Origin of the sequence: Streptomyces sp. NPDC051578 (assembly GCF_044454045.1) — a bacterium.
Taxonomy (GTDB): domain Bacteria; phylum Actinomycetota; class Actinomycetes; order Streptomycetales; family Streptomycetaceae; genus Streptomyces.
Genome location: NZ_JBITDH010000006.1, coordinates 1 through 56859, shown reverse-complemented (window position 1 = coordinate 56859; position 56859 = coordinate 1). Strand labels below are relative to the sequence as shown.

Below are 56859 nucleotides of genomic sequence, written 5' to 3'. Positions count from 1 at the left end.
CCGGTGGTGGAGCCGCGGCGGGTGACGGACATGCCGGTGGTGGCGTCGACGGCGCTGGTGATGTCCTGGCTGCCGACCGTGCCGGGCGGGACCGGCGAGTTGCTGGCGTATTTGATCAGGCCGTAGTCATTGGTGGGGAAACTGGAACCGACGGTGGTCCCGATGGTGGTGGTGTGGGAGGTGCTGGTCCACCAGGTGCCGGCGCCGTCGGTGCAGTGCCCGGCGGTGAGGATGTAGTAGTTGCTTCCGCTCTTGACGTTGAAGCCGAGCGAGCAGCGCCAGCTCGACGCGTAGATGGCGTCGCCGCCGGAGAGCAGCTTGCGCAGCTTGCCGGAGGTGCGCTCGATCCGCAGGGCCGCGGCGTCGGGCCCGGCCTCGCGGCGGATCCTGGCGATGTCGGCTGCCGTGACGGTGGAGTCGGCGGTGACCACCAGGGTGCCGGTGGCGGGGTCGGTGTTCCAGGCGGTGCCGGCGACGTCGGCACGCAGGACCGAGGCTTCGGCCGAGGCCAGCCGGGCGGCACTGAAGCCGCTGTCCTTGGTGTCCGCGCTGGCGGCGGTGGGCAGCGCGAGCGCGGCGACGGCAGCCGCGCCGACGGCGGCCGCGAGCAGCCTGGTACGGGTGATCTTGGTCCTCACTTCGTCCTCCCGGTAAGGGATCGGGGCCCGGCGGCTGTGGGGGTGCCGGTGCCTGTGAGGGAGCGGCCGGGGGCACAGGGAACGCCTCCGCGTTCGCCGTGCCCCTGACAAGTCCCTAGAGAGACGCTGACGGGAGTGTCCTGGCGTCAGATTGCTGCGGCAAGGGCGCGTTTCGGCCTCCGCTCACCCGCCTCGACCGCGAACGGCAAGGTGTTGCCCGGCGGCGGGAAGGGGCAGATGAAGTGGTCGGCGAAGGCGCAGGGCGGCAGCAGCGCCCGGTTGAAGTCGACGGTCACCGAGCGGTCCGCCGCGGGGATGCCGGGCCTCAGGAAACGGAAGCGGTAACTGGACGTGCCGCTGGTGGCGTCGGCGAAGACCGCCCAGAGACTGCCGTCCTCGTGGCCCACCGCGACCTGGAGGGTGTGCTCCACGCCCCCGTGCACGAAGCTCAGCTCACCGCCGAGGCCGAGCCCCCGGGTCCGTCCGTCGACGTTCTCGACCTGGACGGTCTGGTCCTCGCCGTAGGGCCGGAAGTGGCCCGCGAGCACGAAGGCGGGATCGTAGGGGCTCGCCTCGATGCCGCCGAAGGTGCGCCGGGCCCCGGCGGCCGGGTCGTAGACGCGGACCGCCCACTCCCCCTCCCGCAGGATCACGACGAGCCGTACGTCCCCGGCCGAGACCCGCGCCTCGGACGCCGGGCCCTCGTCGGCGGCGAGTACGGCGTCCCCGGTGAAGGGCTCACCGTCGAGACGGAGGCCGTCCCCGGGTCCGGCGCTGAGGGCCACTGCGCCCGCGGTGGCGCGCCAGCGGCCCGGAACGGCCGGAATTCGACCCTCCGGGTAGTCGGCCAGCCAGTGCGTACCGGTCAGGGCGAGTGGTCCGTAGGGGGCGGAGACGGCGGCCAGGCGGCGTTCGTGCCATTGCTTCCAGGCGGTGTCCGGGTCGCCCTCCGCGGGACCGCCCGCTTCGTGATCGCTCATGGCCCTCAGCCCTTCCACACGGGACGGGAGGGGAACCGCCGGGTACTCCGTCCGGGCCTGTCCGGGTCACCTGACAGGTGGTCAGCAGCCGTCGCAGGGACAGCAGCAGCACTCGCATCCGTCACAGCCGTCACAGCCGTCGCAGCCGCCGCAGTCGCAGTTTCCGCAGTCGCAGTCGTCGCACCACGCGTCCCGCTTGCGGCGCGACCAGGGGCCCTCGTGTTCGGTGCAGCACAGTTGGCACGTGCAGAACAGCCCCACGGCGACCGCGCAGCCCGCCAGCAGCCCGCGGCGCGGCTTCTGCGGCGGCAGCCCGGCGCCACCGCCCCAGCCGGGGCCCGCGGGGGCCCCGGGGTGCGCGCCGGTGTGCCCGCAGCCGGCCCCGAAGGCGCGGTCCACGGAGGTGCGCAGTTCGTGCACCAGCAGCCGGTGGGCGAGGCCCGCGTCGGTGAACTCCGCCTCGCGCAGGGCGAGCCGGATGCCGTGCAGGGCGTCGTCGCACAGGCGGCGCGCCTCAACGCGGGAGGTGCCGGTGGCCGTGAGGGGGTTCCAGGCGCCCGTCGCGGCGTCGGCGGCCTGGTCCTCCACGGCGTCCAGCAGGTGCGCGAGCCGCCCGAAGTAGCGGCCCGCCTCGGCGAGCGCGGCCGCGTTGCCTGGCCGTCCGGCGAGGACCGCGGTATGCGCGAAGGCGGCCGCGGTCGCGGTCTCCGTCGGCTCGGTGACCACCAGCACCTGCGTACCGGGCCCGGCCAGGGTCTCGATGCCGCCCTGCCGGTCGACGGCGTCGACGAGCAGCGCCGTGTCGAAGCCGAGGGAGGCCCCCGTACGGGCGCCGGCCCGGTCCCAGCCCCGGGCGACCTGGCGCGCGGCGGCCGCGATCGGGGCCCGCGCCAACAGCCCGTCCCGGTCGGCCACGTGGTCGCGCACCTTCGCGGAGGCCAGCACCAGGGAGACGGCGGCGGCGAGGCGGGCGCCCTCCCCGTCGGCGACCGGAGCCCTGCGCATCCCGCGCAGCGGACACGGCCCGGCGGTGCGCCGGGAACCGGCGGACGGAGCCGACTGAGCCTCCGTCAGAACGGAGACCAGCAGCCCGTCGTAGTTGGTGACGACGCGCGCGAACTGGCCGTGGTCCCCGCGAAGTGCCAGGCACAGTCCGCAGAGATGGGCGATCCAATCCGCCTTGAACCGCTCACCCAGCCGGTGCGTGCAAGGTCTGACGATGCCGAACAATTGCGCTTCCCCCGTGTGTCATACGTGTGCCCGGCGGGCATGGTATCGGGCCCGGCCGTTCACCCGTACGCCCGCAGGCCTCACCCGGACGGCGTCCGCAGTCGTATTTTCACTCAGTCAGCAGCGGCAGGCGCTCGCGGCCTTGACGGTGCAACGGATGTTCTGCACCAGTACCGTCACGAAAACCGTGCGCGCCGACTATCCACTTGGCGCGTTGTCAGCATCATGGACGACCATAGGGGCAGCGGAAGAGAAGACAACTGACCGCGGTGAAAGGAGGCGTCCATGGGTTCGGTGCGCAAGGCGAGTGCCTGGTTGGGTCTCGTGGAGGACAACGACGACGAGCGGTACTACGACGACGACTACGCGGAGGCCGTGGAGCGTCAGCACGGCGGTTCGGTGTCCGGCCCCGGGGACCAGTGGGTCACCGACCCGCGCGTCAAGGTGGCGTCGGAGTCCGCGGTCGAGCAGGGCCGGCGGATCGCGACCGTCACCCCCGACGGCTTCCGTGACGCGCGTGGAATCGGCGAGCTGTTCCGCGAGGGCGTCCCGGTGATCGTCAACCTGTCGTCGATGGAGCCGGCCGACGCGAAGCGCGTGGTCGACTTCGCCGCCGGCCTGACCTTCGGGCTCCGCGGCTCCATCGAGCGGGTGGCGACCAGGGTCTTCCTGCTGACCCCGGCCGACACCCAGATCGTCAGCGGCGAAGCGGGCGGCCGCGCCCGGGACTTCTTCAACCAGAGCTGAGTAGGGCCCTTACCGGAAGGCGTCGAGCCCGGTGAGCGCCTTGCCCAGCACCAACTGGTGCATTTCGACGGTTCCCTCGTAGGTGAGGACCGATTCGAGGTTGGTGGCGTGCCGCATGACGGGATATTCGAGGGAGATCCCGTTGGCACCCAGGATGGTCCGCGCGGTGCGGCAGATGTCGATGGCCTCGCGGACGTTGTTGAGCTTTCCGAAACTGATCTGCTCCGGGCGCAGGGTGCCCGCGTCCATGCGGCGGCCCAGGTGGTGGGCGAGCAGGATGCCCTTGTGCAGTTCCAGTGCCATGTCCGCGAGCTTGGCCTGGGTGAGCTGGAAGCCCCCGATCGGCTTGCCGAACTGCTCCCGCGTCCTCGCGTAGTCGAGCGCGGCCTCGAAACTGGCGCGCGCCGCGCCCATGGAACCCCAGATGATCCCGTACCGCGCGTGGCTGAGGCAGCCCAGCGGTCCCTTGAGCCCGGTGACGCCGGGGAGGACCGCGTCCGCGGGCAGCCGTACGTCGTCCATCACCAGTTCGCTGGTCACCGAGGCGCGCAGCGACCACTTGTGCTTGATCTCCGGCGCGGAGAAGCCGGCGCTTTCGGTGGGGACGGCGAAGCCGCGGATCCCCTCGTCGGTCTGCGCCCACACCACGGCGACGGCCGCGACGCTGCCGTTGGTGATCCACATCTTGCGGCCGTTCAGCACCCAGTCGGTGCCGTCGCGCTTGGCGTAGGTGCGCATCGCGGCCGGGTCGGAGCCGACGTCGGGCTCGGTCAGCCCGAAGCAGCCGATCAGCTCGCCGGCCGCCATGCCGGGGAGCCAGCGCTGCTTCTGCTCCTCGGAGCCGTAGCGGTGGATGGCGTACATCGCGAGCGAGCCCTGTACGGAGACCAGGGACCGGATCCCGGAGTCGGCGGCCTCCAGCTCCAGACAGGCCAGCCCGTACTGCACGGCGCTGGCCCCGGCGCACCCGTAGCCCTGGAGGGACATCCCGAGCGCCCCGATGCCGCCGAGTTCCCGGGCCAGCTCGCGGATCCCGGGCAGCTCCCCGCGCTCGTACCAGTCGGCGATCTGCGGCAGCACCCGGTCGGCGGCCCAGCCGCGCACGGTGTCGCGGATGGCGAGGTCCTCGGGGCTCAGCAACTCGTCGAGTCCGAGCGGATCGGTGGGTACGAAGGACACGTGGCCTCCCGGCGGCCGTGGAACGGAAACCTAGCGCCGCAAGTTTCTCCCCGCGCGCCCCGCCGGTCCAGCCCCTCCCCCCGGCAGCGTCGTCCCAGCCGCCCTTAGGCCCGGCGCCCCGCCGCGTCGCACTCGGCCTGCGCTCCGGCCGACCGGCCCTGCGCCGGAACCCGCAGCGCCTCGTCCGACGGCTCACCGCACTCCATGACCTTCGGCAGCTTCAACGCCATCACCGCCCCCGCGAACAGCAGGCCCGCGCTCACTACCAGCGTCACGTGCAGCCCGTGCACGAACGAGTGCCGCGCCGCCTCGTACAGCGACTCCCCCGCCGCCCCGCCCAGCCGCGCCGCGATCTGGTAGGCCTCGCCCAGGGAGTGTGCGGCGTTGCCCGAGTCCGCGGCCGGCACTCCGGGTACGTGTGCCAGCCCCGGCGCGTACGCCGCGTTCATCACGCTCCCCAGCAGCGCGATGCCCATGCCCGCGCCGAGCTGGTACGAGGTCTCCCCTATGGAGGCCGCGCCGCCCGCTTTGGCCGCCGGTACCTCGCTCAGCATGGATTCGTACGCCGCGAACAGCGTCGTCTGGAGGCCGAAGCCGAGCAGCACGAACCCGACGGTCAGCAGCACCGGCCGGTCCTGCTGCCCCATCAGCGTCAGCAGCAGCACCGCGCAGGCGGTCAGCACGAAGCCCAGCGAGACCATCGTGCGCGGCCCGATCCGCTGGAGGGTGTACGAGCCGGTCGCGCCCGCGGCCATGGCCGCGAACGTCAGCGGCAGCAGACGCAGGCCCGTCCCGAGCGGGCTCAGGTGCAGTACCAGCTGGAGGTACTGGACGGCGATCAGCTCCAGGCCCACCAGCGCGAGCATGGCCAGCACGATGCAGCCGACGGAGGTGGAGAAGGCCGCGCGGGAGAACATCCGCATGTCGATCAGCGGGTGGGGCCGTCGCCTCTGGCGCCGTACGAACAGGACGAGCAGCGCCGCTCCGAGCGCCAGCGGCAGCAGCGCCTGCGGGTCGCCGAGCTCCCGCTCCGCGCCGATCCGCTTGACCCCGAGCACCGCACCGAGCACGCCGGCCGCCGCCATCAGGGCGCCGAGCACGTCCCACGGCCCGTCGGCGGAGCCCTTCGACTCAGGCAGCAGCCAGCGGCCCACGGGGAGGATCAGCGCCATCAGCGGGATGTTGATCAGGAAGACCGAACCCCACCAGAAGTGCTGGACGAGGAACCCGCCGAGCACCGGTCCGCTCGCCGCACCGATCGCGGCGACGGCGGTCCATATCCCGATGGCGAGCGCCCGCTCGCGCCGGTCGGGGAAGACCTGGCGCAGGATCGACAGGGTGGCCGGCATGATCATCGCTCCGCCGACGCCGAGGAGGGCGCGCGCGGCGATCAGGACCTGCGCGGTGCCGGCGAGGGCGGCGATCGCGGAGGCGACGCCGAAGAGCCCGTAGCCGAACAGGAGTATGCGCCGGCGCCCGACGCGGTCGCCGAGGGTGCCGAAGAGGATCAGCAGCGCCGCGCACACCAGCGGGTAGGCGTCGACGATCCACAGGAGTTCCATGGCACCGGGGCGCAGGTCCTCGGTGACGGAGGGGACGGCGACGTGCAGGATCGTCGCGTCGAGGGCGACCAGCACGAGGCTCACGCACAGCACGCCCAGCACCAGCCAGCGGTTGGTCCCGCCGGAGGCGGCGCTGATCCGCTGCCAGGGAGACGCGGGGAAAACCGGAGGGCGCTCACCGTCGCCGGTCGTGTTCGTCCCCGACATGCATGTACCTCCCAGATGATCCCTCGCACTCGGCGGACCAGCGTCTTGTGGAGCCGCGGGGGTGGTGCGGTTGCGGCGTCCTGCGGGGTCCGGCATCGACTCGCGCGAGTGAAGGGTCAGCGTACGCGAGTTCGTCCGTCCGACACGTGGTCAAGCTCTCATCGCCCCGACGGCCTCCGTGTGGCGTGTGCCACTCCTCTTCCCCTCTTTCCCTGTACGCACGGCGGCCGCCGGTGGTCGCGGTCGGTGACGACCGGGCGGCGGCGTCGATAATCGTCCCCGTGGAAGATCTCGTATTGCGCCGGGCCGCGCCCGCGCTCACCGCGTTCGCGGCGATACGGCTGCTCGGGCTGGCCGTGCTCGCCGTGTGGTGCGCGGCGGCCGGCAGCAGCCCGCACACCTTGCTCTCGGCGCGCTGGGATTCGCTCTGGTACGCGCGCATCGCCGCCGAGGGCTACGGGTACGAGGTGGTCCTGCCGAACGGCGCCGTCCATTCCAACCTGGCGTTCTTCCCGCTGCTGCCCTGGCTGGAGCGCCTCGTCGCCGCGCCCACCGGCCTGTCCTACGGCTCCGCGGGCCTCGTGGTGTCGGCGGTGGCGGGGTTCGCGGCGGCCTGGGGGATCTTCGCCGTCGCCTGCCTCCTCTACGGCCGCCGGGCCGGGGTGGCGGCGGTGGCGCTCTGGGCGGCCCTGCCCGTCGCCGTGGTGCAGTCCATGGCGTACAGCGAGTCGCTGTTCACCGCGCTGGCAGCCTGGGCGCTGTACGGAGTGCTGCGCGGGCGGTGGCTGACGGCGGGGCTGCTGGCCGCCGGGGCGGGACTGACCCGGCCGGTCGGAGCCGCGGTGGTCGCGGCGGTGTGGGTGGGCGCCGTACTGGCCGGGCGGCGCGGCGAGTGGTCCTGGCGGATGGCGGCCGGGGGGCTGCTGGCCCCGATGGGCGCGGCGGCGTACGTCCTGTGGGTCGGCGCGCGCACGGGGACCGGGCTGCTCGGCTACCTGGACGTGCAGGCCGGCTGGGGCAACGGCTTCGACGGCGGCTGGGCCTTCGCCCGGTTCATCGGCGCCCGCCTGGCGTCGCCGGCGTTCCCCGCCGGGGTGGGGCTGATCGCCGGGGTCCTGCTGGTGCTGTGGCTGTACCGGCTGTGCGTGCGGCAGCGCCAGCCCGCGGTCCTGCTGGTGTACTGCGGGATCGTGGTGGCGCTGGCGCTGTGCGCGTCCGGGTACTTCGGCTCCAAGCCGCGGCTGCTGCTGCCCGCCTTCCCCCTGCTGCTTCCGGTGGCGGCGGCGCTCGCGAAGTGGCGGACGGGCCGGGCGGCGGCCGCGCTGGGGGTGCTGGTCATGGGGTCGGCGGTGTACGGCGCCTTCTGGCTGAACGGGTCGGGACCCCCGTGAGAGCCGCCGACCGGGGGTGATCACGGAATGGATCATTCCGTTCCATGTTTGAGCAAAGTGATTGAGCGGCGGCGATAAACGACGAGTAAGTGTGCGGATAATTGCCGCGCGGGAGTTCCAACCGGTGTCGGAATAACGGGAATTAAGTCCCGCGTGAGACCAACTCCACATCACATGGTCATCACAAAGCCCGCGATTCGCCCGGGCCGCCCTTCGCCGCGCGGTAACGTCGATTGAGTGCGTACCGACCAAATCCTTACCCGTCTGGAGCGGGTCTTCGCCCGGCTGGACCGGGAACCAGAGCGACCGGCCCATCTGCAAACCCCGCGGATGAGCCGGCACCGCGTCGTGCTCCTGGCATCGACCCTCGCCTTCTACATCGCGATCGTGGTGGCGGTACTCACCACGTCCTGGCTGGTCCGGCTGGACTGGCAGATCATGTTCTTCCGGCCCTACGAGCAGTGGCCGCAGCTGCACGCCTTCCTCGACTACCTCGTGGTCCTGGGCCAGCGCGGACCCACCGCCGTCATGGTCGCGGCCTGGCTCGGCTGGCGCTCCTGGCGCCAGCACACGCTCCGTCCGCTGATCACGCTGGGCGTGGCACTGCTGCTGCTGAACATCACCGTGGGCTCCGTGAAGCTCGGCCTCGGGCGGCTCGGTCCGCACTACGCCACCCAGATCGGCTCCGCCGAGCTCTTCGCGGGCGGCGATATATTTCCTTCGGGCCACACCGCCAACGCCGTCGTCACCTGGGGGATCCTGGCCTACCTGGCCTCCACCGTGGTCACCCGGCGGGTGCTGTCCCTGGTGTCGGCCGTCGTCTCGCTGAGCGTCGGCGCCACCACCGTCTACCTCGGTACGCACTGGGTCAGCGACGTACTGCTCGGCTGGTCCGCCGGCCTGCTGGTGCTGCTCGCCCTCCCGTGGTTCGAGCCGCTGATCGCCCGGTCCGAGGCCTACGTCTTCGAGGTGCGGGAGCGGCTGCGCAGCCGCCTGGAGGAGGGGCAGGTCTCCGAGCCGGTCGCCGCCGCGCTCGTCCCTCTGGTCTCCGCGGGCGGCAAGTGGCAGCTGCGGCGCACCGCCGAGGCGCCGGCCGCGACCGGTGCGTCCGGCGGCCACGCCCCCGCGCCGCGGGCCGTCGCCCACGGCGCCGCCCGGCCGCACGTCATCCGCTCCGAGCGCACCCCGGTCACCCCGGTCGGCAGCCGCCGTCCGGCGCACACCGAACGGGCGGGTGCCCGGGGCACCGCGGCCCGCCCGGTCGCGGGCGGCTGAGCCGCCGGACCCCGCGGGACGGTACGCACGACCACCCCCGCACCACTGCACCGCGACGGCGGGCCGGTTCACCGAACCGGCCCGCCGTCGCCGTTGATATGCCCAACCCGTCACCCCGGCGCCAGGACGTTCCTCCGTACGCGGTCACGCTTGTGTCACGGATTGTCGACAGTTCCCGCGGGGAAAAAGCGATTCCCGCATGTCCGGCCGAGGACTTCCGAATTACCGCGGCAATTCCACCGCGCGCCTCGATCGGCCACCGGACTGAACCCCCCTCAGTTTCCTCACTTCTCCTCTCCTCTCATCACTTCTCCTTCACCGACCGGTCGAGAAGGTCCCGCAGGCCCCGGATGCGTTCGGTCAGCTCCACGGGCTCGACCACCTCGAACTCACAGCCGAGCATCATGAGGTGGACGACCACGGCGTCCAGGTTCACCGCCCCGGTGCGCAGCAGGCAGTTCCCCGCGTCGACCGGCTCCAGGGTCCCGTCGCTCGGCCCGACGGTCAGGGCGGCTTCCTCCGCGGACACCTTGAGCCGTACCAGCGCCCGGGCGGCGTACACGCGCTGGGACACGCCCTGGGCGACGTACGCGGCGAGGTCCTCGGCCGGGGGCGGGCGGGGGGTGAAGCGGGGGCCGTGCGGCGGCCTGGGTTCGATCCGGTCGGCCCGGAAGGTCCGCCAGTCCTCCCGGTCGAGGTCCCAGGCGACGAGGTACCAGCGCCGCTCGGTGCAGACCAGCCGGTGCGGTTCCACGGTGCGACGGGTGACGGTGCCGTCGTGGTCGCGGTAGCCGAAGCGCAGCCGCTCGCTGTCGCGGCAGACGGCGGCGAGCCCGGTGAGCACGGCCGGATCGATGGTGGGGCCCTGGGGCCCCCTCAGCATGGGGACGGTGAACTCGTGGAGCGCGGAGACCCTTCGGCGCAGCCGGGACGGCAGCACCTGCTCCAGCTTGGCCAGGGCCCGTACGGAGGCCTCCCCGATGCCCTCGACGCCGTTCCCGGCGGCCGTGCGCAGGCCGACGGCCACCGCGACCGCCTCCTCGTCGTCGAGCAGCAGCGGCGGCAGCTCCGCCCCGGCCCCGAGCTGGTACCCGCCACCGGTGCCGGGGCTCGCGTTGACGGGGTACCCGAGCTCCCGCAACCGCTCCACGTCCCGCCGCACGGTCCTCGGCGTCACCCCGAGCCGCTCGGCCAGCGCCGGCCCGGTCCACTCCCGATGGGCCTGCAACAGCGACAACAAGCGCAACAACCGCGCGGAGGTATCCAACATCCCCGCATTCTCCCGACCCCCTCCCACCCCGGCCAACCCCTCCACCCCCCGCTCCTCCCCCACCCCGCCGGCCCGCCCCGGCCCCGTGGGGGGCACCTCCCACCGGTAGCCGGGGGAGTCCGAGCCCGGGCCGGGCCCGGGCAGGGCGTCAGCGCGGAGCCGGGTCGGGCGTCAGCGCGGGGCCGGTCCCGCCGGAGCCGCCCCGCTCGGCGAAGCCCCCGGCACCGGCGAAGCCCCCGGCGCCGGCGAAGCCGCCGGCGGAGCCACCGCCGGAGCACCCGGCAACACCAGCATCACCCCCACCCCCACCACCTCCGGCCTCTCCCCGATCACCCCCCGGTTCGCCTCGTACAACGCCCTCCAGCCCCCCGCCACCCCCCGCCGCCGAGCGATCGAGTCCAGCGACTCCCCCTCCCGCACCACGTGCATCCGCCCCGCCAGCCCGTACCGCTTCGCGCACACCGGCCACGCCTCCCACCCCTGCGTGCCCAGCACTTCCTCCGCCACCCTGATCTGCTGCTCCCGCCGCGCCAGATCGGCCCGCGGCGCGAAGACGAGCCCCCCGTACGCCTCCCAGGTCGACTGCCGGAACTGCAGCCCCCCGAAGAACCCGTTGCCCGTGTTGACCGACCACCGCCCGCTGCTCTCGCAGTCGGCCATGCAGTCCCAGGGAAACGTCCCGCCCGGCCCGCAGTCCCCCGGCCCCCGCCCGGTCACCGCGGGCGCACCGGGACGCGCGGCCGCCCCCGCGGCTCCGGGCGCCGGCGGCGGGGCCGCGGCCCCGCCGGAGGGGAGTACGAACACCAGCGCTGCGGCGGTCACGGCCGCCGACGCGGCCCACCGGTTCCGGAGGTCGGGCATCGGATCACGCTACGCACGGCCCCGCACCACCCCGCCCCGCCGCGCGGCGCACCTGTGCACCCCACCCGGACGGCCGACCGCCACCCGCCCCGCCAAACGGCCAGCTTCGGCCATCAACTGGACCCAACCGGCCCAGAGTTGCCACACATCAGAAGCACCCGTGAGGACGTTCACCCTCCCGGGTGGCCGGTTCGATTCCGTTCCCTCAAACGGCGTGACCCCGCACACCGCTCCGGCGTTGTGCCCGGCGAGCCGGGAACCACCCGGCGCCCGCTCGCCTAGTCCGAGGAGCCACCCCGTGCCGCGCATGCTCGACGTCAGTGATGAGGTACGTGCCGAGATCGGTGACGAAGAAGCCGACAGGCTGCTCGTCGGCGACGACGCGCCGGGCAGTTACGACTGCACCTCCTGCCGCACCCCCGGGGACCCCGAGCGCGAACCCACCAGCACGGTGCTGTTCGTCGGCGAGGAGACCGCCGTGCTCGCCTTCGCGCACGCCAACTGCATCCCCTCACAGGTGGTTTCCGTCTCCGAGGAGCAGCTCCAGGGCGCCGTCCGCTCGATCACCGGCGACAGCCCGGCGCCCTCCCCCTCCGTGCCCGCACCCGGCGGGGCGCCGCAGACCGTGCCCGGCGGCCAGGCCGTCCTCGGCATCACCAGCGGCCTGGTCCTGATCGGCGGCGAGCTGCACCCCGCGCTGGTGGTCGAGCCGACCGCGCCGATCGCCCGGCCCGGCTCGACCGGCCCCGGCGACGACTTCCTGCCGCTCCTCATCGAGCAGGGCTTCATCCCCGTCACCGACACCAGTGAGCTGCCCTCACCGCTGCACGGCTGGTCGGTGCTGCTCGCCGCCGGTCAGCTCCACGCGGTGCTCCAGCCGGGCCCCCAGGGCGGCAGCCCCATCCACTGGTGGCAGGCGCACCAGGCGCTCTCCGTCACCGACGGCTGGAGGGCCGCCGTCAACAAGACCCAGCGCGTCCTCGTCTACGCCGCCCCGGTCGGCTCCATCGGTCAGCAGCCCCGCGAGGACCTGCTCCGCGACGCCCTGGACAAAGCCGCGGCCGACGGCCAGCTGGTCGCCGCGTCGATGCCGCTGGCGGGTACGCCGGGCGCCTGACGCCCGCGTCCCTCCCGGTCGCCACGGCTGCCCGGCCCCTCGGCGGAGGGGCCGGGCAGCCGTGCGCCGTACCGGCACCCCACCGGCGAGCTGCGTTTTCTCCCCGGTCAGGCCGCATCCGCAGGGCTTCGGGTTCGTTGGCTGATACGTGCATTCATACGACCCCTCCCGCGCCCCGTCCTACCCGAGCAGCGTCCCCCCGATGCGCACCTCCCGGGACCGGGACACCGCTCCGGCCGCCTCGCACACCCCGATCTACGACCTGCTGTACACCGAGTACCTGCGCGCGTTCCGCGCCCTCCCCGGCGACCGTACGGGCGAGGAGCACCTGGGCTTCACCTCGTTCTCCTACGGCGCCACCTCCACCGGCGTCGCCGCCCCCGGCCCCTCGTACACCGGCGTCCCCAACCCCGGCGGCAGCAGCGGCTCGTACGGCAGCGGCTGGGCCCGTTCCTCCTGGCAGCCGGCGGACACCTGGCAGCCCGCGTACGTCCCGGCCCCCCAGCAGCAGCCCCAGCACGCGTTCGCGTACGCGGGGAGCACGGGCGGTGGGGGCTACGAGGCCAACGGCAGCGGGCGGCAGCACCAGACCGGGATGCAGCACATCCCGGCGGCCCTGCCGCCCGCTCCGCGCCGGGGCTACTGACCCCGGCGGCACGTCACCGCGTACGCCTACTTCTTCTTCTTGTACTGCGCGCCGCGCTTCTCGCGGACCCGGACCGAGATGTGGATCGGGGTGCCCTCGAAGCCGAACTCCTCGCGCAGGCGGCGCTCGATGAAGCGCCGGTAGCCGTGCTCCAGGAAGCCGGAGGCGAAGAGGACGAACCGCGGCGGCTTGCTGCCCGCCTGGGTGCCGAACAGGATGCGGGGCTGCTTTCCGCCCCGGATCGGGTGCGGGTGCGCGGCGACGACCTCGCCGAGGAAGGCGTTCAGCCGCCCGGTGGGGACGCGCGTCTCCCAGCCCGCGAGGGCGGTCTCGATCGCCGGGACGAGCTTCTCCATGTGGCGGCCGGTGAGCGCGGAGACGTTCACCCGGGGCGCCCAGGAGACCTGCTGCATCTCGGTCTCGATCTCGCGTTCGAGGTAGTAGCGACGCTCCTCGTCGAGCTCGTCCCACTTGTTGTACGCGATCACGATGGCACGGCCCGCCTCGACGGCCATGGTGATGATGCGCTGGTCCTGGACGCTGATGGTCTCGGTCGAGTCGATGAGGATGACCGCGACCTCCGCCTTCTCGACGGCGGCGGCCGTGCGCAGGGAGGCGTAGTAGTCGGCGCCCTGCTGGAGGTGGACCTTCTTGCGGATGCCGGCGGTGTCGACGAACTTCCAGGTGACTCCGCCGAGCTGGATCAGCTCGTCGACCGGGTCGCGGGTGGTGCCGGCCAGCTCGTTGACGACGACGCGGTCCTCCTTCGCGACCTTGTTCAGGAGCGAGGACTTGCCGACGTTGGGGCGGCCGATCAGCGCGATGCGGCGCGGCCCGCCGAGGGGCGCGTTGCCGAAGGTCTGGGCCGGCGCCTCGGGCAGCGCGTCAAGCACGGCGTCGAGCATGTCGCCGGTGCCGCGGCCGTGGAGCGAGGACACCGGGTGCGGCAGGCCGAGGCCGAGGGACCACAGGGACGCGGCGTCGGATTCGCCGCTGAGGCCGTCGACCTTGTTGGCGCACAGCACGACGGGCTTGCCGGCCCGGCGCAGCAGCTTGACGACGGCCTCGTCGCTGTCGGTGGCGCCGACCTTGGCGTCCACGACGAACACGACCGCGTCGGCGGCCTCGATGGCGTACTCGGCCTGGGCGGCGACGGCCGCGTCGATGCCGAGGACGTCCTGCTCCCAGCCGCCGGTGTCGACGACCTTGAACCGGCGGCCGGCCCATTCGGCCTCGTAGGTGACGCGGTCGCGGGTCACGCCGGGCTTGTCCTCGACGACCGCCTCGCGGCGGCCGATGATGCGGTTCACCAGGGTCGACTTGCCGACGTTGGGACGGCCGACGACGGCGAGGACGGGAAGCGGGCCGTGGCCCGCCTCCTCGATCGCGCCTTCGACGTCTTCGAGGTCGAAGCCTTCCTCCGCGGCGAGCTCCATGAACTCCGCGTACTCGGCGTCGCCAAGTGCTCCGTGGTCGTGCTGGTCGTTCATGAAGTCCGTTCCTCGTCGTCCGTGGTGATCGGTGGCAACCGCGCAGCGCGGTTCCACTACTAGGTCAAGTCTCGCTCAGCGCCCGGTCAGGCGCTTGGCGTCGGCCAGGTGGGCGGTCAGCCGGTCCTGGATGCGTACGGTGGCCCCGTCCAGCGCGGTGCGCGTGCGGCGGCCGGTGCCGTCCCCGGCGTCGAAGGGGGAGCCGAAGACGACGTCCACCCGGCTCTTGAACGCCGGCAGCCCCTTCACCAGCCTGCCGCGGCTCTCGGTGCTGCCGAGCACGGCGACGGGCACGATGGGCGCGCCGCTGCGCACGGCGAAGTACGCGAGGCCGGCGCGCAGCGAGGCGAAGTCGCCGTCTCCGCGGGTGCCCTCGGGGAAGATCCCGAGGGCGCCGCCGTTCTCCAGGACCCCGAGCGCGCGGCCGACGGCGGTCCGGTCGGTTCCGCTGCGGTCCACCTTCACCTGCCCGATCCCTTCCAGGAAGGGGCCGAGGGGGCCCACGTACGCTTCCTTCTTGATCAGGAAGTGCAGCGGCCGCGGCGCGGTGCCCATGACCATGGGCCCGTCTATGTTGTGGGAGTGATTCACGGCGAGGATCACGGGACCCGTGGCGGGGACCCGCCAGGCGCCCAGTACGCGCGGCTTCCACAGCCCGTACATCAGGCCGATGCCGATCCGCCGCCCGATCGCCGCACCCTTGAGGGAGGGCGTATCGCTCACCTGCGTACCGTCCGCTTCTCTTCCACCAGGGTGACCACGCACTCGATGACCTGCTCCAGCGTCAGCTCGGTGGTGTCCACCTCGACGGCGTCGGCGGCCTTGGCCAGCGGGGAGGTCTTGCGCCCGGAGTCGGCCGCGTCCCGCTTGATCAGGGCTTCCCTGGTCGCCGCGAGGTCGGTGGCCTCCTTGCCGCGCAGCTCGCCGTTGCGGCGGGCGGCGCGGGCCTCGGCGGAGGCGGTGAGGAACACCTTGAGGTCGGCGTCGGGCAGGACGGTGGTGCCGATGTCCCGGCCCTCGACGACGATGCCGTCGGCCTCCTGGGCGGCCTCGGCCGCGATGGAGCGCTGGAGGTCGGTGATCAGGGCGCGCACCTCGGGTACGGCACTGACCGCGCTGACCTTGGAGGTGACCTCCTGGCTGCGGATCGGGCCGGAGGCGTCGAGGCCGTCGACGGTGATGGTGGGCGCGCCCGGGTCGGTGCCGGAGACTATCGCGGGCTTGCCGGCGGCGAGCGCGATCGCCTGCGGGTCGTCGGTGTCGACGCCGTTGGTGATCATCCACCAGGTGATGGCCCGGTACTGGGCACCGGTGTCCAGGTAGCGCAGCCCGAGCTTGGCGGCCACGGCCTTGGACGTGCTGGACTTGCCCGTGCCGGAGGGACCGTCGATGGCGACGATCACAGCGGCCGGAGCTGCGGTTTCCACGGTGCGGGCACCTTCCTGGTTGCGCGTGCGTGTCCGGGCGCGCCAAGAGCGCCCCTCCCCCAGGTTACCGGGCATTTCCAGCGCCCCCACCGCCCCGGCCGGAGCCCGGCCTCCCGGGCGGCGCCCCACGGGCCCCGGGCGGCCCGTGCGCTACTGCTGGCGCAGCGCCCAGCCGCGCTCGCGCAGCTCTGCCTCCAAAACGGCCACGGCCCGCGGCTCCACCATCAGCTGTACGAGGCCCGCCTGCTGGCCGGTCGCGTGCTCGATCCGTACGTCCTCGATGTTGACCCCGGCCCGGCCGGCGTCCGCGAAGATCCGTGCCAGCTCGCCGGGGCGGTCGCTGATGAACACCCCGACCGTCTCGTACGCCATGGGCGCCGCGCCGTGCTTGCCCGGGACCCGGACCCGGCCGGCGTTGCCCCGCCTCAGTACGTCCTCGATGCCGGCGGCCCCGCCGCGCCGCTTGGCCTCGTCGCCGGACTGGAGTCCGCGCAGCGCCTCCACCGTCTCCTCCAGATCGGCGGCGATCCCGGCCAGTACGTCGGCCACCGGCCCGGGGTTGGCGGACAGGATCTCCACCCACATCCGCGGGTCGGAGGCCGCGATGCGCGTCACGTCCCGGATGCCCTGCCCGCACAGCCGGACCGCCGTCTCGTCCGCCTCCTCCAGCCGGGCCGCCACCATGCTCGACACCAACTGCGGGGTGTGCGAGACCAGGGCCACCGCCCGGTCGTGCGCGTCCGCGTCCATCACCACCGGGACGGCCCGGCACAGGGCCACCAGTTCCAGGGCCAGGTTCAGCACCTCGTGGTCGGTGTCGCGGGTGGGCGTGAGCACCCACGGCCGGCCCTCGAACAGGTCCGCCGTCGCCGCGAGGGGACCCGACCGCTCCTTGCCGGCCATCGGGTGCGTGCCGATGTACGCCGACACGTCCGCGCCGAGCGCGGCCAGCTCCCGCCGGGGTCCGCCCTTGACGCTCGCGACGTCCACGTAGGCCCGGGCGAGGCCGCGCCCGATCGCGTCGGCCAGCGCCGCCGCCACGTGGGCGGGGGGTACGGCCACGACGGCGAGGTCGACCGTGCCTTCGAGGGGCTCGTCGGTGCCCGCGCCGAGGGCGGCGGCCGTACGCGCCTGCGCGGGGTCGTGGTCGACCAGGTGGACGGTGATGCCCCGGGCGGTCAGGGCGAGCGCCGCGGAGGTGCCGATCAGTCCGGTTCCGATGACGACGGCGGTTCTCACGGGGCGCTCCAGGGTGATCGCGTGACTGCGGGCCTGACTCAGGGTAGCCAGCCCCGGCGGGCGGGGCCCCGTCGCCCGCTGCGGTAGAACAGGCGCATGATCTTCCACATCGTCCCGCTCGCCGACTGGACCGCCGAGCCCGACCTCCCGTACGCCCCGGCCTCGCTCGCGTCGGAGGGGTTCGTGCACTGTTCGGCGGACCGTGCGACCGCGCTCGCGATCGTCGAGTCCCACTACCGCGAGGCGCCCGGCACCCTGCTGGCCGTGGAACTCGACGAGGGCGCGCTGCTCCCGGAGGTCCGCCGTGCGGGTGAATCCGGCGGCCGTTACCCGCACGTCCACGGTCCGCTGAACCGGGACGCGGTCAGTCACGTGTGGGAGGTCGTACGCACACCAGGCCGTCCCGTCTCCCTGGCCCCATGGCGGCCGGGAACCTGAGACGAGGTCGGACAGCATGGCGCGGCGGGCTTTCCCCGGGGGCCCGTTGCGCGCCAGGATGCTGCTCGCCCAGCGGCCACGAAGCGAGGAGAACGTTCATGAGCGACCCCAACCCCACCGCCCGGCGCACCGTACTGGCGGCCGGGGCAGTGGCCCTGGCCGGCGGCGCACTGGCCGCCTGCGGCAGCGAGGACAAGCCCGCGAAGGGGACCGCCAGCGCCCCGGCCACGGACGGCGCCGCCGCCACGCCCTCCGCCGGAGGCGGCGCCAAGCCGCTGCTGAAGTCCTCGGACGTCCCCGTCGGCGGCGGGACGATCCTCAAGGCCGAGAAGCTGGTGGTCACCCAGCCCACGGCGGGCTCCTTCCGCTGCTTCTCCGCGGTGTGCACGCACCAGGGCTGCCTCGTGGGCACCGTGGCGAACGGCACCATCGACTGCCCCTGCCACGGCAGCAAGTTCAAGGTCGCCGACGGTGCGGTGGCCCACGGCCCGGCGACCCGCCCGCTGCCGGAGCAGCAGATCACCGTCGCCCCGGACGGCAATATCTCGCTCGCGTGAGCGGCGCGCCCCCGCCTACGCTCCGGGGATGAACGAGCCGACCACGCCCGAGGAGACCCGTCTCGCCCTCGTACGCGACCACACCGTCTACGCGTGCGTGACGGGCTCCCGGGCGTTCGGCCTGGCGACGGAGGCGAGCGACACCGACCGGCGCGGTGTCTACCTCGCCCCGACGCCGCTGTTCTGGCGTTTCGAGAACCCGCCGACGCATGTGGAAGGGCCCCGGGAGGAGGAGTTCTCCTGGGAGCTGGAACGTTTCTGCGAACTCGCGCTGCGCGCCAATCCGAACATCCTGGAGTGCCTGCACTCCCCGCTGGTGGAACAACTCACCCCGACGGGCGAGGAACTCCTGTCCCTGCGCCCGGCCTTCCTCTCCCGCCGGGCCCACGCCAGCTTCACCCGCTACGCCGCGAGCCAGCACCGCAAACTCCTCGCGGACGTCCGCGTCCACGGCGCCCCGCGCTGGAAGCACGCCATGCACCTGCTGCGCCTGCTCCTGTCCTGCCGCGACCTGCTGCGCACGGGCCGCCTGACGATCGACATGACGCGGCACCGCGAGCGCCTCCTCGCGGTCAGGCGCGGTGAACTGACCTGGGCGCAGACGGACACCTGGATGTCCCGCCTCACCGAGGACTGCGACCTCGCCCTCACCACCGGCCCGCTTCCGGCGGAGCCGGACACCGCCCGCGTGGCGGACTTCCTCCACCGCGCCCGCCGCGCGTCGGCGGCGTAGCCGCGCCCGGGCCGGCTCGGGCCGCCGGGGCTCAGGCGTCCCAGAGCGCGCCGAACTCCAGCAACTCGTCGCGGTGCTCGATCCGCTCCTGCCAGGCGGCGGGCCAGGCGCGGGCGCCGAGGTGGGCGCCCGCGAAGGCGCCGGCCAGGCAGGCGATCGAGTCGGAGTCGCCCTTCGTGCAGGCGGCTCGGCGCAGGACCGTCAGGGGGGCCTCCGGGAAGAGGAGGAAGCACTGGAGGGCGGTGGCGAGGGCCTCCTCCGCGATCCAGCCGTCGCCCGTGGTCAGGCAGGGGTCCGTCTCCGGGGACGGGTCGCGCAGGGCCGCGGCGAGGCGGTCGAGGGCGTCGAGGCATTCGTCCCAGCCCCGCGCGATGAAGGACTGCGGGGTGGCGTCCTCCCCCGTGCGCATCCACAGGTCGCCGAGCCAGCGCTCGTGGTAGCGGGTGCGGTTGTCCAGGGCGTAGGAGCGGAGCAGGCCGACCAGTCCCGTGGGCTCGGTGCCCCGCGCCAGCAGACGGACGGCGTGCGCGGTCAGGTCGCCGGCGGCGAGCGCCGTCGGGTGGCCGTGCGTGAGGGCCGACTGGAGCTGGGCCGCACCCGCCCGTTCCTCCTCCGTCCAGCCGGGGACCAGTCCCACCGGGGCCACCCTCATGTTCGCCCCGCAGCCCTTGGAGCCCGTCTGACTGGCCTCGCGCCAGTCCCGCTGCGGCTCGTCCAGCAGCCTGCAGGCCCGCAGGCAGGTGTTGCCGGGGGCCCGGTCGTTCTCCGGGGAGTGGTACCAGTCCACGAACTCCTCCCGGACCGGCCCCGTCAGCCGCAGCGGGCCGACCCGGCCGCGGCCGGTCGCCGTCCGGATGCCGCGCGCCAGCGCCAGCGTCATCTGGGTGTCGTCCGTGATGTAGGCCGGGCTGGGCAGCCGCATCTCCCGCCAGGGGCCGGCCTTCGCGAGGATCGACGGCACGTCGTTGAACTCCGTCGGGAACCCCAGGGCGTCGCCCAGGGCGAGGCCGATCATGGCGCCGGTCGCGGCGCGCTTCGTCGCGGGGGCCTTGGGCGGCGCCGCGGTCGTCGTCTGCGTCATCGCGGGGGTCCTTCCGTGGGGCGGAGCAGGGGCGGGTGCAGGGCCGTCGCCGGCCCGGGGCGGTAGAGCGCGGCCGGTTTGCCGCGGCCACCGGTCAGCCGGGCGGCTCCGGGAACGGCCTCGACGAAGCCGGGCGTGGCAAGGACCTTGCGGCGGAAGTTGGGACGGTCCAGGGCGGTGTCCCAGACGGTCTCGTAGACGGCCTGGAGCTCTCCGAGGGTGAACTCGGGCGGGCAGAACGCGGTGGCCAGGCAGGTGTACTCCAGCTTCGAGCCGACCCGGGAGCGGGCGTCCGCGAGGATCACCGCGTGGTCGAAGGCCAGGCCGGCCGCCCGGTCGACCGGTACCCACCGGGCCCGGTCGGCGTCACCGCCGCCCTCCGCCGCGGGCTCGGGCATGTCGGGGACCAGCGCGGTGAAGGCCACCGACACCACCCGCATCCGGGGGTCCCGGTCGGGTTCGCTGTAGGTGCGCAGCTGTTCGAGGTGCAGGTCTGCCACCAGGCCGGGTGACAGGCCCGTCTCCTCGGCGAGTTCCCGGCGGGCGGCCGTCTCCGCCGACTCGCGGGGCAGTATGAAACCGCCGGGGAGCGCCCAGGCACCGGCGTACGGTTCCCGGCCGCGCCGGATCAGCAGGACGTGCAGGGCGCCGGCCCGTACGGTGAACACGGCGAGGTCGACCGTCACGGCGAACGGCTCGAAGGCGCGGGGGTCGTAGGCCGTGTTCACCGCTCCCCCGTGCCCGGCTGCCGGACGTTCTCGGGCAGCGGGTCGGCGAAGTACCAGCCCTCTGCGAGGAGTTCGTCGACCGCCGTCACGGCCGCCGCCAGCCGTGCCCCGCGGTCGCCGCGCATGACGAGGAAGCGCCTGCCGGTCCGCTCCAGCTCCTCACGGAACCGGCCGGTCATCCAGGGCCGCAGGTGCTCTCCGTCGCGCAGGCCGTCGTCCTCGAACGGCACGTCCGCGTCGTCGGTCAGCAGGTACAGGTCGCGCCGCGTCAGGGCCGCGATCTTCTCCGTCTCCTCGCTGCGGGCCCCCAGGTACCGCTCGTGCCAGATCCCGGTGGCGAAGGAGTCGGTGTCGCAGAACAGCACCGGCGAACCCAGCCGGGCGGCGCGTTCCTCCTCCGCGTCCTGGCGGCGGGCGATCACCGGGAACTCCCGGGAGGCGAAGGTCACGTCCGCCCAGGAGGCGTCCGGGTCGGCGGCCCGCGCCGCCGCGAGCTTCTCCTCGCTGTACCGGCGCCCGTACTCGGCGACCCAGCCGGTCTTCGACCACACCCCGCCGCGCCGCCGGTAGTGGGCGGCGAGGTCGCGGGACAGGGTCGTGGTGCCCGTGGACTCGGCGCCCAGGACGACGACCCGCCGGGTCAGGGAGGCCCGTACGCCCGGGCCGAGGAACTCCCAGCAGGCGGCCGGGTCGGCCCGTACGGCCGTACCCGACACCGGGAACAGGGACCGCCGCCGGTCCACGAGGACCTCGTGCGCGCCGAACCGGCGCGCGAGTTCGCCCCCGTACTCCTCCGAGGTGAAGACGGCGTCCACGCGCCGGGGCACCGCGGCCCGGAAGATCGCCATGTGGGCCTCCCAGACGGCCGGGTCGTGCAGGTCGACCGGGATGTCGTCCACCGCGCCGACCACGTGGGCACCCGGGTGCTCCTCGCGCATCCAGGCGACCCGGTCCGCCAGCGGAACCGATTCGACGGAGGCCGCGCAGACCAGGACGGTCAGCCGCTCGCACTGGTCCTGGGCGGTGCGCACCAGATGGTGGTGTCCGGCGTGCGGCGGGTAGAACTTGCCCAGCACCAGCCCGTGCCCGTACCGCTTCCCCCCGCTCGCGCCGCGCGCGCCGCTCATGCCGTGGCCTCCACGGCCTCACGGGCGGCGCGGCCCGGCAGTTCGCGGCGCCAGCCCGCCAGCCCGGCCACGCACAGCAGGAGGAAGCCGCCGTAGAGGACCGAGGTCAGGTACAGCCCCTTGTAGACGTACAGCGGGATGTAAACGAGGTCGGCGGCGATCCACAGCCACCAGGACTCCAGGAGCTTGCGGCACTGTCCGTAGGTGGCCATGAGGGACAGCGCGGTGGTCAGCGCGTCCCAGAACGGGACGGTGGAGTCGGTGACCCTGCCGAGCAGCAGCGTCAGTGCGAGCATCCCCACCGCCCCCGCCGCGGCGAGCCCGGCCCATTCGGCGCGCGTGGTGCGGCGCACCGGCAGGGCCCCTGCGGTTCCTGGTCCACCCCCGTGGGTCCAGGACCACCAGCCGTACGCGGCGAGGGCGATGAAGACGATCTGCAGGCCGGCGTCGGCGTAGAGGCCGGTCCGGGCGAACAGCACGATGAAGAAGACGTTGTTGGCGATGCCGATCGGCCAGTTGGCGATGTGCTGCCGGGCCACCAGCCAGACGCACAACGCACCCGTGGCCGACCCGAGGATCTCGGTCCAGCTCGTGTTCCAGCCCATGACGGCCCCGCTCTCTTTATAGTCATGATGACTATAAACAACGGGGGCCGCCAACGGAAGAACCCGCGGCGCCCGAAGGCACCGCGGGTTCTCTCTCGGCGACCCTCCTGCGAGGATCCGCGGAACGGGACGGACTACAGACCGACCTCGCGCATCAGCATGCCGACCTCGGTGTTGGTCAGGCGGCGCAGCCAGCCCGACTTCTGGTCGCCCAGCTCGATCGGCCCGAAGGACGTGCGCACGAGCTTGTCGACCGGGAACCCGGCCTCCGCCAGCATGCGGCGGACGATGTGCTTGCGGCCCTCGTGCAGCGTCACCTCGACGAGGTAGTTCTTGCCGACCTGGTCGAGGACGCGGAAGTTGTCGGCGCGGGCGTAGCCGTCCTCCAGCTCGATGCCGTCCTTGAGGCGCTTGCCGATGTCCCGGGGCAGGGAGCCCGTGATGGACGCGACGTACGTCTTCTGCACGCCGTACTTGGGGTGCGTGAGGCGGTGGGCGAGCTCACCGTGGTTGGTGAGCAGGATGATGCCCTCGGTCTCGGTGTCGAGCCGGCCGACGTGGAACAGCCGCGTCTCGCGGTTGGTGACGTAGTCGCCGAGGCACTGGCGGCCGTCCGGGTCCTCCATGGTGGAGACGACGCCGGCGGGCTTGTTCAGCGCGAAGAACAGGTACGACTGGGTGGCGACGGTCAGGCCGTCCACCTTGATCTCGTCCTTCGGCTGGACGCGCTTGCCCTGCTCCAGCACGATCTCGCCGTTGACCTCGACGCGGGCCTGCTCGATCAGCTCCTCGCAGGCGCGGCGCGAGCCCATGCCGGCGCGGGCGAGCACCTTCTGCAGGCGCTCCCCCTCCTCCTCGGCGCCCGGGAAGGTCTTCGGGGTCTTGATCACGGGCTTGTCGGCGTACCGGTCGCGCACGCGCTCCTCGATCCGCGCGTCCAGCTCGCGGGGGCGCGACTGGCCGCTGCGGCTGCCGGGACCGCGGCGCGGGCCGCCGGCCCCGCCGATGCCGGGCGTCTTGGAGGTCTTCGGTCCGCCCTTGGCGCCACCGCGCGCGGAAGCGCCACGGGCACCGCCCGAACCGCCCCGGCCGCCGTCGGAGGCGCCGCGGGCACCGCCGCCGCCCGCCTTGGGGCCGCTGCGGCCCGACCGCTCGCCCTCGGGGCCGACGTCGTAGCGCCGCTCCTCGGGGCGGGGGTTGCGCGGACGCTGGGGCGCCTGATCGCGGTCACGGTCGCGGTCGCGGAAGCCGCCCGATCCCGCTCCCGAGCCGCCGCCGCGGTAGCCACCGCCGCCGCTGCCGCCGGAGCCGCCGCCGCGGTAGCCCCCGCCGGAGCCGGAGCCGCCGCCGCGGGAGTTCCCGCGGCCGCCACCACCGCCGCCGCTGTTCCTGTTGCCGCCGCCGTTGCCGTTACCGCTGCTTCGCATCAAAGTTCCGTCGTCTTGTCGTCTTCATCGGTATCCGGTGCATCCGGATCGAACGACGGAACACCCTCTTGCGTCTCGGCTTCGATCGCGTCCGCCTCGGGGAGGAAGGGCGCGAGCTCCGGGAGCTCGTCCAGGCCGCGCAGGCCCATCCGCTCCAGAAAGTAGTTCGTCGTCCTGTACAGGATCGCACCTGTTTCGGGTTCCGTGCCCGCCTCGGCCACCAGACCGCGCTGGAGGAGGGTCCGCATGACCCCGTCGCAGTTGACTCCGCGCACCGCCGAGACCCGCGAGCGGCTCACCGGCTGGCGGTACGCGACGATCGCCAGCGTCTCCAGGGCCGCCTGGGTGATACGGGCCTGCTGGCCGTCCAGCACGAAGGCCTCGACCGCCGGGGCGTACTCGGCGCGGCTGTAGAACCGCCAGCCGCCGGCGACGGGGCGCAGCTCGAATCCACGCCGCTGCACGGTGTACTCGTCGGCGAGCTCGCGCAGGGCGTCCGCCACCTCCCGCGGGCTGCGCTCCAGCACCTTCGCCAGGTGCTCCTCGGTCGCGGGCTCGTCCACGACCATGAGGACGGCCTCCAGGGCGCCCTTGAGCGCGAGCCCGGCCGTCCCGGCCCGATCGGCCACCTCGGTCATTCCTTCGCCTCCACGATCTGGTCGAACTCGTCGGTCACCGTCGGCATGCCGTCGCCGTCCCCGCCGCTCCAGCGCACCGTGAGCGACCCGAGGGCCAGCTCCTGGTCGAGGACCACCGCCTTCTCGCGGTAGAGCTCCAGGAGGGCCAGGAAGCGCGCGACGACGGTGAGGGTGTCGGGTGCGTCCTCGGTGAGCTCCTGGAAGGTCGCCTCGCCCCGGGCCTTGAGCAGGGCGACCAGCAGCCCCGCCTGCTCGCGCACGCTGACGAGCGGGGCGTGGATGTGGTCGACGTACACCTGCGGCTCGGCGCGGGGGCGCATGGCCTGGACGGCGAGCCGGGCGAACCCCTCGGTGCCGATGCTGATGACGACCTCGGGCAGCAGCTCGGCGTGATGGGGCTCCAGCCCCACGGTACGGGGGTACCGCCGGCCCTCGTCCCGGGCCCAGTCCTGGAAGAGCGCGGCGACCTGCTTGTACGCGCGGTACTGGAGCAGCCGTGCGAAGAGCAGGTCGCGGGCTTCGAGGAGGGCGAGGTCGGCCTCGTCCTCGACCTCGGCGGCGGGCAGGAGGCGGGCGGCCTTGAGGTCGAGGAGGGTCGCGGCGACGACGAGGAACTCGCTGGTCTGGTCGAGGTCCCAGTCGGGGCCCATGGCGCGGATGTACGCCATGAACTCGTCGGTGACCTGGGAGAGGGCGACCTCGGTGACGTCGAGCCGGTGCCGGGAGATCAGCTGGAGCAGCAGGTCGAAGGGCCCCTCGAAGTTCGACAGCCTCAGGGTGAACCGCCCGCCGCCCGGCCGGCCGGCCTGAGGCTCGGCGGCCCGGGCCACCGGCGGCGCGGACCCCGGACCAGCACCCTCACGGCCGCCCCGCCCGGGCCCCTTGTCCTCAGTGCCGGCCGCCCGCGGGGCCGCGGGGACGGCGGAGTCACCCGGGGGGTCCACCGCCGGTACCGTCGGGACGAAGGCGCCTGCCCCCGGAGCCCCGCGCTCCGGGCCGCAGGCCCCGGCGGCCGGATCCGTTGCCTCACGGCCGCCCGGCCCGGGGCCCCGGCCCTCCGCGCCGTCCTCCTGCGGGGCCGCCGGTGCAGCGGAGCCCGGGCCGCGCCCGAGGTGGCGGCGGGTCGGGCGGCCGGATTCGGCGGGAGAGGGCATCGGGATCCAGGTTCGTGGTGGTACGGAGGCGACCGTGTCAGCAGCCTAACCACCGCCCCGCCCGCTCCCGCCGACCCCGCCCCACCGACACAGCCCCGACCGAGTGGCCAATCCCCCACCCGGCTCGCGGCCGGCCGGCCGGTACCCGCCCACTGGACGCCCGCCTGGTCACCGCAGCCGCGCGCCCCTCCACCTTCAAGACGGACGACCGGGCCGGCGGACCGCCTGGGATCGTGGACTCCGCAGGCGGCCGCTGAGGCCCTCAATGGCGGCGGGGCGCCGGGCCCGCGACCTGCCCGTGGGGGCAGCCGGGCCGCGCCGCAAGACGGACGGCCGGAGCGGCCGAGGGTGACGCGGCGCCGGACGGCCCGTGCTCGTGCGGTCTCCGCAGGCGGCCGCTCAGGCCACCCGTGGCGCCGAGGGCGCCGGGCCCGCGCCGGTCGGCGGGGACGGCCGACGGCCGCGCGGCGGCGGGGCGCCCGGGATCGTGCGGGTTGAGCAGGCAGCCGCTGGTGCCGGGCGTGGGCAGTGGGCGGGACGGGCCAAGGACGGGCGCTGCCTCCTGGGCCGGGCCGCACCGCCGGGCGGGCAGGGTCTCAGAGCCCGGGTTCCGGGCGGGTCGGGTGGCTCCCGGCGGCCCCGCGGGGCCGGGAACGGGCCCGGGCAAAGGCCCGCAGGGGGGTCAGCGGCCGCGGAGGCGGCGGACCAGGATGCTGGCGTCGCCGCGGGATTCAAGGTCGGCCAGGACCACCGCCACCGCCTCGCGGACGATGCGGCCGCGGTCGACCGCGAGCCCGTGCTCCCCGCGCAGCACCAGCCGCGCGTGCTCCAGGTCCATCAGCTCCTCCGCGGAGACGTAGACCGTGATCTTCTCGTCGTGCCGCTCACGCCCGCTGGGGCGTCGGTTCGCGCCCCGGCCCTGCCCCTTGCCGGACCGGGGCGAGGACGCCCCGGCGGCGCTGGCAGAACCTTCCTGCGGCCGCCGCTGCCCGCCCACCGGCGGCTCCGGCGAGGACGAGGGCACGGCCGGAGCGGAGGGGGGAGCCGGCTCCTCCGCGCCCCGCCTCGGCGAGGACGACTGCAGCGCCATCCCCCCGGTCGTACGGAACAGTTCGTCGGCTCCGGGCAGACTCACTCGGCGGGACACCGGGCGAGCACCTCCCTGGCCAGCTGGCGATAGGCGGCGGCACCGACGGAGTTGGAGGCGTACGTGGTGATCGGCTCACCGGCGACCGTGGTCTCCGGGAAGCGCACCGTACGGCCGATGACCGTGTGGTACACGTGGTCGTCGAACGCCTCGACGACGCGCGCCAGCACTTCACGGCTGTGCACCGTACGGGAGTCGTACATCGTCGCGAGGATGCCGTCGAGTTCCAGCTCGGGGTTGAGCCGCTCCTGCACCTTCTCGATCGTCTCGGTCAGCAGCGCCACCCCGCGCAGCGCGAAGAACTCGCACTCCAGGGGGACGATGACCTTGTGAGCCGCCGTCAGGGCGTTCACCGTCAGCAGGCCGAGCGAGGGCTGACAGTCGATCACGATGTAGTCGTAGTCCTGCATCAGGGGCTTGAGCGCCCGCTGGAGCGTGGACTCGCGCGCGACCTCGCTGACCAACTGCACTTCGGCGGCGGACAGGTCGATGTTGCTCGGCAGCAGGTCCATGTTGGGAACGGCCGTCTTGAGCAGCACCTCGTCGGCCGACATGCCCCGCTCCATGAGCAGGTTGTAGACCGTCAGGTCGAGTTCCATCGGGTTGACGCCGAGGCCCACGGACAGCGCGCCCTGCGGGTCGAAGTCCACGAGCAGCACGCGCCGCCCGTACTCGGCGAGCGCGGCACCCAGGTTGATGGTCGACGTGGTCTTGCCGACGCCGCCCTTCTGGTTGCACATCGCGATGATCGTCGCGGGACCGTGGTCGGTCAGCGGGCCCGGGATCGGGAAGTACGGCAGCGGCCGTCCGGTCGGGCCGATCCGCTCGCGGCGCTGGCGGGCAGCGTCGGGGGCGAGAGTGGCCGCGTACTCGGGGTCGGGCTCGTACTCCGCGTCGGGGTCGTAGAAGTGCCCTTCGGGCACCTGGTCGTAGTCGGCGAATCCCACGGGCTGTTCGCCGCTCGGGTCGCCGGCCCTGGAGTTCACGTCTAGGCCGTCCATGCTCTTTTGGGGCGTCGTCATGTGCTGGTGGTTTGCGAAGGTGCGGACTGCGACGGAGCCGACAGCCTCGGCCCCGGCGGGACCTCGGCCCCGCTCTGGCGTTCCTGCTCGACCACCCCCAGGAGCAAATGTCGACTCATTCACAAGTCGTCTTACCTCCTCGGACGTGACCAGGACACTTATCGATAGGTCAGCGTGGCACCATGCCGACGGTTGGCGACTCTATGGCGTGTCACCACTCAGCGGCAACACAATCCACCGGACCCGCCGCGTTGTGTCGGCAAGCGAACACCACTCTGTCAAGGGCGTACGAGCTGTCACTACGAAGTTTCGCGGGTGTGCGAAAGGGTTAAAGGGTTACGTTCGAGGCGAGTTGAGCGGGGTCCCCGCGCGCCGCGCAAACGCGTCCGGCCGGACCTTGCGGGCAAGGTCCGGCCGGAGACGTGAGATTGACGTCAGTCGTTGACGGTTCAGCCCAGCAGCGTGTTCAGCGGCAGGACCTCGAGGCCGTGGGCCTCGGCGACCGGGCCGTAAACGACCTTGCCGTCATGGGTGTTGAGGCCCAGCGCGAGCGCCGGGTCACGGCGCAGCGCCTCGACCCAGCCGAGGTTCGCGAGCTGCACGATGTACGGCAGGGTCGCGTTCGTGAGGGCGTAGGTGGAGGTGTTCGGCACGGCGCCCGGCATGTTGGCGACGCAGTAGAAGACCGAGTTGTGGACCTGGAAGGTCGGCTCGGCGTGGGTGGTCGGACGGGAGTCCTCGAAGCAGCCGCCCTGGTCGATCGCAATGTCGACAAGGACACTTCCGGGCTTCATCTTGGCGACGAGCTCGTTGGTGACCAGCTTGGGGGCCTTCGCACCCGGGATGAGGACCGCGCCGATGACCAGGTCGGCCTCGATGACGGCCTTCTCCAGCTCGTAGGCGTTGGAGACGATCGTCTTGATCTTCGTGCCGAAGATCTTGTCGGCCTCGCGGAGCTTGTTGATGTCCTTGTCGAGCAGGGTCACGTGGAAGCCCATGCCGATGGCGATCTGCGCGGCGTTCCAGCCGGACACGCCACCGCCGATGACCACGCACTCGCCGGCGTGGGTGCCGGGGACACCGCCGGGGAGCACGCCGCGGCCGCCGGCCGAGCGCATCAGGTGGTAGGCGCCGACCTGGGGAGCCAGGCGGCCCGCGACCTCGGACATCGGGGCGAGCAGCGGGAGCGCGCGGCCCGCGAGCTCGACCGTCTCGTACGCGATGGCGGTGGTGCCGGACTCCAGCAGGGCGTCCGTGCACTCGCGGGAGGCCGCGAGGTGCAGGTAGGTGAAGAGGGTCTGGTCCTTGCGGAGACGGTGGTACTCCTCCGCGATCGGCTCCTTGACCTTCAGCAGCAGGTCGGCGGTCTGCCAGACCTCGTCGGCGGTACCGAGGATCTCGCCGCCCGCGGCGACGTACTCGGCGTCCGTGATCGAGGAGCCGACACCGGCGTTCTGCTCGATGAAGACCTGGTGGCCGTTACGGACCAGCTCATGCACGCCGGCGGGCGTGATGGCGACCCGGAACTCGTTGTTCTTGACCTCGCGGGGGATGCCGACCTTCATCGTCGATCACGGTCCTTGGCTCAGGGGATATTACGGGGCACTTCCATACATACCCGCCCACAAGAACGCGCAACGGGATGCACCACGAGATGACGTGGTGAAGCCAGTCTAATGAAGGATGAGGCGCTGTCTAGCCTTGCAAACAAATAATCTCAGTCGGAATCACTGCGGATTTCGCAGGCTGCGGGGTCGTCTCCCAGCAATCTGTCCGCCGCCGACCTGTGCAGTCGGGCCGCCGCCGGGTCTCCCAGCCGGTCGAGCGTGTCGGCCAGTCGCACCTGGAGGGCGGCCTGGAGCCGCAGGTCCCCGGCCTTGCGCGCCAGCTCGACGGCCTGGCGGCAGGTGTGCAGGGATTCCGTGGGCCTTCCGGCGTACTCCTGAATGCGCGCCATCTCGCTCAACGCCTTTGCCTGACCCGGGACATCGGCCAGTTTCCGGTACCCCGCGGCGGCCGCGCGCCAGCTGCGCAGGGCGTCCCCGTACCGGCCCGCGTACGTGTGCACGTTGCCCAGCCGTCCGTACAGCCGCGCCTCGTCCGCCCGCTCCCCCCGCGCGAGGGCCTGGGACAGGGCCCGGCCGAACCAGTCGCAGGCCCGGTGCCAGTCGGCCAGCTCCTGGTACGCACCGCCTACGGATTCCATCGCACGGCCCGTCGCGTACGGGTCGTTCGCCGCCTTTCCGGCGTCCAAGGCGGCCCGGTAGCGCTCCAGTGCCTCGTGCGTACGGCCCGTCTCGGCGTCCAGGTCGGCCAGGTTCAGCAGCGCCGCGGCCCGCTCCCGGTGCAGGCCGCGGCGCTCGGCGACGTCCAGGACCAGCCGGTGCAGCCCGTACAGCTCGGGCGCGGCGGCGGTGGTGCCGCGGTGCTCGGCCAGGGCCCGTACGAGGGCGGCGACCAGCCGCCGGGCGAGGGTGTCCAGCTCCCCGTCGGCCACGGCGAGGGAGGCCGAGGCCGTCAGGGCGGGCAGCCGGGTGTCCAGCCAGGTCGCCGCCGCCCGCCGGTCGGGGAAGCGCAGCGCCCGCGGCAGCCCGTCCAGCCGCTCCCGTACGTGTTCCTCGTCGTCCGCGGCCATGGCCCGGCAGGAGCCCAGCAGGCGTACGGTCCGCTCCAGCATCCGGGCCCGGGCCAGCTGCACCTCGGCCGGCCGCTCCTTGGTCTCCAGCAGCGCCCGCAGCAACGGCGCGAGACAGCCGGGCAACAGGAAGAGCCCGTCCTGCGCGTGCCGTACGAGGCCCAGCCCGGCGAAGTCCTCCAGGACGGACTGGGCGGCGGCGACGGAGCAGCCGGCGAGGGCGGACGCGGTGTGCGAGTCGACGATCCCGGCGGGCGCGAGCGGAAGCAGCCGCAGGGTGCGCTGGGCGGGCTGCGGCAGGGACTCGTACACGAGCCTGAAGGCGCGCCCGAGCGGTCCGTCGGCGCCGGGCGGCATGTCGTGGAGCTGCTTGGCCAGGTCGGCGACGGAGGCCTGGGGGTGGGCGGCGAGCCAGCCCCCGGCCAGGCAGAGCGCGGCAGGCTGCCCCCCGCACTCCTGGGCGAGGGCTTCGGCGGCGAGCGGGTCGACCGTGATCCGGGTGTCCCGGATGCCACCGGCGAGCATCTTGACCGCGGAAGGGGTGTCGAGCCCTCCGAGGGTGCACGGGCGCACATCCGGAATCCCGGTGAGGGGCCCCTCGGCGGTGACGACGACCAGGCATTCGGGGGTGTCCGGCAGCAGCGCGTCGACCTGGTGCGGATCGGCGGCGTCGTCCACGAGCAGGACGGCCCGCTTCCCCTTGAGGGCGGCGCGCAGGGCCGAACTGAGGTCGTCCTCCCCGGCCCCGGGCGGGGTGGGCCGCCCCAGCCCTTCCAGCAATGTCCGCACCGCCCGCTCGGTGGCGACGGCCCCGCCGCCGGGCAGGGTGAGCCGTACGCGCAGCAGCGCGTCGGGGTAGTCGCCGCGTACTTCCCGTACGAGTTCCTCGGCCAGCGCTGTGCGCCCCGAGCCCGGACGTCCGGCGATCAGGAGCACCCGCGCGCGGGGGGCCTTGGCCTTGCGGCCCGAGAGGGTGTCGAGTCCGGTCCGCGCGATGTCCTCGCGCAGCTCCTTGAGCTCACGCCGCCGCCCGACGAAATCCGTCACGGATCCGCTCCTCTCCCTGCCTTAGGGTTGCCGAGCGTAGTTCACGCAGAGCGACGGTCCGTGTGGAGCGCGGCTGGTGGATCGCCCGATCGGATCAGCCGATCGTCACATCACCAGCCCATCCGGCCCAGCGGCCGCTCCCCGCCGGCCCCTACGCCTCGAACGGGCGGGCCGGCCACGGCGCGAGGGCCGGGCGCAGGGAGTCCGTGCCGCCTTCGCCGGCGAGGGCCGCGGACAGTGCGAGGACCCCGGTGACCAGGCCGGGGTTGCCGAGTTCACCCGCGAGCACCCCGCGCACCAGCTCCTGGAGCGGTACCCGGGCCACCAGCATGTCGGCCTCCTCCTCGGACACCGCGAAGCGCTCCCCGGGCGCCGGTGCGAGGTCCCGGGCGAGGAAGATCCGGATCGCTTCGTCCGAGCCGCCGGGGGTGGAGAAGAAGTCGACCAGCACCCGCCAGTCGCTGGCCACGACGTGCGCCTCCTCGAACAGCTCCCGCTGGGCGGCGTGCAGCGGGTTCTCGCCGGGCACGTCCAGCAGGCCGGCGGGCAGCTCCCACAGCTTGTGCCGCACGGGGTGCCGGTACTGGTTGACGACCAGGACGCGCTGCTCCTCGTCGAGCGCGAGCACGCACACGGAGCCGGGGTGCACCTGGTAGTCGCGGCGCACCACGGCCCGGTCGGGCATGCGCACCTGATCCGAGCGGACCGCCGTCTTCGCGCCCTGGAAGGGGGTGCGGGAGGCGACGACCTCCCAGCTCTCCGGGGTGTCCGCGATGTCTGCGGCGATGTCCGTCGCGATGTCGGTGGCCTCGTCCTTGCCCATGCCCATACCTTCCCGAGAAACGTAGGCAGCCGGGGCACGATCCGTGCCCCGGCTGCCTACGTTATGCGCTTACGCGATCACTTCGCCGACTGCTGGCGCTCCACGGCGGCCTTGACCAGGCCCGCGAAGAGCGGGTGCGGCCGGGTCGGGCGGGAGCGGAGCTCCGGGTGGGCCTGGGTGGCCACCAGGTAGGGGTGGACCTCGCGCGGGTACTCGACGTACTCGACGAGCTTGTTGTCCGGGGAGGTGCCCGAGAAGACCAGGCCGGCCTTCTTCTCCAGCTCGCCGCGGTAGGCGTTGTTCACCTCGTAGCGGTGGCGGTGGCGCTCGTCCACGTACGCCTGGTCGCCGTAGACCTCGCGGACGATCGAACCCTCGGCGAGCTTGGCCGGGTACATGCCCAGGCGCATGGTGCCGCCCAGGTCGCCCGCGCCCTCGACGAAGGCCAGCTGCTCCTCCATGGTCGAGATGACCGGGTGCGGGGTGGAGGCGTCGAACTCGGTGGAGTTCGCGTCCTCGATGCCCGCCAGGTTGCGCGCGGCCTCGATGACCACGCACTGCAGACCCAGGCACAGGCCCAGCAGCGGGACCTTGTTCTCGCGGGCGTAGGTGATCGCGCCGACCTTGCCGTTGACGCCGCGGTCACCGAAACCGCCGGGCACGCAGATCGCGTCGACGTCGCCCAGCTGCGCGGCGGCGTCCTCCGGCGTCTTGCAGTCGTCGGAGGTGACCCACTTGATCTGGACGCGGGCCCTGTTGGCGAAGCCGCCGGCGCGCAGCGCCTCCGTCACCGAGAGGTAGGCGTCGGGCAGGTCGATGTACTTGCCGACGAGCGCGACCTTGACCTCGTGGTCGGGGTTGTGGACCCGGTCCAGCAGGTCTTCCCACACCGTCCAGTCGACGTCGCGGAAGGGCAGGTCGAGCTTGCGGACGACGTAGGCGTCCAGGCCCTCGGTGTGCAGCACCTTGGGGATGTCGTAGATCGACTTGGCGTCGATCGCGGCGACGACCGCGGCCTCGTCGACGTCGCACATCAGCGAGATCTTGCGCTTGATCGAGGTCGGCACCTCGCGGTCGGCGCGCAGCACGATCGCGTCGGGCTGGATGCCGATGTTGCGCAGCGCCGCGACCGAGTGCTGGGTCGGCTTGGTCTTGAGCTCACCGGACGGGCCGATGTAGGGGAGCAGCGAGATGTGGACGACGAAGACGTTGTCGCGGCCGACCTCGTGGCGGACCTGGCGGACGGTCTCCAGGAACGGCAGCGACTCGATGTCGCCGACGGTGCCGCCGACCTCGGTGATGACGACGTCGACGTCATCGGTCGCCATCCGCCGGATGCGGTGCTTGATCTCGTTGGTGATGTGCGGGATGACCTGCACGGTGTCACCGAGGTACTCGCCGCGCCGCTCCTTGGCGATGACCTGCGAGTAGACCTGGCCGGTGGTGACGTTGGCCGAGCCGTCGAGGTCGACGTCGAGGAAACGCTCGTAGTGACCGATGTCCAGGTCGGTCTCGGCGCCGTCGTTGGTGACGAACACCTCGCCGTGCTGGAAGGGGTTCATCGTGCCCGGGTCGACGTTCAGGTACGGGTCGAGCTTCTGCATCGTGACCCGCAGACCGCGCGCCTTGAGCAGCGCACCCAGGCTGGAGGCCGTCAGGCCCTTGCCGAGGGACGAAGCGACACCCCCGGTGACGAAGATGTGCTTGGTCGTCATGGCTGTGCTGTTTCGAAAAGCAGCGGGCGGCATCGCCAAGAGGGGGCTCCCGTGGTCGCGAAGTGAGGTGCGTCCGGCGCGGCCACCGTCGAACCGGAGGCTCTCAGGGGGCGCCGAAGCTGCGGTTTCGGGGCTCCTGATTCGCACAGGCGGGCCACCGGTCCACGGGGTACCAGCCTATCAGCGCCCGGACCCGTCCGCCTCCGGCCACGCTCCCCAACCTCGCGGGGACCAGGTTGGCGGCCGTCCGCGCGGGGTATCCGTCCTGGTCACCCGTTCGGACGAGTCGCATTGTCCCGGGGCTTAAGGAGATCACTAGTGTGCCGTCATATCCTGCTCGAATATCGCTGCACGACCGCGCCGAGCAGACCGGCCTACGGTGTAACCACGCCACGTCCGGCAATCTAGGCTCGACGCGGGGATCCCTACACACAAGAGACCGCGCATCCGCGCATTGCAAGCGCCCTCAGGGGCGGACGTGGCTGTTCGACTGGAGATGCAACGTGTCCGGGCGCATCGAGGATTACGCACTGATCGGCGACATGCAGACCGCGGCTCTGGTCTGCCGGGACGGATCCGTGGATTGGGCATGCCTTCCACGCTTCGACTCCCATGCTGTCTTCGCGAGCATTCTCGGCACCGAGGAACACGGGTTCTGGCGGGTCGGCCCCGCGGTCCCGTCCGGCACCCCGGCCCCCCGGGCCGACCGCCGGCGCTATCGCGGTGACTCCCTGGTGCTGGAATCGGAGTGGGACACACCGCGGGGGACGGTGCGCGTCATCGACTTCATGCCTCCTCGTGAGGACCACGCCCCGCAGCTGATCCGCATCGTCGAGGGGGTCAGCGGCCGCGTCCCCATGCGCTCCGCCCTGCGCATGCGCTTCTCCTACGGGCGGATCGTGCCCTGGGTCCACAAGGTGGACGGGCGCACCGTCGCCGTCGCCGGTCCGGACTCGGTCTGGCTGGACACCGACGCGCAGACCTACGGCAAGGACCTGACGACGTACTCCGACTTCACCGTCCGGCCCGGCGACCGGGTGACCTTCGCCATCAGCTGGCAGCCCTCCCACAAGGGCGCCCCGGACAACCCGGACGCCGAGGCGGCGCTGGAGGCCACCACCGACTTCTGGCGGAACTGGGTCGAGCACTGCACGTACCACGGCCCCTACCGGGAGGCGGTGGTCCGCTCCCTGATCACCCTCAAGGCGCTGACGTACGGCCCCACGGGCGGGATCGTCGCCGCGCCGACCACCTCCCTGCCGGAGGAGATCGGCGGCGTACGGAACTGGGACTACCGCTACACCTGGCTGCGCGACGCGGCGATCACCCTGTCCTCGCTGCTGCGCACCGGCTACCGCGACGAGGCCTCCGCCTGGCGGGACTGGCTGCTGCGGGCGGTCGCCGGCGACCCGGAGAACCTCCAGATCATGTACGGGATCGCGGGCGAGCGGGAGCTGGGCGAGACGGAGCTGGACTGGCTGCCGGGCTACGAGAACTCGCGCCCGGTCCGCGTCGGCAACGGCGCCGCCCACCAGCTCCAGCTCGACGTGTACGGCGAGGTCACCGAGGCCCTGCACCTGGGCCACATGACGGGACTGGCCCGCAACGACTACGCGTCGGTGCTCCAGCTCAAGCTGATCCGCTACCTGGAGACGCACTGGAACGAGCCGGACGAGGGCATCTGGGAGGTGCGCGGGCCGCGCCGCCACTTCGTGCACTCGAAGGTGATGGCGTGGGTCGCCGTGGACCGCACGGTCAAGCTGATCGAGAGCGGGGACGTGGACGGCCCCCTGGAGCGCTGGCGCGAGCTGCGCGACGAGATCCACGCCGACGTCTGCGAGAAGGGCTACGACAAGGAACGCAACACCTTCACCCAGTCCTACGGGTCGAAGGAACTGGACGCCTCCCTGCTGCTGATCCCGCAGATGGGTTTCCTGCCGCCGGACGACAAGCGGGTCATCGGCACCATCGAGGCGATCCAGCGCGAGCTGTCCACCCCCGACGGGTTCATCCTGCGGTACCCGACGGCCGGTGAGGACGCCGGCGTCGACGGCCTCGAGGGCGACGAGGGGGCCTTCCTGGCCTGCTCGTTCTGGATGGCCGACGACCTCGCGATGATCGGCCGCGTCGACGAGGCCCGCCGGCTCTTCGAGAAGCTGCTGTCGCTGCGCAACGACCTGGGCCTGCTGGCCGAGGAGTGGGACCCCAAGCTCCAGCGGCAGGTGGGCAACTTCCCCCAGGCGTTCAGCCACGTCCCGCTGATCGACACCGCGCTGCGGCTGACGGCCAGTGGGGCCTACGGAGGCTGACGCCGCTCCCGGCGCGCTCCGCCGCGCCGGGAGGGTGGCTCCCGCCTAGGCTGGAAGGGTTCTTCGCCCTCCAGGGAAGGAGGGGTGGGTCATGGCACCCTTCTCCAAGGCGGCCACGGCGCTCGCGGCGCTCCGTGAGGATCTGGCCGGGGAGGTCTTCGCTCCCGGTGACCCCGGCTACGACGGGGCCCGGACCGTCTTCAACGCGATGATCGACCGAAGGCCGGCCGTCATCGCCCAGTGCGAGAGCGTCGGCGACGTCGTCACCGCCGTGCGTTTCGCGCGGGACCTGGACCTGCACGTCGCGGTGCGCGGTGGCGGTCACAGCGTCGCCGGGATGGCCGTCAACGACGGCGGTGTCGTCATCGACCTGCGCCGGATGCACGAGGTGACCGTCCACCCGGCGGCCAAGGCCGTACGGGTCGAGGGCGGAGCCACGATGAGCCACCTTGACCGGGCCTGCCAGCCGTACGATCTGGCCACCACCGGCGGCCGGGCCTCCACGACGGGTGTGGGCGGCTTCGTCCTCGGCGGCGGAAGCGGCTGGCTGGACCGGAAGTTCGGGCTGGCCGTGGACAACCTGCTGGGCGCGGAACTGGTCACCGCGGACGGCAGCGTGGTGGAGGCCACCGCCGACGAGAACCCGGAACTGTTCTGGGCGCTGCACGGCGGCGGCGGGAACTTCGGCGTCGCGACCTCGCTGACCCTGCGCCTGCACGACCTGCCGGCCATGTCCATCGCGTTGCTGCTCTACCTCCCCGAGCACGGGCCCGACGTGATCCGTGCCTTCCGGGAGGTCGTGGAGGCCGGGCCGCCCGAGCTGAGCGGCGCCGCGCTCTACCTGACCGGGCCGCCCGAGGAGTTCGTACCGCCGCACCTGGTGGGGAAGCTGATGGCGGGCGCGCTGGTGACCTACACCGGCCCCGAGGAGGAGGTCCGCAAGCTCGCCGGGCCGCTCCTGGCGATCCCCCACGAGGTGGAGATGGTGACGGGCATCCCCTACGCCGATCTCCAGTGCATGCTCGACGATCCGCCCGACATGCGGAACTACTGGTCCGCCGAGTACCTGACCGGGCTGCCGGACGAGTTCGTGAACGCCTTCTGCGCCCGGGGCGAGACCATGCCGGTCCCCACGGGCACCCAGCACCTGCTCATGCCGCAGGGCGGCGCGATCGCGGCCGGCCCCCGGAAGTGGCCGGTGCCGTACCGCGACGCGCCCTGGGCCGTGCACCCCTTCGGCATCTGGGAGGACCCGGCCGACGACGAGCGCTGCCGGCAGTGGGTCAAGGACGTCCGCGCCGACGCCCGGCCGTGGAGCACCGGCGCGGTGTACCTGAACTTCACCGGGGACGAGGGGGCCGAGCGGGTGGCCGCCGGGCTCGGCGCCGAGAACCTGGCGCGGCTGGGCAGTGTGAAGCGTCAGTACGACCCGGACAACGTCTTCCGCTTCAACCACAACGTCAAGCCGCTGTAGGGGTCACGTCAGTGCGGCGATCACCTCCCGCGCCGCCCGCTCGCCCTCGGTCGCGCCGCCTTCCATGAACCCCTGGAAGTCGTAGCTGCAGTGCTCGCCGCCGATGTGGATCCGGCCCTGGGCGGTTCCCTCGTACTTGGCGTACCGGTGCAGGTAGCCGGTGGGCCAGTACGAGTACGCGCCCAGCGAGTACGGGTTCTTGTGCCAGGCCGAGAGCTGGGCCCGCCCGTTCCACGCGGCCTTGGTGCCGGGGAAGAAGGCGTCTACGCCGGTCAGGACCCGGCCCGCGAGGTCGCCCACGTAGGGGTCGGCCTCGGTGGCGAAGGGCGAGCCGGGGGTGAGCGCCCCGGCGAGGCTCCCGCCGCCGTACTGGAGCAGGATGCCGCCCGTGCCCGGCTGGACCTTGGTGGTGTCCCAGACCTGCTGGACGGGCGAGTCGGTGAAGCAGTCGCCGGCCGATACCCCCGGCCAGGGGCCGGTGCCGCGCCAGGGCCGGGCGGTGAACTGCATGTTGAGCTTGGTGCAGTACCCCATGCGGGCGTCGCGCAGCAGGTTCTTCATCAGCGGGTCGAAGCCGGCGCCCGACAGGTCGATCCGCTGGAGGATCGGCAGGGGCAGGCACAGGACGGTGTGGTCGGCGACGACGGTGCGCACCGATCCCGAGTCGTTGAAGGTCAGGGTCTGGGTGCCGTCGGCCGAGACGCGCACGGCGGTCAGTTCGCGGCCCATCACCAGTGAACCGGCCGGCAGGGCCTGGGCGATGGCGTTGGGGAGCCGGTCGTTGCCGCCGACGATGTGGTAGCGCTCGTTGGACAGGCCCCAGACGTTGAAGTTGCCGGGGTTGGGCTGGTAGCCCATCAGCAGGACCAGGGCGAGGGCGGACTGCTGGTCGGTGTCCGCCCCGTACTCGACGGTGTAGGCGACGTCGATGAAGCTGCCGAGCCGCGAGCCGTGGCCGCCGGGGACACGGGTCTCGATCCACTCGTACAGGGTCATGTTGTCGAGGGCGGTGCCGGCGGGGGTGGTGGAGTTCCAGGAGACCTCGCCGGCGTCCTGGAGATCGCGGTGCAGCGCCTGGTAGACGGCCTTGAAGTCCTCGTCCGCCTGGCTGCGGGGGTAGTAGGCGCCTTTGAACCAGAGGATCTCCTCGGCACCGTTCGGCCCGCCGCCGAGGAAGTCCTCGACGGGGAGGCCGAAGCGCCGGCACAGCTCCAGGATCTTCTTGTGGCTGGTGTCGATCAGTTCGCCGCCTATCTCGGAGGTCTGGCCGTACGCCCAGTGCGTGCGCTGGCTGTACATGCGACCGCCGACCCGGGCGGGGTTGGCCTCGTAGAGCGTGCAGCCGACGCCCGCGTCCTTGAGGGTGAGCGCGGCGGTCAGTCCCGATATCCCGGCTCCGACGACGGCGACGCGGGCGGGGGCGACGGGCGGCTTGGGGGCGGGGGCGGACTCGGCGGCGGACGCGCCGGCGGCGGAGGTGAGGACGGTCCCGAGACCGAGGGCGGCGGCCCGGCCGAGCAGTTCGCGGCGGCCGAGGCCGCGGACCTCGTCGACGGGCAGTCCGAGGCGGCGGGCGGCGGCGTGTTCGGCGGCGAGCCGGCGGAGCGCGTGCATCTGGGGGGTACGGGCCATGGCGGGGGCTCCTTGTCGGTGGACGGCTCGTGCGGTCAGCGCAGGGTGGTCGCGGCGGACGGCGCGGGGTCTTCGGCGCGTTCGGAGGCGTCCTCCAGCACGACGCGGCCGATGATCTCGTAGCGCTCGGGGGCCTTGAGCTTGAGCCACAGGCCCAGGCCCAGGCCGCCGAAGAAGACGACGCCGACGATCCACGGGATGAGGGTGAAGAAGAAGGAGTCGGCGGCGAGACCGGCGGCGGTCTCCATGTTGACGACCAGCAGGACGACCACGGCGGCCATCGCGATCCCGCCGATCAGGGGGGCCGTGAACGTCTTGAACCAGTGCCGGTCCTCGGGGTGGTTCTTGCGGAAGTAACCGATCACCGCGAAGGAGCACAAAGTCTGGACGATGAGGATCGCCATCGTGCCGAGGATCGCGAGCAGCGTGTAGAGGTGGATGTACGGGTCCTGGCCGGTGAGCCAGAACAGGGCGACCAGGGCGGTCGCGATGGCGGTCTGCACGACCGAGGAGACGTACGGGGAACCGTGCTCGGCGTGCGTGCGGCCGAGGGCGGGGTGCAGGAAGCCCTCACGGCCGATGGCGTAGAGATAGCGGGCGGCGCACTGGTGGAAGGCCATGCCGCAGGCGAACGAGCCGGTCAGCAGCAGCCACTGGAAGGCGTTCACGGCCCAGCCGCCGATGAAGGTCTCGGTGGGGGCGAAGAACAGGTCGAGCGGATGCGCGGAGGCCGAGAGTTCCACCGACTTGGCCAGGCCGTTGCCGCTGATGGTCATCCAGGAGACGTAGATGTAGAAGAGGCCGACGCCGACGACGGAGATCAAGGTCGCCTTGGGGATCACCCGCTTCGGGTCGCGGGACTCCTCGCCGTACATCGCGGTGGATTCGAAGCCCACCCACGACCAGAAGGCGAAGAAGAGACCGAGCCCGGCGGAGGCGCCGGTGAAGGCGTTCTTCGGGTTGACCGGCTCGACGGGGATGCCGTCGGGGCCGCCGCCCGCGATCAGGACGGCGGTGGCGACGGCGAAGAGCACGGCGATCTCGGCGACCAGCATCACCCCGAGGGCCTTGGCGGTCAGGTTGATGTCGAAGTGGGCGAGGACCGCGGTGACGGCGAGCATCGCGGCGGCGTAGAGGACCCAGGGCAGGTCGACGCCGAGCTGGTCCTGGACGGTGGTCTTGGCGAAGTAGGAGAACACGCCGACGATCGAGGCCTCGAAGACGATGTAGGCGAGCACGGCGAGCATCCCGGAGGCCATGCCGGCGATCCGGCCGAGGCCGTGCGAGATGTACCCGTAGAACGCGCCGGCGGCGGTGATCCGCTTGGCCATGGCGACGTAGCCGACGGCGAAGACGGTGAGCACGGCGGTCGCGAACAGGTAGCCGGCGGGGGCTCCGACGCCGTTGCCGAAGCCGACCGCGATCGGGAGGTTGCCGGTCATCGCGGTGATCGGCGCGGCGGTGGCGACCGCCATGAAGACCACCCCGACCAGGCCTACGGAATTGGCCTTGAGTCGCTGGACCCGGGGTCCTCCGGTCGCCGTGGGCGGGGTGCCGGTGACGTCTGTGCTCATGCCGTCCTCGTTCCTGTCGGGTGAGGCGCCACTCTGTCGGTGCGTGACGCACGCCACAATCGGCAAGCGGTCCGATAATCTCCTTGCGTGTCATACGAGTTGTCGGGCCGGAAGTGGACAGTTCGGGCTTCGCAACCGCCCGGTGATGTGTGGGGAACACGGCGGGCGGTACCGTCCCGCGATATGGACAATCAGGGCGGCATCACTGTTCAGCGGGCGCTGGAACTGCCGGGACTGCGCAGCGGGCTGCCGGAGGTGGTGGCCTGCGCCGACCGCCTGGGCCGCACGGTGCGCTGGGTGCATGCGGGTGAGGTCCCCAACATCGCGTCGCTGCTCAAGGGCGGGGAGCTGCTGCTGACCACCGGGCTGGGTCTGGGCACCCGGCCCGCCGAGCAACGGGCCTTCGTACGGCGCCTCGCCGACCGCGGGATCGCCGCGCTCGTCGTCGAGCTGGGGCCCCGCTTCACCCGGCTGCCCGCGACCATCGTCGAGACCGCCCGCGCGGCCGGCCTGCCGCTCGTCCAGCTGCACCGGGAAGTCCCCTTCGTCACGGTGACGGAGGAAGTCCACACCGAGATCGTCAACGGGCACTACGCGCTGCTCCAGCGCGCCGAGGAAGTCCACCGGCGGTGTACGGAGGCGCTGCTGGGCGGTGGCGGGATCCCGCAGGTGCTGCGCATCGTGGCCGACTTCACGGCGAACCCGGTCTTCCTGGAGACCCCCGACGGGCAGCTGCTGTACGCGGCCGGTCCCGCGGGCGGCGACGCCGCGGCGGACCCGCTCCAGGTGTGGGAGGGCCTGCGGGGCCAGCGTGAGGCAGAGCCGTCCGCCAACACCGTGGTCATCGACGTCCCGGGCGGCGGTCACGGCACGGGGTCGGTCCGCGCCCGGGTCGTCCTGCTGGGCGTCTCGTCACCGCTGCTGCCGGTGCACCGGATGGCGGCGGAGCGGACGGCGGGCGTGCTGGCGGTGGTGCTGATGCAGGCCCGCCAGGAGGACGAGCTGGCAGCGCGCGGCCGGGGCGACTTCCTCACGGACCTGGCCGAGGGGCGCATCTCGGCGGAGGACGCCCCGGCGCAGGCGCGCGTGCTCGGTTTCAAGCCCGGGGCGGGGCCGCTGCTGCCGGTGGTCATGCGGCTGTCCTCGGACCTGGGGCCGGCGGGGAACTGGGCGGTGCTGGCCCGGGCGGTGCTGGAGGAACTGTCGGCGGTCGGCGTACCCGTGCTCCTCGGGGTCCGCCCGGTGGAGGGAAGGGTTCCGCTGCTGGTCTCCCTGCGCTCGGAAGCGGAGCGCACGACGGTGGCGGACCGGGTCGCGGCCGCGCTGCGGGCGGGGGTGGAACGCGCGGGCCTGGACCGGGCGGGGGCGCCGCCGGCGGTGGTGGTCGGCGTCTCCGGCAGCTGGGCGGCGGCCTCGGCGGGCCTTCGGCACGCGGCGGAGACGGCGACGGCGGCCCATGGCCTGCCGGCCCGGCCCTGGTACGACGCGCGCCGCCTGGACATCGACCTGCTGCTGTGGCGGCTGCGGGAACACCCCGACCTGGCGGCGTTCGTGGACCGCGCGATCGGGGCACTGCGCGTACACGACGCCACGTCCCGGCCGCCTCTGCTGCCGACGCTGGAGACGTACCTGGCCCATGCGGGCCGCAAGGCGGAAACGGCCCGCGAGCTCCACCTGAACCGCCAGACGCTGTACAACCGCCTGGCCCGCATCTCGGAGCTCCTGGGCACGGACCTGGACGACCCGGAGACGGTCCTCTCCCTCAGCCTCGCCCTCCGCGCCCGCCGCCACGCCACTCCTTCTTGACGCGCCGCCCTCCTCATTGACGGGCCGCCCTCCTCCTTGACGCGCCGCTCTCCTCCTTGACGCGCCGCTCGCACGGCTCGGCGCCGGGGCGCCTTGCCGGCTTCGCGTCGCTGCGCCGAACTCCGTCCGGCGAAGCCGGGGCGGGGGTGCGGCCGACGGGTACGCCCGCGCCGTCGTCCTGGGGCTCCGCCCCAGACCCCGCGCCTCAATCGCCGGCGAGGCTGAATCCCCCCGCCCCGAGGCCTGCAACTTCCTCCGGCCCCCGCCGGGAATTGAGCCGCAGGACTGGGCAAGCCCCGGAGCACTTCCAGCCCCGCCGGCGATTGAGGCGCAGGACCGGGCAGAACCCGAGGCCCATCCAGCCCCGCCGGCGATTGAGGCGCGGGGGCGGGCGGGGCTCGCAGGGGGGCGTCCGGGCGGCGGCGGGGCGAGCACCGGTGCGGGGGACAGGGCCGGCGGCTGGTCAGGGGCGGCGGCGGGCCGTCAGTTCGTCGTAGACGGACAGGACCTGCGCCACCGTGTCGTCCTCCGACGGCCACGTCGCCGCCTGCGCCCGCCCCGCCGCGGCGAGCGCCACCCGGCGGGCCGGGTCCGCGAGCAGGCCCGTCACCGCGGCCGCCAGGGCCCCCGCGTCCCCGTACGGCACCAGCACCGCCGCGTCCCCGACCAGTTCCGGCACGCCCCCCACCCGCGTGGCCACCAGCGCCACCCCGGCCCGCAGGGCCTCCTGCGCCAGCAGTGACCGGCCCTCCCAGCGGCTCGGCAGCACCGCCACGTCCGCCGCCGCCAGCAGCCGGTCCGCGTCCCGGCGCCGCCCCAGCAGCCGTACCGGCAGGCCCTCCGCCTCGATGCGCCGGGTCAGCTCCGCCCGTAACGGCCCCTCCCCCGCGATCACCAGCAGCGGCACGGGGTCCAGCGCCCGCCACTCCCGCGCCGCCTCCAGCAGCAGCCCGTACCCCCGCCGCGCCACCAGACTGCCGACCGCGACCAGCAACGGCCTTTCCACCGCGCCCAGTTCCGCCCGCACCTTTTCCGGCTCCACCGCCGGCTCCGGCCCCGCCGCCAGCGGTAAGGCCACCGCCGCCAGCCGTGCGTCCCGCGCCCCGCGCAGCCGTGCCAGGTCGACCTGGTCGGAGGAGGCGCCCAGCACCACCGAGGCCGCCCGCGCCACGTGCCGTTCCAGCAGCCGGCTCATCTGCCCGAGCGCGCCCGCCGTTTCGGGGGCGCCGCCGTGCCAGGTCACCACCAGCGGTGCCCGCCGCCCGCGCCGGTCCCCGCGCAGCGCCAGCGCGGCCCGCATCCCGGCCCGTACGCCGTGCGCGTGCACCAGGTCGGCCCCCGCGCAGGCGGCCCGCAGCGCGGCCGCCGCGTCGGGTGTGAACTCGGCCCCGGCGCCGGTGAAGTCGTACGCGCCTTCCGCCTCGACGGGGGCGCACACCGTGACCCGTACGCCCCGCGCGGCGAGCCCCGTCGCGAGGGAGCGCACGTGCGCACAGCTCCCCGCCCCGGAACCGCCGAGGACCTGGACGGTACGCAGCGGTTCGCGCCCGTACGGCTGCGCGGGCACGGGCGGCGGGACCGGGGAGCTGCTCACGGGCCGAAGCTCCAGGATGAGGGAGTCAGAGACGTCGCCCAGGATGCCAGTCCGCACGCGCGTTCCGTGCCCATACGAGCGCGTATCCCGCGTGAGAGGGGGCCGGACACCCTCCGGCCTCACCCACACGGGCTACACCCCGCGGCCGTCAGCCGTCCGCGCGGGCCGCCGCCAGCAGTTCCTCGGCGTGTGCGCGCGCCGTCTCGGAGTCCTCCTGGCCGGCCAGCATCCGCGACAGTTCGCGGACCCGGTCCTCGCCCTCCAGCACGGTCACCCCGCTGCGCGTCACCGATCCGTCGACCGTCTTCTCCACCAGCAGTTGCCGGTCCGCGAAGGCCGCCACCTGCGGCAGGTGGGTGACGACGACGACCTGCGCCGAGCGGGCCAGCTTCGCGAGCCGCCGCCCGACCTCCACGGCCGCCTTGCCGCCGACGCCCGCGTCGACCTCGTCGAAGAGGTACGTCGGCACCGGGTCGGACCCGGCGAAGACGACCTCCACCGCCAGCATGACCCGCGACAGCTCACCGCCCGAGGCGCCCTTGGCGATCGGCCTGGGCTGGGCGCCGGGGTGCGGGGCCAGCAGCAGTTCCACCTCGTCCGCGCCCGCGGGCCCGTACGCGACGGGCCGGCCGTCGACCTCGACCCCTTCGGGGTCCTCGGTCTGGCGGATGTCGAAGGTGACCCGGGCGTGCGGCATCGCCAGCGAGGCCAGCTCGGCCGTGACGTCGGACGCGAACCGCGAGGCCGCCTCCACCCGGGCGTCCGTCAGCGCCTGGGCGAGCTGGGAGAGTTCGGACCGCAGTCCGTCCCGCTCGGCGGTCAGCTCCGCGATCCGCTCGTCGTCGCCGTCCAGTTCCAGCAGCCGCGCGGAGCCCTGCTGGGCCCACTGGAGGACGGAGTCGATGGAGTCCCCGTACTTGCGGGTGAGCTGGGTGAGGGCCGCCCGGCGTTCCTCCACGGCGGCCAGCCGCAGCGGGTCGGCGTCGAGGTCGTCGGCGTACCCGGCGAGTTCCCCGGCCACGTCGGCCAGCAGGATGCCCAGCTCCCCGATGCGCTCCGCGAGCGCGCCCAGCGCCGGGTCGTGGGCCCGTACGGACTCCAGCGCCCGGTGCGCGCCCGCGACGAGCGTGTTGGCGTCGATGCCCTCCGGGTCCTCGGGGTTGCCCGCGAGGGCGGCGTGCGCGGCCTGCGCAGCCGAGGCGAGGGATTCGGCGTGGCCGAGCCGCTCGGCCTCGGCCGCCAGTTCGGCGTCCTCACCGGGCAGCGGTTCGACGGCCGCGATCTCGTCCAGCCCGAACCGCAGCAGGTCCGCCTCCTGGGCGCGTTCCCGGGCCCGGGTGGTGATCTCCTCCAGTTCGGCGGCGACCGCGCGCAGCCGCCGGTAGGCGCCGGTGTACTTCTCCAGGGGGACGGCGACGGCGTCCCCGGCGTACCGGTCGAGCGCCTGGCGCTGGCGGGCCGGGCGCAGCAGCCCTTGCTGGTCGGTCTGTCCGTGGACGGCGACGAGGTCGTCGGCGAGTTCGGCGAGCAGCCCGACGGGTACGGAGCGCCCGCCGACGTGGGCGCGCGAGCGTCCCTCGGCGGAGATGGTCCGACTGATCAGCAGGGCGCCGTCGTCGAGCTCGGCACCGGCCTCCTCGGCCCGCAGGGCGGCGGAGGCGCCGGGCGGCAGCACGACGCGGCCCTCGACCACGGCCGCCTTGGACCCGATCCGCACCAGGGCCGGGTCGGCGCGACCGCCGAGCAGCAGCCCGAGGCTGGTGACGACCATCGTCTTGCCCGCGCCGGTCTCGCCGGTCACCGCGGTGAAACCGGGCGACAGCTCGACCACCGCGTCGTCGATGACCCCGAGCGACCGTATCCGCATCTCCTCAAGCACGGGACGACGATACCGAGGTTTCAGCGGTGCCATGCGACGTCACCCTTCGAGAGTTTCCCGAACGGATGTGCTAATAGCGGCACTAATGCGGCGCACCGCGCCAGCCCGAAACGGGCAGGGCGAACTTCGCCACGAGCCGGTCGGTGAAGGAAGCGTGGTGCAGCCGGGCGAGCCGCACGGGCACCGTCCCGCGCCGGACCTCCACCCGCGCCCCGGACGGCAGCTCCAGCGTGCGCCGTCCGTCACACCACAGGACCCCGTGCGGGGTCCCGGTCTGCACCTCCACCGCCAGCACCGAGTCCGGCGAGGTCACCAGCGGCTTGGCGAACAGCGCGTGCGCGCTGATCGGCACCATCAGCAGCGCCTCCACCTCCGGCCAGACCACCGGCCCGCCGGCGGAGAAGGCGTACGCGGTCGAGCCCGTCGGCGTCGCGCAGACGATCCCGTCGCAGCCGAAGCCGGACACCGGGCGCCCGTCGATCTCCAGGACCACCTCCAGCATCCGCTCCGGGGACACCTTCTGGACGGCGGCCTCGTTCAGCGCCCAGTCGCGGTGGACCACGTCGCCGTTGGTCCGCACCAGGACGTCGAGGGTCATCCGCTCCTCGACCTCGTACGCGCGCGTCACCACCCGGTCCACGACCTTGTCCAGGTCGTCCCGCTCGGCCTCGGCGAGGAACCCCACCCGGCCCAGGTTGACGCCCAGCATCGGCACCCCCGAGCCGCGGGCGAACTCCGCGCCGCGCAGCAGGGTCCCGTCGCCGCCCAGCACGATGAGCAGCTCGCACCCCTCCAGGGCCTCGGGCGTGGCCTCGGCGACCAGCTCCACCCCGGGCGCCAGCGGCAGGTCCACCGCCTCGTCGGCGAGGACGCGTACCCCCAGCCCCGACTTGAGCAGCCCCTGCACGACGAGTTCGGCGCTGCGGATGGCCGCCGGCCGCCCGGTGTGCGCGACGAGGAAGACGGTCCGCCCCGCCGTCGAATCCGCCGCGCCCAGCGCCCCGCCCGCTTCCGGCGTTCCCGCTTCTGCTGTTCCCGCTGCCTCGGTCACTGCGGCCCCTCCGCCACTGCACGATCGACATCCCCCGGGTCGAGTGCCGGTGCCCCCGCCCGCAGCCACAGAAAGTACTCGACGTTGCCCGACGGCCCGGGCAGCGGGCTCGCGGTGACCCCGAGCACCCCCAGCCCCAGCTTCCAGGCCTGCGCCGCGACGTCCCGCACGGCCTCGGCGCGCAGCTCGGGGCTGCGCACCACTCCGCCGCTGCCGAGGCGGTCCTTGCCCACCTCGAACTGCGGCTTGACCATCAGCACCAGGTCCGCTCCGGGCGCGCAGCACCGTACGAGCGCGGGCAGCACCAGGCCGATGGAGATGAAGGACAGGTCCCCGACGACCAGGTCCACGGGAGACCCGTCGAGCAGCTCGACGGTCAGCTCGCGGACGTTGGTGCGGTCCTTGACGGTGACCCGGTCGTCGCTCTGCAGGGACCAGGCGAGCTGCCCGTAGCCGACGTCCACGGCCATGACGTGGGCGACTCCGGCGCGCAGCAGCACGTCGGTGAACCCGCCGGTGGAGGCGCCGGCGTCCAGCGCCCGACGGCCCTCGACGACCAGGCCCAGCGGCTGGAAGGCCGCGAGGGCGCCGGCCAGTTTGTGGCCGCCGCGGGAGACGTAGTCGGGGTCGCTGTCGTCCTTGAGGACGACGAGGGCCGCGCTGGTCTCGACCTGGGTGGCCGCCTTGGTGGCGGTGGTGCCGCCGACGGTCACCCGGCCCGCGGCGATCAGCTGGGCCGCGTGCTCGCGCGAGCGGGCCATGCTGCGGCGTACCAGTTCGGCGTCCAGGCGGCGGCGTGCCACTCCTGCCACGTTCGGTTCAGCTCCTGTTTTCGTACGGTCCGGGGACGGGCGGTGCGTCCAGCGCGGTCAGCGCGTCGCGCAACCCCCTGTGCACATCCTCGTACACCCCGGCGTGTCCGTCCGCCGTGAGGTGGTCGACGGCCTCCAGCCGCTCCAGGAGACCGTCCACCCCCGAGTGGCCGGTGGGGGTGCGTACGACGCCCAGCGGCGCGGGCCCGGCGGGCTCGGCGGGGCCCTCGGGTACCTCCGCGGCGGGTTCCGGTGCGTGGTCGGTCATGGTCCGACGCTACCGCGAAGCGCGCCGCGACCACGTATGGCTCTGCGGTACGGTCGTGGTCACGATGGCTACCACCGAGGAGTGCCGCGAGGCACTCGACCGACTCTCAGACAACCTGGCCCGCGCCGGGGGCGACGTGCGCGGCGCGGTCGCGCTCGACCGCTCGCTCAGCTGCCACATCACCGACCTGGACCAGACCTTCACCGGCCGCCTCGACGGAGGCCGGATCCGGGTCGACGCCCTCACCGCGGGGCCGCCCGCCGCCAAGGCGGACATCCGGCTCGCGATGACGGGCGACGACCTGCTCGCGCTGGTCGCCGGCGAGCTGCGCTTCGCCCGGGCCTGGGCCTCGGGCCGGGTCAGGCTGGAGGCCGGCTTCCGCGACCTGCTCCGTCTCAAAAGCCTGCTCTGAGCCCCGGCACCCGGCTCGGGCAGTCCGGCACCCGGCTGAGGCAGCCCCGGCACCCGGCTCAGGCGGCCAGCCGCGTACGGGCCTTCCGGGCGGCCGGGATCACCAGGGGCGTGCCGGTCTCCGGGTCTTCGATGATCTGGCAGCGCAGCCCGAACACCTCCTCCACCAGCTCGGCGGTGACCACCTGCGAGGGCGGTCCCTCGGCCACGACGACCCCGCCGCGCAGCGCGATCAGGTGCGTGGCGTAGCGGGCGGCGTGATTGAGGTCGTGCAGCACCGCGACCAGCGTCCGGCCCTGGTTCTCGTGCAGCTCGGCGCACAGGTCCAGGACGTCCAGCTGGTGCTGGATGTCCAGGTAGGTGGTCGGCTCGTCCAGCAGCAGCAGGGGGGTCTGCTGGGCCAGCGCCATCGCGATCCACACGCGCTGGCGCTGCCCGCCCGACAGCTCGTCCACCGCCCGCCCGGCCAGCTCCGCGACACCGGTCGCGGCCATCGACTCGGCGACGACCTGTTCGTCCTGCTTCGACCACTGCCGCAGCAGCCCCTGGTGCGGGTGGCGGCCGCGCGAGACGAGGTCGGCGACGGTGATCCCGTCGGGCGCGATCGAGGACTGCGGGAGCAGCCCCAAGGTCTTGGCCACCTTCTTCGCCGGCATCGAGGCGATGGCCTGGCCGTCCAGCAGGACCTGCCCGGCCGACGGTTTCAGCATCCGCGACAGGGCGCGCAGCAGTGTGGACTTGCCGCAGGCGTTGGGGCCGACGATCACCGTGAAGGAGTTGTCGGGGATCTCCACCGAGAGGTCCTCGGCGATGACCCGCTGGTCGTAGCCGAGGGTCACGTTCCGCGCGGTCAGCCGCTGCTGCACTTGCCCACTCCTTGAGTCGCTCATATACGTCCCGCCTTGCGTTCGCTGACGAGCAGCCAGAGCAGGTACACCCCGCCGACCAGCCCGGTCACCACACCCACCGGCAACTGATCCGCCCCGAAGGCCCGCTGCGAGGCCCAGTCCGACACCAGCAGCAACACGGAGCCCATCAGAGCTCCCGCGAGCAGGTTGGGGCCGCAGGAGCGGGTCAGGCGACGGGCCAGCTGGGGCGCGGCCAGCGCGACGAAGCTGATCGGGCCGGCCGCGGCGGAGGCCGCCGTGGTCAGGACGATCGCCGCCGCCATCAGCAGCATCCGGGTCCGCTCCACCCTGACGCCCAGTGCGTACGCGGCGTCGTCGCCCATCTCCATCATCCGCAGCGCCCTGCCCTGCCCGAGGGCGAGCGGGAACACCACCGCGCAGGTCGCCAGCAGCGGCCACACCTGCGACCAGTCCCGGCCCGCCAGCGAGCCGGTCAGCCACACCGTCGCCCGGGTGGCGTCCACGAGTTTCGCCTTGGTCAGCAGGTACTGGATGAGGGCGAGGAGCATCGCGCTGGCGCCGATGCCGACGAGCACGAGCCGGTAGCCGTGGACGCCCTGTTTGTACGCGACGAGGTACACGCCGGCGCCCGTCAGCAGGCCGCCGACCACCGCCCCCGCCGCCACGGCGGCGGAGCCGCCCTGGAAGAGGGTGATGACGGCGAGCGCGCCGACCGCCGACCCGTAGCTGAAGCCCAGCAGGTCCGGGGAGCCCAGCGGGTTGCGGGAGACGGACTGGAAGACGGCGCCGGCCATCCCGAGCGCCGCCCCGACGAGCACCGCGACCAGCACCCGCGGCAGCCGCAGGTCGTTGACGATGAAGTCGTCGGCGGGGCTGCCCTCCCCCAGCAGGGTCCGCACCACGTCCCAGGGCGCGATCTCGAAGTCGCCGGTGCCGATCAGCACGATCGCCATGACCAGCACGACGGCCGCCAGCAGCACCCCCGCGGCCAGGGCGCGCGGCTCCAGCCGCAGCGCCGTCCCACCGGGGCCGCGCAGCACCCGCGACCGGCTCTTCAGGGCCCCGCCCGGCTTCGGTCCGGTCGTCTGCGTCACAGCTGGGCCATCCTCTTGCGCCGGACGAGATAGATGAAGACCGGGCCGCCGACGAGCGCGGTGACGATGCCGGCCTGCAGCTCGGCGGGGCGGGTGACGACCCGTCCGATGACGTCGGCGCCCAGCAGCAGTACGGGGGAGAGCACTGCGGAGTAGGCGAGGACCCAGCGCATGTCGGGGCCTGTGATGAGCCGCACCAGGTGCGGGATCATCAGCCCGACGAAGGTGATCGGCCCGCAGGCGGCGGTCGCCGCCCCGCACAGCAGGGTGATGGCGGCCATCGCCGCGATCCGGGTCCCCGTCAGGTTCGCGCCGAGCGCCCGGGCGGTGTCGTCTCCCATGGCCATGGCGTTGAGCGGCCGGCCGAGCGCGAGCGCCATCACCGCCCCTGCCAGCAGGAAGGGGGCGACCTGCCGGACGGTGTCCATGTTGGCCGACGCCAGCGAACCGACCGTCCAGAAGCGGAGCTTGTCCAGGGCCTTGCTGTCCATCAGCTGCACGGCGTTGATGTAGCCGACCAGGGCTGCGCTGGCCGCCGTCCCGGCGAGTGCGAGGCGGACGGGCGTCGCGCTGCGACTGCCTCCGAGCACGTACACGACGACCGAGACGACCCCCGCTCCGAGGAAGGCCCACCACACGAACTCACCGAGCGAGGAGGCCCCGAGGAAGCTGATCGCCGAGACGACGGCGGCCGCGGCTCCCGCGTTGACGCCGAGGATGCCGGGCTCGGCGAGCGGGTTGCGGGTCAGCGCCTGCATCACCGCGCCCGACAGCCCGAGGCCGAGGCCCACCAGCACGCCCAGGAGGGTCCGCGGGACCCGCAGGTCGCGCACCACCACATCGCCCGGGGTGCCCGCGTAGTGGAACAGGCCGTGCCAGACCTGGTCGAGGGGCATCTGCTTGGCGCCTACGGCGACGCTCGCCACCGCGACCGCGGCCAGCACGGCGAGCGCGGCCAGCAGACCGGCGGCACGGACGCCTCGGCGGGCGCGGGCGGCGGCGACGGGCGCGGCGCCCACTTCGGGGGGACTCTCGACCAACACGCAGGTTAGGTTAGCCTATCCTGCACGAGCACGAGCGCGAGCCCGCCGGTCGGGCCCCGGGGCGCTACAACCCCAGCCGCGCCAGCGCCTTCTGCGCGTCCAGCGCCGAAGAACCCTCCCCGGCCGCCGTCCAAGCCGCCGCGCACAGCGCCCGCAGCCCGTCCAGCGGGTCACCGTCCTCCCCGCGCAGAGTGAGTACGCCGTCCAGCGCGACCGCCGTCCACGCGCCGCAGCGGAACCCTTCCCCCGCCGCCACGACCTCCGGCTGCCCGGTCAACAGCCCCCGCAGGTCCCGGTCCACGTACGTCGGCCGGTGCTTGGGCTCGGCCCGCAACAGCTGCGCCGCGTCCGTCACCCCGGTCAGCACCAGCAGCGAGTCCACGTCCCCGTTGAACGCGCCCTCGATGTCGGTGTCCAGCCGGTCCCCCACCACCAGCGGCCGCTCCGCCCCGGTCCGCAGCACCGTCTCCCGGTGCATCGGCGGCAGCGGCTTGCCCGCCACCTGCGGCTCCGCGCCCGTGGCGATCCGTACCACCTCCACGGCGGCCCCATTGCCCGGTGCGATCCCGCGCGCCCCCGGGATCGTCAGGTCCGTGTTCGACGCGTACCAGGGCACCCCCCGGTTGACCGCGTACGAAGCCTCCGCGAACCGCCCCCACGCCAGGTCCGGGCCCCCGTACCCCTGCACGACCGCCGCCAGGTCCTCCTCGTCGGCCGACTCCACCGGCACCAGCCCGCGCTCCCGCAGCGCGACCCGCAGCCCCTCCCCGCCGATCACCAGCACCTTCGACCCCGGCGCCACCTGATCGGCGATCAGCCGGGCCACCGCCTGCGCCGAGGTGATCACCTCGCCCGCCTCGGTCGGAATACCCAGCTCGCACAGGTGCTCCGCGACCGCGTCCGGGGTCCGCAGCGCGTTGTTGGTGACGTACGCGAGGTGCATGCCCTTCGCCCGGGCCGTCCCCAGCGACTCCACCGCGTGCGCGATGGCGCGCCCGCCCGCGTACACCACCCCGTCCAGGTCCAGCAGGGCGGTGTCGTACGCCTGGTGCAGACTCCGCTCACTGCCCGCCGGACTGGTCCTGCTCTGCCGGGTCATCGTGTCCGCTCCCTCGTCCACTCGATCTTCGATCGATTCTGTCCGTACCTGCCCTGCACTGCCCTGCTCAGTCACTCCCCCGATCATCCCGCACCGTGAGACGCGTCTTACCATGCACCAATGACCACACCTGGTATCGCGGACCGAGGGCTGCGCCTGATCCCCTTCCACGGACTGCGCTATGACCCCGAGCGCGTCGGCAGCCTGGCCGCCGTCACCTCACCGCCCTACGACGTGGTCGTACGACCCGACGGAGTCGACTACCTCGAATCCGCCGACCCGCACAACATCGTCCGCCTGATCCTTCCCCAGGCCGACACCCCCGCCGCCCGCAACGAACAGGCCGCGCGCACCATGCGCCACTGGCTCGCCGAAGGCGTCCTCAGCGCCGACCCCGAGCCCGCCCTGTACGTCTACGAGCAGCGAAAGCCCGGAGTGCTCCAGCGCGGCGTCATCGGCGCCCTGGCCCTGACCACCGCCGACGACGGGATCGTCCTGCCCCACGAGGACGTCATGCCGCACGTGGTCACCGACCGCGCCGGCCTGATGCGCGCCACCTCGGCCAACCTCGAACCCCTCCTCCTGACCTACCGCGGCGGCGACCCCGCCACGGGCGCGGCCGCCGTCATCGAACGCACCGCCCAGCGGGAGCCGCTGCTCTCCACCGTCACCGAGGACGGGTTCCGGCACAGCCTGTGGGCCATCACCGACCCCGCCGACCTGGCCGCCGTCACCGCCGACCTCGGCCACCGCCAGGCCCTCATCGCCGACGGGCACCACCGCTGGGCGACGTACCTGCGCCTCCAGCAGGAGCACCCCTCGCCCACCGCCTGGGACTTCGGCCTCGTCCTGCTCGTGGACACCGCCCGCTACCCGCTCCAGGTCCGCGCCATCCACCGGATGCTGCGCCGGCTGCCGAAGCCGCAGGCGATGGCCGCGCTCGGCGGATCGTTCCGGATCCGCCCGGTGGAAGGCCCGCTCCCGCTCGCCCTGGAGGTCCTGACCGACGCGTCGGAACGCGGCAACGCCTTCCTGCTCGCCGGCGACGGCACCTTCCACCTGGTCACCGACCCGGACCCGGGCCTCATCGAGCGCACCGTCCGCCACGACCGCCCCGAGGCCTGGCGCCGGCTGGACGCGACGGTCCTGCACGCTGCCCTCCTCGACGACCTGTGGCGGATCCCCGACGAGCCGGAGCACATCTCCTACATCCACGACGCCGCAGCCACCGTGGAGATGGCCGAACGCCACGGCGGCACGGCGGTGCTGCTGCACCCCGTACGGGAGGACGTGGTCCGGGACCTGGCCCGCCAGGGGGTCACGATGCCCCGCAAGTCCACGTCCTTCGGTCCCAAGCCGGCGACGGGCCTGGTCCTGCGCAGCCTGGACTGACCCGGTCGAGGCGGCTGCGGACATGCGAAAGGGCGGTACCCCCGGGAAGGGGGTACCGCCCTTTCAGTTCAGCCGTCAGGCCTTGTCGCGGCCCTCGGTCCGCTTCGCGGCGTCGGCGGCGTCGGCCTCGTCGAGGGGTTCGTACTCCTCGTCGTCCTCGTCGTAGTACTCGGCCTGGTCGGCGGCGCGCTCGGCGGCCGCCACCTCGGCGTCGTCCTCTTCCTCGTCCTCGTCCTCGTCCTCGTCGAGGTCGAGGTCGTCGGCGGCGTCGAGGCCCTCGACGTCATCCTCGTCGTCCGGCAGGGACGCGTCCACGAACTCGACCCCGTCCAGTTCGGCGAGCCGGTCGGAGGCGTCGGTCGCCTGGTCCTTGTCGGCCTCGGCCGTCTTGGCGAACCACTCGCGAGCCTCGTCCTCACGGCCGGCCGCCAGCAGGGCGTCGGCGTAGGCGTACCGCAGACGCGCGGTCCACGGCTGCACGGAGTTCGAAGCGAGCTCCGGGCTCTGCAGGGTCACGATGGCGGCGTCCAGCTCGCCCATGTCCCGGCGGGCACCGGCGGCGACGAGCCGCATCTCGACCTGACCGGCCTTGTCCAGCTTCTGCACCTCGGGCTCGCCGGCCATGGCGAGTGCCCGCTCCGGACGGCCCAGGCCGCGCTCGCAGTCGGCCATGACGGGCCACAGCTCGACGGAACCGGTCATCCGCTTGGCTGCGCGGAACTCCGCGAGCGCCTCGCTGTACTTCTGCGTGGCGTACGCGGCGAAGCCGGCGGCCTCACGGACGGCGGCGACGCGGGAGGCGAGCCGCAGGGCGATACGGGCGTACGCGTACGCCTGCTCGGGGTCCTCGTCGATCAGCCGGGCCACCATGACCAGGTTGCGCGAGACCTCCTCGGCCAGGCCCTTGGGCAGGCTCAGGAGTTCCTGACGCACATCGGCATCGATCTCGTGACCGGTGATGTCCTCGTCGATCGGGAGCCGCTTGACCGGGTCGCGGTCGCGGTCGGCGCGGAAGTCGCGGTCGCCACCACGGTCGTCACGGCCGCGGTAGCCACCGCGGTCATCGCGGCCACCACGGAACCCACCACGGTCGCCGCCGCGGTCACCGCGGTCGTCGCGGCGGGGGTAGCTGGGGCGGTCGCCGCCGCGGTCGTCACGGCGCTGGAAGCCACCACCGGTGGGGCGGTCGCCACGGTCGTCACGACGGGGGTAGCTGGGACGCTCGCCACCACGGTCGTCACGACGGGGGTAGCTGGGGCGGTCGCCGCCGCGGTCGTCACGGCCACCGCGGAACCCACCACGGTCGTCATCACGGCGCGGGTAGCTCGGGCGGTCACCACGGTCGTCACGGCGCGGGTAGCTGGGACGCTCGCCACCGCGGTCGTCGCGGCGGGGGTAGCTGGGGCGGTCGCCGCCACGGTCGTCGCGGCGCTGGAAGCCACCACCGGTGGGGCGGTCGCCACGGTCGTCACGACGGGGGTAGCTGGGGCGGTCCCCGCCACGGTCGTCACGGCCACCGCGGAACCCACCACGGTCATCGTCACGGCGCGGGTAGCTCGGGCGGTCACCACGGTCATCACGACGGGGGTAGCTGGGACGCTCGCCACCACGGTCGTCGCGGCGCTGGAAGCCACCACCGGTCGGACGGTCACCACGGTCATCACGACGCGGGAAGCTGGGACGCTCACCCCGGTCATCACGGCGGAACGAGGGACGGTCGCCACCACGGTCGTCGCGGCGCTGGAAGCCACCACCGGTCGGGCGGTCACCACGGTCATCACGACGGGGGTAGCTGGGACGCTCGCCACCACGGTCGTCGCGGCGCTGGAAGCCACCACCGGTCGGACGGTCGCCACGGTCGTCACGACGCGGGAAGCTGGGACGCTCACCCCGGTCATCACGGCGGAACGAGGGACGGTCGCCACCACGGTCGTCACGGCGCTGGAAGCCACCACCGGTCGGACGGTCACCGCCGCCGGCGGGACGCCCACCACGGTCGTCACGGCGGAAGCCGCCGCCACCACCGGTCGGACGGCCACCGCGGTCATCGCGACGGAAACCACCACGGTCACCGCCACGGTCGTCACGGCCCCCGCGGTAGCCGCCCCTGTCACCGCCGTCGTTGCGACGAGGCTCGCGCTCCGGACGATCGTCGGGAGAGTTGGACATGGGTGTGACTCCTGTCTTCGGGGTACCGCTAGTCATTCTCGCGCAACCAACCCATGGCCGCGCTTCGGCGTAAAGAGGTAGAAAAAACAAAAGGACCCTTGGTCCAGCGTTGAACGCTGGACCAAGGGTCCTTTGAAAGATTGTTCGGCGGTGTCCTACTCTCCCACAGGGTCCCCCCTGCAGTACCATCGGCGCTGAAAGGCTTAGCTTCCGGGTTCGGAATGTAACCGGGCGTTTCCCTAACGCT

General features: G+C 73.1%; 49 protein-coding genes, 1 rRNA gene and 1 pseudogene (1 of these 51 only partly in view). 13 read left to right on the top strand and 38 right to left on the bottom strand.

Annotation, left to right across the window (positions count from 1 at the left end; genetic code table 11):
* The 3 genes from ACIA6C_RS23895 to ACIA6C_RS23885 all read right to left on the bottom strand — a co-directional run.
* Positions 1-638, bottom strand: partial view of a S1 family peptidase gene (locus tag ACIA6C_RS23895; protein ID WP_399278784.1) — the 5' portion only. Its footprint begins 244 nt before the window's first position; the window shows 638 of its 882 coding nt (coding positions 1-638); its start codon is at positions 636-638; its stop codon lies beyond the left edge, outside the window.
* Positions 639-784: 146 nt separating this feature from the next.
* A complete protein-coding gene (locus ACIA6C_RS23890) occupies positions 785-1618 on the bottom strand; it encodes a DUF1684 domain-containing protein (RefSeq protein ID WP_366081827.1) in 834 nt (277 codons plus the stop codon).
* An 81-nt stretch (positions 1619-1699) separates the two neighbouring features.
* Positions 1700-2848 carry a DUF5685 family protein gene (locus ACIA6C_RS23885; RefSeq protein ID WP_399278781.1) on the bottom strand — a complete coding sequence of 383 codons (1149 nt, stop codon included), beginning with the start codon at positions 2846-2848 and terminating at the stop codon, positions 1700-1702.
* A 285-nt stretch (positions 2849-3133) separates the two neighbouring features.
* Between ACIA6C_RS23885 and ACIA6C_RS23880 the strand changes: the two genes are divergently transcribed.
* Positions 3134-3595, top strand: a complete 462-nt coding sequence (locus ACIA6C_RS23880; protein ID WP_136214944.1) for a cell division protein SepF — start codon at positions 3134-3136, stop codon at positions 3593-3595.
* A 9-nt stretch (positions 3596-3604) separates the two neighbouring features.
* Here the strand turns inward: ACIA6C_RS23880 and ACIA6C_RS23875 are convergent, their stop codons facing one another.
* Together ACIA6C_RS23875 and ACIA6C_RS23870 are read right to left on the bottom strand one after the other, a co-directional pair.
* Positions 3605-4774 (bottom strand): acyl-CoA dehydrogenase family protein, encoded by a 1170-nt coding sequence (locus tag ACIA6C_RS23875; RefSeq protein WP_399278779.1) that lies wholly within the window; start codon positions 4772-4774, stop codon positions 3605-3607.
* A 104-nt stretch (positions 4775-4878) separates the two neighbouring features.
* On the bottom strand, positions 4879-6543 hold the full coding sequence (locus ACIA6C_RS23870; protein ID WP_399278777.1) for an MFS transporter: 1665 nt from the start codon (positions 6541-6543) through the stop codon (positions 4879-4881).
* A 281-nt stretch (positions 6544-6824) separates the two neighbouring features.
* Here ACIA6C_RS23870 and ACIA6C_RS23865 point away from each other — a divergent pair, with 281 nt between their 5' ends.
* On the top strand, positions 6825-7934 hold the full coding sequence (locus ACIA6C_RS23865; RefSeq protein ID WP_399278775.1) for a mannosyltransferase family protein: 1110 nt from the start codon (positions 6825-6827) through the stop codon (positions 7932-7934).
* Positions 7935-8171: 237 nt separating this feature from the next.
* Positions 8172-9209, top strand: a complete 1038-nt coding sequence (locus ACIA6C_RS23860; protein ID WP_361133097.1) for a phosphatase PAP2 family protein — start codon at positions 8172-8174, stop codon at positions 9207-9209.
* Positions 9210-9513: 304 nt separating this feature from the next.
* Here ACIA6C_RS23860 and ACIA6C_RS23855 read toward each other — a convergent pair whose 3' ends face one another.
* Complete coding sequence (locus ACIA6C_RS23855) at positions 9514-10479, bottom strand: helix-turn-helix transcriptional regulator (protein ID WP_399278772.1); 966 nt, start codon at positions 10477-10479, stop codon at positions 9514-9516.
* 171 nt (positions 10480-10650) lie between these two features.
* Positions 10651-11340: a transglycosylase family protein gene (locus ACIA6C_RS23850; protein ID WP_399278770.1), complete on the bottom strand. Its 690-nt coding sequence runs from the start codon at positions 11338-11340 to the stop codon at positions 10651-10653.
* A gap of 298 nt (positions 11341-11638) precedes the next feature.
* On the opposite strand from ACIA6C_RS23850, the gene ACIA6C_RS23845 reads away from it, so the two are divergent.
* Complete coding sequence (locus ACIA6C_RS23845; RefSeq protein WP_361133089.1) at positions 11639-12457, top strand: hypothetical protein; 819 nt, start codon at positions 11639-11641, stop codon at positions 12455-12457.
* 202 nt (positions 12458-12659) lie between these two features.
* Positions 12660-13103: a hypothetical protein gene (locus ACIA6C_RS23840; protein WP_399278768.1), complete on the top strand. Its 444-nt coding sequence runs from the start codon at positions 12660-12662 to the stop codon at positions 13101-13103.
* Between the two features lie 26 nt (positions 13104-13129).
* Here the strand turns inward: ACIA6C_RS23840 and der are convergent, their stop codons facing one another.
* From der to ACIA6C_RS23820, 4 genes are all read right to left on the bottom strand, one after another.
* The gene (gene der, locus ACIA6C_RS23835) at positions 13130-14593 is read right to left on the bottom strand and encodes a ribosome biogenesis GTPase Der (protein WP_399278766.1); all 1464 of its coding nucleotides are present in this window, start codon (positions 14591-14593) and stop codon (positions 13130-13132) included.
* A gap of 75 nt (positions 14594-14668) precedes the next feature.
* Positions 14669-15256 carry a lysophospholipid acyltransferase family protein gene (locus tag ACIA6C_RS23830; protein WP_399279099.1) on the bottom strand — a complete coding sequence of 196 codons (588 nt, stop codon included), beginning with the start codon at positions 15254-15256 and terminating at the stop codon, positions 14669-14671.
* A 56-nt stretch (positions 15257-15312) separates the two neighbouring features.
* Entirely contained in the window at positions 15313-16020 is a 708-nt protein-coding gene (gene cmk / locus ACIA6C_RS23825) for a (d)CMP kinase (protein WP_361133079.1), read from the bottom strand.
* A 150-nt stretch (positions 16021-16170) separates the two neighbouring features.
* Entirely contained in the window at positions 16171-17259 is a 1089-nt protein-coding gene (locus tag ACIA6C_RS23820) for a prephenate dehydrogenase (protein WP_366079940.1), read from the bottom strand.
* A gap of 96 nt (positions 17260-17355) precedes the next feature.
* Here ACIA6C_RS23820 and ACIA6C_RS23815 point away from each other — a divergent pair, with 96 nt between their 5' ends.
* From ACIA6C_RS23815 to ACIA6C_RS23805, 3 genes are all read left to right on the top strand, one after another.
* On the top strand, positions 17356-17697 hold the full coding sequence (locus ACIA6C_RS23815; RefSeq protein ID WP_361133074.1) for a DUF952 domain-containing protein: 342 nt from the start codon (positions 17356-17358) through the stop codon (positions 17695-17697).
* A 98-nt stretch (positions 17698-17795) separates the two neighbouring features.
* Positions 17796-18254 (top strand): Rieske (2Fe-2S) protein, encoded by a 459-nt coding sequence (locus ACIA6C_RS23810; protein ID WP_361133071.1) that lies wholly within the window; start codon positions 17796-17798, stop codon positions 18252-18254.
* 28 nt (positions 18255-18282) lie between these two features.
* Positions 18283-18987, top strand: coding sequence for a DNA polymerase beta superfamily protein (locus tag ACIA6C_RS23805; RefSeq protein WP_399278763.1), 705 nt, complete (start codon positions 18283-18285; stop codon positions 18985-18987).
* A gap of 31 nt (positions 18988-19018) precedes the next feature.
* Here the strand turns inward: ACIA6C_RS23805 and ACIA6C_RS23800 are convergent, their stop codons facing one another.
* From ACIA6C_RS23800 to ACIA6C_RS23740, 13 genes are all read right to left on the bottom strand, one after another.
* Complete coding sequence (locus ACIA6C_RS23800; RefSeq protein WP_399278761.1) at positions 19019-20068, bottom strand: ADP-ribosylglycohydrolase family protein; 1050 nt, start codon at positions 20066-20068, stop codon at positions 19019-19021.
* The gene (locus tag ACIA6C_RS23795; protein WP_399278759.1) at positions 20065-20796 is read right to left on the bottom strand and encodes an NUDIX hydrolase; all 732 of its coding nucleotides are present in this window, start codon (positions 20794-20796) and stop codon (positions 20065-20067) included. Before ACIA6C_RS23795 ends, ACIA6C_RS23800 begins: the two co-directional genes overlap by 4 nt.
* Positions 20793-21923, bottom strand: a complete 1131-nt coding sequence (locus ACIA6C_RS23790; protein ID WP_399278757.1) for an AAA family ATPase — start codon at positions 21921-21923, stop codon at positions 20793-20795. Before ACIA6C_RS23790 ends, ACIA6C_RS23795 begins: the two co-directional genes overlap by 4 nt.
* A complete protein-coding gene (gene pnuC, locus ACIA6C_RS23785) occupies positions 21920-22528 on the bottom strand; it encodes a nicotinamide riboside transporter PnuC (RefSeq protein WP_399278755.1) in 609 nt (202 codons plus the stop codon). The genes ACIA6C_RS23790 and pnuC overlap by 4 nt, the downstream gene beginning before the upstream one ends.
* 134 nt (positions 22529-22662) lie before the next feature.
* Positions 22663-23955, bottom strand: coding sequence for a pseudouridine synthase (locus ACIA6C_RS23780; protein WP_399278753.1), 1293 nt, complete (start codon positions 23953-23955; stop codon positions 22663-22665).
* Positions 23955-24593: an SMC-Scp complex subunit ScpB gene (gene scpB, locus ACIA6C_RS23775; protein ID WP_399278751.1), complete on the bottom strand. Its 639-nt coding sequence runs from the start codon at positions 24591-24593 to the stop codon at positions 23955-23957. Before scpB ends, ACIA6C_RS23780 begins: the two co-directional genes overlap by 1 nt.
* Positions 24590-25747 carry a segregation/condensation protein A gene (locus ACIA6C_RS23770; RefSeq protein ID WP_399278749.1) on the bottom strand — a complete coding sequence of 386 codons (1158 nt, stop codon included), beginning with the start codon at positions 25745-25747 and terminating at the stop codon, positions 24590-24592. The genes scpB and ACIA6C_RS23770 overlap by 4 nt, the downstream gene beginning before the upstream one ends.
* 682 nt (positions 25748-26429) lie before the next feature.
* Positions 26430-26894 (bottom strand): hypothetical protein, encoded by a 465-nt coding sequence (locus tag ACIA6C_RS23765; protein ID WP_399278747.1) that lies wholly within the window; start codon positions 26892-26894, stop codon positions 26430-26432.
* Positions 26879-28039, bottom strand: a complete 1161-nt coding sequence (locus ACIA6C_RS23760) for a ParA family protein (RefSeq protein ID WP_399278745.1) — start codon at positions 28037-28039, stop codon at positions 26879-26881. The genes ACIA6C_RS23765 and ACIA6C_RS23760 overlap by 16 nt, the downstream gene beginning before the upstream one ends.
* A 326-nt stretch (positions 28040-28365) precedes the next feature.
* Positions 28366-29481 carry an alanine dehydrogenase gene (gene ald, locus ACIA6C_RS23755; RefSeq protein WP_399278743.1) on the bottom strand — a complete coding sequence of 372 codons (1116 nt, stop codon included), beginning with the start codon at positions 29479-29481 and terminating at the stop codon, positions 28366-28368.
* A 152-nt stretch (positions 29482-29633) separates the two neighbouring features.
* Positions 29634-31598, bottom strand: coding sequence for an AAA family ATPase (locus ACIA6C_RS23750; protein ID WP_399278741.1), 1965 nt, complete (start codon positions 31596-31598; stop codon positions 29634-29636).
* Positions 31599-31749: 151 nt separating this feature from the next.
* On the bottom strand, positions 31750-32421 hold the full coding sequence (locus ACIA6C_RS23745; RefSeq protein ID WP_399278739.1) for an NUDIX domain-containing protein: 672 nt from the start codon (positions 32419-32421) through the stop codon (positions 31750-31752).
* A gap of 77 nt (positions 32422-32498) precedes the next feature.
* The gene (locus ACIA6C_RS23740) at positions 32499-34169 is read right to left on the bottom strand and encodes a CTP synthase (protein WP_361133765.1); all 1671 of its coding nucleotides are present in this window, start codon (positions 34167-34169) and stop codon (positions 32499-32501) included.
* A 470-nt stretch (positions 34170-34639) separates the two neighbouring features.
* On the opposite strand from ACIA6C_RS23740, the gene ACIA6C_RS23735 reads away from it, so the two are divergent.
* Together ACIA6C_RS23735 and ACIA6C_RS23730 are read left to right on the top strand one after the other, a co-directional pair.
* On the top strand, positions 34640-36445 hold the full coding sequence (locus tag ACIA6C_RS23735; protein WP_399278737.1) for a glycoside hydrolase family 15 protein: 1806 nt from the start codon (positions 34640-34642) through the stop codon (positions 36443-36445).
* A 91-nt stretch (positions 36446-36536) separates the two neighbouring features.
* A complete protein-coding gene (locus ACIA6C_RS23730) occupies positions 36537-37919 on the top strand; it encodes an FAD-binding oxidoreductase (RefSeq protein WP_399278735.1) in 1383 nt (460 codons plus the stop codon).
* A gap of 3 nt (positions 37920-37922) precedes the next feature.
* Here the strand turns inward: ACIA6C_RS23730 and ACIA6C_RS23725 are convergent, their stop codons facing one another.
* Complete coding sequence (locus ACIA6C_RS23725) at positions 37923-39551, bottom strand: FAD-dependent oxidoreductase (protein WP_399278733.1); 1629 nt, start codon at positions 39549-39551, stop codon at positions 37923-37925.
* A gap of 35 nt (positions 39552-39586) precedes the next feature.
* Positions 39587-41125, bottom strand: a complete 1539-nt coding sequence (locus tag ACIA6C_RS23720) for an APC family permease (RefSeq protein ID WP_399278731.1) — start codon at positions 41123-41125, stop codon at positions 39587-39589.
* Between the two features lie 183 nt (positions 41126-41308).
* Here ACIA6C_RS23720 and ACIA6C_RS23715 point away from each other — a divergent pair, with 183 nt between their 5' ends.
* A complete protein-coding gene (locus ACIA6C_RS23715; protein WP_399278729.1) occupies positions 41309-42931 on the top strand; it encodes a PucR family transcriptional regulator in 1623 nt (540 codons plus the stop codon).
* 463 nt (positions 42932-43394) lie between these two features.
* On the opposite strand, the gene ACIA6C_RS23710 is transcribed toward ACIA6C_RS23715, so the two are convergent.
* The 5 genes from ACIA6C_RS23710 to ACIA6C_RS23690 form a co-directional block, all read right to left on the bottom strand.
* Positions 43395-44525, bottom strand: coding sequence for a glycosyltransferase family 4 protein (locus ACIA6C_RS23710; protein ID WP_399278727.1), 1131 nt, complete (start codon positions 44523-44525; stop codon positions 43395-43397).
* A 148-nt stretch (positions 44526-44673) separates the two neighbouring features.
* Positions 44674-46392 (bottom strand): DNA repair protein RecN, encoded by a 1719-nt coding sequence (gene recN / locus ACIA6C_RS23705; protein ID WP_361133762.1) that lies wholly within the window; start codon positions 46390-46392, stop codon positions 44674-44676.
* 94 nt (positions 46393-46486) lie between these two features.
* Positions 46487-47401 (bottom strand): NAD kinase, encoded by a 915-nt coding sequence (locus ACIA6C_RS23700; RefSeq protein ID WP_399279096.1) that lies wholly within the window; start codon positions 47399-47401, stop codon positions 46487-46489.
* A gap of 50 nt (positions 47402-47451) precedes the next feature.
* Entirely contained in the window at positions 47452-48267 is an 816-nt protein-coding gene (locus ACIA6C_RS23695; protein ID WP_361133009.1) for a TlyA family RNA methyltransferase, read from the bottom strand.
* Between the two features lie 7 nt (positions 48268-48274).
* Entirely contained in the window at positions 48275-48535 is a 261-nt protein-coding gene (locus ACIA6C_RS23690; protein WP_399278724.1) for a hypothetical protein, read from the bottom strand.
* Positions 48536-48599: 64 nt separating this feature from the next.
* On the opposite strand from ACIA6C_RS23690, the gene ACIA6C_RS23685 reads away from it, so the two are divergent.
* Positions 48600-48947: an SCP2 sterol-binding domain-containing protein gene (locus tag ACIA6C_RS23685; RefSeq protein ID WP_366079917.1), complete on the top strand. Its 348-nt coding sequence runs from the start codon at positions 48600-48602 to the stop codon at positions 48945-48947.
* 58 nt (positions 48948-49005) lie between these two features.
* Here the strand turns inward: ACIA6C_RS23685 and ACIA6C_RS23680 are convergent, their stop codons facing one another.
* The 4 genes from ACIA6C_RS23680 to ACIA6C_RS23665 form a co-directional block, all read right to left on the bottom strand.
* Complete coding sequence (locus ACIA6C_RS23680) at positions 49006-49836, bottom strand: ABC transporter ATP-binding protein (protein ID WP_361133000.1); 831 nt, start codon at positions 49834-49836, stop codon at positions 49006-49008.
* Positions 49833-50909: a FecCD family ABC transporter permease gene (locus ACIA6C_RS23675; RefSeq protein ID WP_399278721.1), complete on the bottom strand. Its 1077-nt coding sequence runs from the start codon at positions 50907-50909 to the stop codon at positions 49833-49835. The genes ACIA6C_RS23680 and ACIA6C_RS23675 overlap by 4 nt, the downstream gene beginning before the upstream one ends.
* Complete coding sequence (locus ACIA6C_RS23670; RefSeq protein WP_399278719.1) at positions 50906-51952, bottom strand: FecCD family ABC transporter permease; 1047 nt, start codon at positions 51950-51952, stop codon at positions 50906-50908. Before ACIA6C_RS23670 ends, ACIA6C_RS23675 begins: the two co-directional genes overlap by 4 nt.
* 64 nt (positions 51953-52016) lie before the next feature.
* Positions 52017-53051 carry an HAD-IIA family hydrolase gene (locus ACIA6C_RS23665; RefSeq protein WP_399278717.1) on the bottom strand — a complete coding sequence of 345 codons (1035 nt, stop codon included), beginning with the start codon at positions 53049-53051 and terminating at the stop codon, positions 52017-52019.
* A 120-nt stretch (positions 53052-53171) separates the two neighbouring features.
* Between ACIA6C_RS23665 and ACIA6C_RS23660 the strand changes: the two genes are divergently transcribed.
* Positions 53172-54443: a DUF1015 family protein gene (locus tag ACIA6C_RS23660; protein WP_399278715.1), complete on the top strand. Its 1272-nt coding sequence runs from the start codon at positions 53172-53174 to the stop codon at positions 54441-54443.
* Positions 54444-54518: 75 nt separating this feature from the next.
* Here ACIA6C_RS23660 and ACIA6C_RS23655 read toward each other — a convergent pair whose 3' ends face one another.
* From ACIA6C_RS23655 to rrf, 3 genes and pseudogenes are all read right to left on the bottom strand, one after another.
* Positions 54519-55376, bottom strand: coding sequence for a hypothetical protein (locus tag ACIA6C_RS23655; protein ID WP_366079942.1), 858 nt, complete (start codon positions 55374-55376; stop codon positions 54519-54521).
* 450 nt (positions 55377-55826) lie between these two features.
* Positions 55827-56648: pseudogene (locus ACIA6C_RS23650) on the bottom strand (hypothetical protein); the annotation flags it as partial.
* 106 nt (positions 56649-56754) lie between these two features.
* Positions 56755-56859 (bottom strand): 5S ribosomal RNA (gene rrf, locus ACIA6C_RS23645); the annotation flags it as partial.

Bases quoted from the DNA above. Each gene is read 5' to 3' on its own strand.
- ACIA6C_RS23890 (WP_366081827.1), bottom strand. From the start codon at position 1,618: ATGAGCGATCACGAAGCGGGCGGTCCCGCGGAGGGCGACCCGGACACC.
- ACIA6C_RS23880 (WP_136214944.1), top strand. From the start codon at position 3,134: ATGGGTTCGGTGCGCAAGGCGAGTGCCTGGTTGGGTCTCGTGGAGGAC.
- ACIA6C_RS23870 (WP_399278777.1), bottom strand. From the start codon at position 6,543: ATGTCGGGGACGAACACGACCGGCGACGGTGAGCGCCCTCCGGTTTTC.
- ACIA6C_RS23855 (WP_399278772.1), bottom strand. From the start codon at position 10,479: ATGTTGGATACCTCCGCGCGGTTGTTGCGCTTGTTGTCGCTGTTGCAG.
- ACIA6C_RS23850 (WP_399278770.1), bottom strand. From the start codon at position 11,340: ATGCCCGACCTCCGGAACCGGTGGGCCGCGTCGGCGGCCGTGACCGCC.
- ACIA6C_RS23840 (WP_399278768.1), top strand. From the start codon at position 12,660: ATGCGCACCTCCCGGGACCGGGACACCGCTCCGGCCGCCTCGCACACC.
- der (WP_399278766.1), bottom strand. From the start codon at position 14,593: ATGAACGACCAGCACGACCACGGAGCACTTGGCGACGCCGAGTACGCG.
- ACIA6C_RS23830 (WP_399279099.1), bottom strand. From the start codon at position 15,256: ATGTACGGGCTGTGGAAGCCGCGCGTACTGGGCGCCTGGCGGGTCCCC.
- ACIA6C_RS23815 (WP_361133074.1), top strand. From the start codon at position 17,356: ATGATCTTCCACATCGTCCCGCTCGCCGACTGGACCGCCGAGCCCGAC.
- ACIA6C_RS23810 (WP_361133071.1), top strand. From the start codon at position 17,796: ATGAGCGACCCCAACCCCACCGCCCGGCGCACCGTACTGGCGGCCGGG.
- ACIA6C_RS23805 (WP_399278763.1), top strand. From the start codon at position 18,283: ATGAACGAGCCGACCACGCCCGAGGAGACCCGTCTCGCCCTCGTACGC.
- ACIA6C_RS23800 (WP_399278761.1), bottom strand. From the start codon at position 20,068: ATGACGCAGACGACGACCGCGGCGCCGCCCAAGGCCCCCGCGACGAAG.
- ACIA6C_RS23790 (WP_399278757.1), bottom strand. From the start codon at position 21,923: ATGAGCGGCGCGCGCGGCGCGAGCGGGGGGAAGCGGTACGGGCACGGG.
- pnuC (WP_399278755.1), bottom strand. From the start codon at position 22,528: ATGGGCTGGAACACGAGCTGGACCGAGATCCTCGGGTCGGCCACGGGT.
- ACIA6C_RS23780 (WP_399278753.1), bottom strand. From the start codon at position 23,955: ATGCGAAGCAGCGGTAACGGCAACGGCGGCGGCAACAGGAACAGCGGC.
- scpB (WP_399278751.1), bottom strand. From the start codon at position 24,593: ATGACCGAGGTGGCCGATCGGGCCGGGACGGCCGGGCTCGCGCTCAAG.
- ACIA6C_RS23770 (WP_399278749.1), bottom strand. From the start codon at position 25,747: ATGCCCTCTCCCGCCGAATCCGGCCGCCCGACCCGCCGCCACCTCGGG.
- ald (WP_399278743.1), bottom strand. From the start codon at position 29,481: ATGAAGGTCGGCATCCCCCGCGAGGTCAAGAACAACGAGTTCCGGGTC.
- ACIA6C_RS23745 (WP_399278739.1), bottom strand. From the start codon at position 32,421: ATGGGCAAGGACGAGGCCACCGACATCGCGACGGACATCGCCGCAGAC.
- ACIA6C_RS23740 (WP_361133765.1), bottom strand. From the start codon at position 34,169: ATGCCGCCCGCTGCTTTTCGAAACAGCACAGCCATGACGACCAAGCAC.
- ACIA6C_RS23730 (WP_399278735.1), top strand. From the start codon at position 36,537: ATGGCACCCTTCTCCAAGGCGGCCACGGCGCTCGCGGCGCTCCGTGAG.
- ACIA6C_RS23725 (WP_399278733.1), bottom strand. From the start codon at position 39,551: ATGGCCCGTACCCCCCAGATGCACGCGCTCCGCCGGCTCGCCGCCGAA.
- ACIA6C_RS23720 (WP_399278731.1), bottom strand. From the start codon at position 41,125: ATGAGCACAGACGTCACCGGCACCCCGCCCACGGCGACCGGAGGACCC.
- ACIA6C_RS23715 (WP_399278729.1), top strand. From the start codon at position 41,309: ATGGACAATCAGGGCGGCATCACTGTTCAGCGGGCGCTGGAACTGCCG.
- recN (WP_361133762.1), bottom strand. From the start codon at position 46,392: ATGCGGATACGGTCGCTCGGGGTCATCGACGACGCGGTGGTCGAGCTG.
- ACIA6C_RS23690 (WP_399278724.1), bottom strand. From the start codon at position 48,535: ATGACCGACCACGCACCGGAACCCGCCGCGGAGGTACCCGAGGGCCCC.
- ACIA6C_RS23685 (WP_366079917.1), top strand. From the start codon at position 48,600: ATGGCTACCACCGAGGAGTGCCGCGAGGCACTCGACCGACTCTCAGAC.
- ACIA6C_RS23680 (WP_361133000.1), bottom strand. From the start codon at position 49,836: ATGAGCGACTCAAGGAGTGGGCAAGTGCAGCAGCGGCTGACCGCGCGG.
- ACIA6C_RS23665 (WP_399278717.1), bottom strand. From the start codon at position 53,051: ATGACCCGGCAGAGCAGGACCAGTCCGGCGGGCAGTGAGCGGAGTCTG.
- ACIA6C_RS23660 (WP_399278715.1), top strand. From the start codon at position 53,172: ATGACCACACCTGGTATCGCGGACCGAGGGCTGCGCCTGATCCCCTTC.